Annotated in this window: 55 protein-coding genes, 1 tRNA gene and 1 riboswitch (1 of these 57 only partly in view); of the genes, 37 read left to right on the top strand and 19 right to left on the bottom strand. The window is 61.6% G+C overall.

Features of this window, described 5'->3' with window-relative positions; translation table 11 throughout:
- The 3 genes from ACIQWP_RS08205 to ACIQWP_RS08195 all read left to right on the top strand — a co-directional run.
- Positions 1-946 carry the 3' portion of an ABC transporter ATP-binding protein gene (locus ACIQWP_RS08205; protein WP_402786076.1) on the top strand. 794 nt of this gene lie to the left of the window's left edge, so only the last 946 of its 1740 coding nucleotides appear in the window; the start codon falls outside the window, past its left edge; its stop codon occupies positions 944-946.
- Between the two features lie 14 nt (positions 947-960).
- The gene (gene dapB, locus ACIQWP_RS08200) at positions 961-1785 is read left to right on the top strand and encodes a 4-hydroxy-tetrahydrodipicolinate reductase (protein ID WP_402784566.1); all 825 of its coding nucleotides are present in this window, start codon (positions 961-963) and stop codon (positions 1783-1785) included.
- 122 nt (positions 1786-1907) lie between these two features.
- Positions 1908-2543 (top strand): 2,3-bisphosphoglycerate-dependent phosphoglycerate mutase, encoded by a 636-nt coding sequence (locus tag ACIQWP_RS08195; RefSeq protein ID WP_402784563.1) that lies wholly within the window; start codon positions 1908-1910, stop codon positions 2541-2543.
- A gap of 119 nt (positions 2544-2662) precedes the next feature.
- Here ACIQWP_RS08195 and phnF read toward each other — a convergent pair whose 3' ends face one another.
- On the bottom strand, positions 2663-3397 hold the full coding sequence (gene phnF / locus ACIQWP_RS08190; protein ID WP_402784560.1) for a phosphonate metabolism transcriptional regulator PhnF: 735 nt from the start codon (positions 3395-3397) through the stop codon (positions 2663-2665).
- A gap of 101 nt (positions 3398-3498) precedes the next feature.
- Here phnF and phnG point away from each other — a divergent pair, with 101 nt between their 5' ends.
- From phnG to phnN, 15 genes are all read left to right on the top strand, one after another.
- Positions 3499-3975, top strand: a complete 477-nt coding sequence (gene phnG / locus ACIQWP_RS08185; protein WP_402784557.1) for a phosphonate C-P lyase system protein PhnG — start codon at positions 3499-3501, stop codon at positions 3973-3975.
- A complete protein-coding gene (phnH, locus tag ACIQWP_RS08180) occupies positions 3975-4601 on the top strand; it encodes a phosphonate C-P lyase system protein PhnH (RefSeq protein WP_402784555.1) in 627 nt (208 codons plus the stop codon). Before phnG ends, phnH begins: the two co-directional genes overlap by 1 nt.
- A 3-nt stretch (positions 4602-4604) precedes the next feature.
- Positions 4605-5714, top strand: a complete 1110-nt coding sequence (locus tag ACIQWP_RS08175; RefSeq protein WP_402784551.1) for a carbon-phosphorus lyase complex subunit PhnI — start codon at positions 4605-4607, stop codon at positions 5712-5714.
- Positions 5711-6622, top strand: coding sequence for an alpha-D-ribose 1-methylphosphonate 5-phosphate C-P-lyase PhnJ (locus ACIQWP_RS08170; protein WP_402784548.1), 912 nt, complete (start codon positions 5711-5713; stop codon positions 6620-6622). Before ACIQWP_RS08175 ends, ACIQWP_RS08170 begins: the two co-directional genes overlap by 4 nt.
- Positions 6619-7395, top strand: coding sequence for a phosphonate C-P lyase system protein PhnK (phnK, locus tag ACIQWP_RS08165; RefSeq protein ID WP_092843610.1), 777 nt, complete (start codon positions 6619-6621; stop codon positions 7393-7395). Before ACIQWP_RS08170 ends, phnK begins: the two co-directional genes overlap by 4 nt.
- A 9-nt stretch (positions 7396-7404) precedes the next feature.
- The gene (gene phnL, locus ACIQWP_RS08160) at positions 7405-8112 is read left to right on the top strand and encodes a phosphonate C-P lyase system protein PhnL (RefSeq protein ID WP_402784544.1); all 708 of its coding nucleotides are present in this window, start codon (positions 7405-7407) and stop codon (positions 8110-8112) included.
- Complete coding sequence (locus tag ACIQWP_RS08155) at positions 8109-8726, top strand: DapH/DapD/GlmU-related protein (RefSeq protein WP_402784541.1); 618 nt, start codon at positions 8109-8111, stop codon at positions 8724-8726. The genes phnL and ACIQWP_RS08155 overlap by 4 nt, the downstream gene beginning before the upstream one ends.
- Before the next feature lie 154 nt (positions 8727-8880).
- On the top strand, positions 8881-9435 hold the full coding sequence (locus ACIQWP_RS08150) for a pyridoxamine 5'-phosphate oxidase family protein (protein ID WP_402784538.1): 555 nt from the start codon (positions 8881-8883) through the stop codon (positions 9433-9435).
- Positions 9436-9658: 223 nt separating this feature from the next.
- Entirely contained in the window at positions 9659-10513 is an 855-nt protein-coding gene (gene phnC / locus ACIQWP_RS08145) for a phosphonate ABC transporter ATP-binding protein (RefSeq protein WP_402784535.1), read from the top strand.
- A 94-nt stretch (positions 10514-10607) separates the two neighbouring features.
- A complete protein-coding gene (phnD, locus tag ACIQWP_RS08140; RefSeq protein ID WP_402784533.1) occupies positions 10608-11519 on the top strand; it encodes a phosphonate ABC transporter substrate-binding protein in 912 nt (303 codons plus the stop codon).
- Between the two features lie 66 nt (positions 11520-11585).
- Entirely contained in the window at positions 11586-12566 is a 981-nt protein-coding gene (gene phnE / locus ACIQWP_RS08135) for a phosphonate ABC transporter, permease protein PhnE (RefSeq protein ID WP_402784530.1), read from the top strand.
- A gap of 8 nt (positions 12567-12574) precedes the next feature.
- On the top strand, positions 12575-13921 hold the full coding sequence (gene phnE / locus ACIQWP_RS08130; RefSeq protein WP_402784527.1) for a phosphonate ABC transporter, permease protein PhnE: 1347 nt from the start codon (positions 12575-12577) through the stop codon (positions 13919-13921).
- 189 nt (positions 13922-14110) lie between these two features.
- Positions 14111-14797 (top strand): DUF1045 domain-containing protein, encoded by a 687-nt coding sequence (locus ACIQWP_RS08125; protein WP_402784524.1) that lies wholly within the window; start codon positions 14111-14113, stop codon positions 14795-14797.
- Between the two features lie 15 nt (positions 14798-14812).
- Positions 14813-15952, top strand: coding sequence for an alpha-D-ribose 1-methylphosphonate 5-triphosphate diphosphatase (locus ACIQWP_RS08120; RefSeq protein ID WP_402784521.1), 1140 nt, complete (start codon positions 14813-14815; stop codon positions 15950-15952).
- A complete protein-coding gene (gene phnN / locus ACIQWP_RS08115) occupies positions 15949-16554 on the top strand; it encodes a phosphonate metabolism protein/1,5-bisphosphokinase (PRPP-forming) PhnN (RefSeq protein ID WP_402784518.1) in 606 nt (201 codons plus the stop codon). Before ACIQWP_RS08120 ends, phnN begins: the two co-directional genes overlap by 4 nt.
- Before the next feature lie 231 nt (positions 16555-16785).
- On the opposite strand, the gene polA is transcribed toward phnN, so the two are convergent.
- Positions 16786-19785, bottom strand: a complete 3000-nt coding sequence (gene polA, locus ACIQWP_RS08110) for a DNA polymerase I (protein WP_402784516.1) — start codon at positions 19783-19785, stop codon at positions 16786-16788.
- A gap of 538 nt (positions 19786-20323) precedes the next feature.
- Here polA and ACIQWP_RS08105 point away from each other — a divergent pair.
- Positions 20324-20740 carry a MarR family winged helix-turn-helix transcriptional regulator gene (locus ACIQWP_RS08105; protein ID WP_402784513.1) on the top strand — a complete coding sequence of 139 codons (417 nt, stop codon included), beginning with the start codon at positions 20324-20326 and terminating at the stop codon, positions 20738-20740.
- Between the two features lie 99 nt (positions 20741-20839).
- On the opposite strand, the gene ACIQWP_RS08100 is transcribed toward ACIQWP_RS08105, so the two are convergent.
- The gene (locus ACIQWP_RS08100; protein WP_402784511.1) at positions 20840-23182 is read right to left on the bottom strand and encodes an EAL domain-containing protein; all 2343 of its coding nucleotides are present in this window, start codon (positions 23180-23182) and stop codon (positions 20840-20842) included.
- Between the two features lie 199 nt (positions 23183-23381).
- On the opposite strand from ACIQWP_RS08100, the gene ACIQWP_RS08095 reads away from it, so the two are divergent.
- Positions 23382-24770, top strand: a complete 1389-nt coding sequence (locus ACIQWP_RS08095; RefSeq protein WP_402784508.1) for a M20/M25/M40 family metallo-hydrolase — start codon at positions 23382-23384, stop codon at positions 24768-24770.
- A 133-nt stretch (positions 24771-24903) separates the two neighbouring features.
- Entirely contained in the window at positions 24904-25827 is a 924-nt protein-coding gene (locus ACIQWP_RS08090; protein WP_402784505.1) for a nucleoside hydrolase, read from the top strand.
- 48 nt (positions 25828-25875) lie between these two features.
- Here the strand turns inward: ACIQWP_RS08090 and ACIQWP_RS08085 are convergent, their stop codons facing one another.
- From ACIQWP_RS08085 to ACIQWP_RS08060, 6 genes are all read right to left on the bottom strand, one after another.
- Positions 25876-26868 carry an alpha/beta hydrolase gene (locus ACIQWP_RS08085; protein WP_402784502.1) on the bottom strand — a complete coding sequence of 331 codons (993 nt, stop codon included), beginning with the start codon at positions 26866-26868 and terminating at the stop codon, positions 25876-25878.
- A gap of 56 nt (positions 26869-26924) precedes the next feature.
- Positions 26925-28094 carry a M20 aminoacylase family protein gene (locus ACIQWP_RS08080; protein ID WP_402784499.1) on the bottom strand — a complete coding sequence of 390 codons (1170 nt, stop codon included), beginning with the start codon at positions 28092-28094 and terminating at the stop codon, positions 26925-26927.
- 81 nt (positions 28095-28175) lie between these two features.
- A complete protein-coding gene (locus ACIQWP_RS08075; RefSeq protein WP_402784496.1) occupies positions 28176-29237 on the bottom strand; it encodes an ABC transporter ATP-binding protein in 1062 nt (353 codons plus the stop codon).
- Positions 29234-30787 carry an ABC transporter permease gene (locus ACIQWP_RS08070; protein WP_402786073.1) on the bottom strand — a complete coding sequence of 518 codons (1554 nt, stop codon included), beginning with the start codon at positions 30785-30787 and terminating at the stop codon, positions 29234-29236. Before ACIQWP_RS08070 ends, ACIQWP_RS08075 begins: the two co-directional genes overlap by 4 nt.
- A gap of 211 nt (positions 30788-30998) precedes the next feature.
- Positions 30999-32015 carry an iron ABC transporter substrate-binding protein gene (locus ACIQWP_RS08065; protein WP_402784493.1) on the bottom strand — a complete coding sequence of 339 codons (1017 nt, stop codon included), beginning with the start codon at positions 32013-32015 and terminating at the stop codon, positions 30999-31001.
- Positions 32016-32135: 120 nt separating this feature from the next.
- Positions 32136-33020 carry a LysR family transcriptional regulator gene (locus ACIQWP_RS08060; RefSeq protein ID WP_402784490.1) on the bottom strand — a complete coding sequence of 295 codons (885 nt, stop codon included), beginning with the start codon at positions 33018-33020 and terminating at the stop codon, positions 32136-32138.
- A gap of 100 nt (positions 33021-33120) precedes the next feature.
- Here ACIQWP_RS08060 and ACIQWP_RS08055 point away from each other — a divergent pair, with 100 nt between their 5' ends.
- Together ACIQWP_RS08055 and ACIQWP_RS08050 are read left to right on the top strand one after the other, a co-directional pair.
- A complete protein-coding gene (locus tag ACIQWP_RS08055) occupies positions 33121-33528 on the top strand; it encodes a CidA/LrgA family protein (RefSeq protein ID WP_402784487.1) in 408 nt (135 codons plus the stop codon).
- Positions 33515-34219: an LrgB family protein gene (locus ACIQWP_RS08050; protein ID WP_402784484.1), complete on the top strand. Its 705-nt coding sequence runs from the start codon at positions 33515-33517 to the stop codon at positions 34217-34219. Before ACIQWP_RS08055 ends, ACIQWP_RS08050 begins: the two co-directional genes overlap by 14 nt.
- A 57-nt stretch (positions 34220-34276) precedes the next feature.
- On the opposite strand, the gene ACIQWP_RS08045 is transcribed toward ACIQWP_RS08050, so the two are convergent.
- Together ACIQWP_RS08045 and ACIQWP_RS08040 are read right to left on the bottom strand one after the other, a co-directional pair.
- The gene (locus ACIQWP_RS08045; protein ID WP_402784481.1) at positions 34277-35614 is read right to left on the bottom strand and encodes an MFS transporter; all 1338 of its coding nucleotides are present in this window, start codon (positions 35612-35614) and stop codon (positions 34277-34279) included.
- A gap of 111 nt (positions 35615-35725) precedes the next feature.
- Entirely contained in the window at positions 35726-36088 is a 363-nt protein-coding gene (locus tag ACIQWP_RS08040; RefSeq protein WP_402786136.1) for a hypothetical protein, read from the bottom strand.
- Here ACIQWP_RS08040 and cyoA point away from each other — a divergent pair.
- From cyoA to ACIQWP_RS08015, 5 genes are all read left to right on the top strand, one after another.
- Positions 36006-37142, top strand: a complete 1137-nt coding sequence (cyoA, locus tag ACIQWP_RS08035; RefSeq protein ID WP_402784478.1) for a ubiquinol oxidase subunit II — start codon at positions 36006-36008, stop codon at positions 37140-37142. The genes ACIQWP_RS08040 and cyoA overlap by 83 nt on opposite strands.
- 46 nt (positions 37143-37188) lie before the next feature.
- Positions 37189-39192: a cytochrome o ubiquinol oxidase subunit I gene (cyoB, locus tag ACIQWP_RS08030; RefSeq protein WP_402784475.1), complete on the top strand. Its 2004-nt coding sequence runs from the start codon at positions 37189-37191 to the stop codon at positions 39190-39192.
- Between the two features lie 4 nt (positions 39193-39196).
- Positions 39197-39826 (top strand): cytochrome o ubiquinol oxidase subunit III, encoded by a 630-nt coding sequence (gene cyoC, locus ACIQWP_RS08025; RefSeq protein WP_402784472.1) that lies wholly within the window; start codon positions 39197-39199, stop codon positions 39824-39826.
- Positions 39823-40227 (top strand): cytochrome o ubiquinol oxidase subunit IV, encoded by a 405-nt coding sequence (gene cyoD / locus ACIQWP_RS08020; protein WP_402784469.1) that lies wholly within the window; start codon positions 39823-39825, stop codon positions 40225-40227. Before cyoC ends, cyoD begins: the two co-directional genes overlap by 4 nt.
- Positions 40228-40418: 191 nt before the next feature.
- Positions 40419-41183 (top strand): SURF1 family protein, encoded by a 765-nt coding sequence (locus tag ACIQWP_RS08015; protein WP_402784466.1) that lies wholly within the window; start codon positions 40419-40421, stop codon positions 41181-41183.
- Positions 41184-41224: 41 nt separating this feature from the next.
- Here ACIQWP_RS08015 and ACIQWP_RS08010 read toward each other — a convergent pair whose 3' ends face one another.
- On the bottom strand, positions 41225-41791 hold the full coding sequence (locus ACIQWP_RS08010; protein WP_402784463.1) for a histidine phosphatase family protein: 567 nt from the start codon (positions 41789-41791) through the stop codon (positions 41225-41227).
- Between the two features lie 111 nt (positions 41792-41902).
- Positions 41903-41975: riboswitch (cobalamin riboswitch) on the top strand.
- A 58-nt stretch (positions 41976-42033) separates the two neighbouring features.
- Here ACIQWP_RS08010 and ACIQWP_RS08005 point away from each other — a divergent pair.
- The 3 genes from ACIQWP_RS08005 to ACIQWP_RS07995 are packed head-to-tail and all read left to right on the top strand — an operon-like array spanning position 42034 to position 43660.
- Positions 42034-42243 (top strand): CbtB domain-containing protein, encoded by a 210-nt coding sequence (locus tag ACIQWP_RS08005; RefSeq protein ID WP_402784460.1) that lies wholly within the window; start codon positions 42034-42036, stop codon positions 42241-42243.
- Positions 42244-42255: 12 nt separating this feature from the next.
- Positions 42256-42999 carry a CbtA family protein gene (locus ACIQWP_RS08000; RefSeq protein ID WP_402784457.1) on the top strand — a complete coding sequence of 248 codons (744 nt, stop codon included), beginning with the start codon at positions 42256-42258 and terminating at the stop codon, positions 42997-42999.
- A 34-nt stretch (positions 43000-43033) separates the two neighbouring features.
- The gene (locus tag ACIQWP_RS07995) at positions 43034-43660 is read left to right on the top strand and encodes a hypothetical protein (RefSeq protein ID WP_402784454.1); all 627 of its coding nucleotides are present in this window, start codon (positions 43034-43036) and stop codon (positions 43658-43660) included.
- Positions 43661-43801: 141 nt separating this feature from the next.
- Here the strand turns inward: ACIQWP_RS07995 and ACIQWP_RS07990 are convergent, their stop codons facing one another.
- Positions 43802-44116 carry a GCG_CRPN prefix-to-repeats domain-containing protein gene (locus tag ACIQWP_RS07990; RefSeq protein WP_402784451.1) on the bottom strand — a complete coding sequence of 105 codons (315 nt, stop codon included), beginning with the start codon at positions 44114-44116 and terminating at the stop codon, positions 43802-43804.
- A 240-nt stretch (positions 44117-44356) separates the two neighbouring features.
- Here ACIQWP_RS07990 and ACIQWP_RS07985 point away from each other — a divergent pair, with 240 nt between their 5' ends.
- Positions 44357-45964 (top strand): inorganic phosphate transporter, encoded by a 1608-nt coding sequence (locus ACIQWP_RS07985; RefSeq protein WP_402784448.1) that lies wholly within the window; start codon positions 44357-44359, stop codon positions 45962-45964.
- A gap of 211 nt (positions 45965-46175) precedes the next feature.
- Here ACIQWP_RS07985 and ACIQWP_RS07980 read toward each other — a convergent pair whose 3' ends face one another.
- The 5 genes from ACIQWP_RS07980 to ACIQWP_RS07960 all read right to left on the bottom strand — a co-directional run bounded on the left by ACIQWP_RS07980 (position 46176) and on the right by ACIQWP_RS07960 (position 51546).
- Positions 46176-46625, bottom strand: a complete 450-nt coding sequence (locus ACIQWP_RS07980) for a MucR family transcriptional regulator (RefSeq protein WP_402784445.1) — start codon at positions 46623-46625, stop codon at positions 46176-46178.
- Between the two features lie 171 nt (positions 46626-46796).
- Complete coding sequence (locus ACIQWP_RS07975) at positions 46797-47387, bottom strand: helix-turn-helix domain-containing protein (protein WP_402784442.1); 591 nt, start codon at positions 47385-47387, stop codon at positions 46797-46799.
- A 112-nt stretch (positions 47388-47499) separates the two neighbouring features.
- Positions 47500-48288 (bottom strand): EAL domain-containing protein, encoded by a 789-nt coding sequence (locus tag ACIQWP_RS07970; RefSeq protein ID WP_402784440.1) that lies wholly within the window; start codon positions 48286-48288, stop codon positions 47500-47502.
- Positions 48289-48598: 310 nt separating this feature from the next.
- A complete protein-coding gene (locus ACIQWP_RS07965) occupies positions 48599-49411 on the bottom strand; it encodes a sugar phosphate isomerase/epimerase family protein (protein WP_402784437.1) in 813 nt (270 codons plus the stop codon).
- 257 nt (positions 49412-49668) lie between these two features.
- A complete protein-coding gene (locus ACIQWP_RS07960; protein WP_402784434.1) occupies positions 49669-51546 on the bottom strand; it encodes an adenine deaminase in 1878 nt (625 codons plus the stop codon).
- A 270-nt stretch (positions 51547-51816) separates the two neighbouring features.
- Here ACIQWP_RS07960 and ACIQWP_RS07955 point away from each other — a divergent pair, with 270 nt between their 5' ends.
- From ACIQWP_RS07955 to ACIQWP_RS07935, 5 genes are all read left to right on the top strand, one after another.
- Positions 51817-52854 carry an ABC transporter substrate-binding protein gene (locus ACIQWP_RS07955; RefSeq protein WP_402784431.1) on the top strand — a complete coding sequence of 346 codons (1038 nt, stop codon included), beginning with the start codon at positions 51817-51819 and terminating at the stop codon, positions 52852-52854.
- A 46-nt stretch (positions 52855-52900) separates the two neighbouring features.
- On the top strand, positions 52901-53725 hold the full coding sequence (locus ACIQWP_RS07950; RefSeq protein ID WP_402784428.1) for an ABC transporter permease: 825 nt from the start codon (positions 52901-52903) through the stop codon (positions 53723-53725).
- Position 53726: 1 nt separating this feature from the next.
- Positions 53727-54515 (top strand): ABC transporter permease, encoded by a 789-nt coding sequence (locus ACIQWP_RS07945; protein ID WP_402784425.1) that lies wholly within the window; start codon positions 53727-53729, stop codon positions 54513-54515.
- Positions 54516-54521: 6 nt separating this feature from the next.
- Positions 54522-55580: an ABC transporter ATP-binding protein gene (locus ACIQWP_RS07940; RefSeq protein WP_402784422.1), complete on the top strand. Its 1059-nt coding sequence runs from the start codon at positions 54522-54524 to the stop codon at positions 55578-55580.
- 89 nt (positions 55581-55669) lie between these two features.
- A complete protein-coding gene (locus tag ACIQWP_RS07935) occupies positions 55670-56203 on the top strand; it encodes a cupin domain-containing protein (RefSeq protein ID WP_402784419.1) in 534 nt (177 codons plus the stop codon).
- Between the two features lie 96 nt (positions 56204-56299).
- Here the strand turns inward: ACIQWP_RS07935 and ACIQWP_RS07930 are convergent.
- Positions 56300-56376: transfer RNA gene (locus tag ACIQWP_RS07930), tRNA-Met, on the bottom strand.
- Positions 56377-56385 lie beyond the last annotated feature (9 nt).

The raw sequence follows: 56385 nt of genomic DNA, 5'->3' as shown, positions 1-56385 counted from the left end.
CTACGACAACGTCTCGCCAGGCGTGTTCTTCTCCTTCGCCACCTCGCTGCTGCTTGCCTATGATCCAGCGCGGCGCCTTGCCAAGCTGCAGGTGCAGCTGGAGCGCGCGGTCGTCAATGCGCGGATGATCTACGAATTGCTCGACATGGAGCCGCGCCAGCGCGACCTGCCGGATGCCAAGCCGCTCGTTGTCACCGATGCCCGCATCGAATTCCGCGACGTTCATTTCGCCTATGGCGACGAAGCCGTCCTGTCCGGCGTCAATTTCTCGGCCGAGGGCGGCCAGACGACGGCGCTGGTCGGCCCTTCCGGCGCCGGCAAGTCCACCGTCATCAATCTGATCCCGCGCTTCTACGATCCGAAATCCGGCAGCATCTTCATCGACGGGCAGGATATCGCCCATGTGACGAAACAGTCGCTGCGGGAACAGCTCGCCTATGTCTCGCAGCAGCCCTATCTTTTCGAAGGCACGATCCGCGACAACATCCGCTACGGCCGCCCGAACGCGACCGATGCCGAGATCGAGGAAGCAGCCCGCCTTGCCTATGCGCATGATTTCATTGTCGCTCAGCCGATGGGCTACGACACGCCCGTCGGCGAAAACGGCGTGACGCTTTCCGGCGGTCAGCGGCAGCGCCTGTCGATCGCCCGCGCACTGGTGCGCAATGCGCCGATCCTGCTTCTGGACGAAGCGACCTCGGCGCTCGATACGGAATCCGAAGCGGCCGTGCAGAAGGCGCTGGAAGAGGCGATGAGCGGCCGCACGGTCGTCGTCATCGCGCACCGGCTGTCGACCGTGGTCCGGGCCGAGAAGATCGTCGTCATGCAAAACGGCCGGGTTGTCGAAGAGGGCAACCACGAGACGCTTGCGACGGCCGACAATGGCCTTTACGCTCGGCTCAACAACCTGCAGCTACCGGCCATATCAAGCAATTCCCGCAAATAGACGATAGAGACGACATGAGCGACGATGCGATGAAGCTGGTGGTGGTTGGCGCGGCGGGCCGCATGGGACAGGCTCTCATCCGTCTCATCCACGCGACCGACGGCGTAACCCTGCATGCAGCCGTCGCCCGTCCGGGTTCCGCCTTCATCGGCAAAGATGCCGGCGAGATTGCCGGACTGGGGCCGATCGGCATTCCCATGACCGACGATCCGCTCGCTGCCTTCCTTCATGCCGAAGGCGTCATCGATTTCACGACACCGGCAACCAGCGTCACCTTCGCCAACCTTGCCGCGCAGGCCCGCATCGTCCACATCATCGGCACGACCGGATGCTCGGACGAGGACGAAGCCAGGTTCAAGGCCGCCGCGCGCCATGCCCGCATCGTCAAATCGGGCAATATGGGCCTCGGCATCAACCTTTTGAGCGTGCTTGTCGAACAGGCGGCGCGCGCGCTTCCCTCCGCCGACTGGGATATCGAAGTGCTGGAGATGCATCACCGCCACAAGGTCGATGCGCCCTCGGGCACGGCGCTTCTGCTCGGCCAGGCGGCGGCGAAGGGCCGCGGCGTCGATCTCAACGACAACTCCGTGCGCGTGCGCGACGGCCATACCGGTCCGCGCCCGACGGGTACGATCGGCTTTGCGACCTTGCGCGGCGGCGGCGTGGTCGGCGATCATTCCGTCATCTTCGCCAGCGAAAGCGAGCGGTTGACTCTGTCGCACAATGCTGGCGACCGCTCGCTGTTTGCCCGAGGCGCGCTGCAAGCGGCGCTCTGGGCGCGCGACAAGAAACCCGGCTTCTATTCCATGCTCGATGTCCTCGGGCTCTCCACACGTTGACCTGATCCTGGAGCGGATCGGCATGGAACTGCCGACCCGCTCCAGCCTTTTATTGTCTCGCAATTCCGGACGGAAAACCGTTACGCACTTTTCCTGGAATTGCTCTATCAAGGAGAAATTTTATGAGCGGTACTCTCGTCCTCGTTCGCCATGGCCAAAGCGACTGGAATTTGAAGAATCTCTTTACCGGCTGGAAGGACCCCGATCTGACCGCGCTTGGCATCGAGGAAGCCCAGACCGGCGGCAAGGCGCTGGCCGACTACGGTATCAAGTACGACATCGCCTTCACGTCCGATCTCGTCCGCGCCCAGCACACGCTGAAGATCATCCTTGATGCCGTTGGCCAGCCGAACCTGGAGACCATCAAGAACCAGGCGCTGAACGAGCGCGATTACGGCGATCTCTCCGGCCTCAACAAGGATGACGCCCGCGCCAAGTGGGGCGAAGAGCAGGTTCACATCTGGCGCCGTTCCTACGACGTTCCCCCTCCCGGCGGCGAAAGCCTGCGCGACACCGGCGCCCGCGTCTGGCCCTATTACCTGACGGAAATCCTGCCGCGCGTGCTCGCCGGCCAGAACGTGCTGGTCGCCGCCCACGGCAACTCGCTGCGCTCGCTCGTCATGGTTCTCGACCGGCTGAGCAAGGAACAGATCCTGGCGCTCAACCTCGCGACCGGCGTGCCGATGGTCTACAAGCTCAAGGCCGATTCCACCGTCGCCTCGAAGGAAGTCCTCGGCGACATGTCCGGCGCGCATTGAGCGCAAGCCATTAGGGCCAAAAGCCCCTCACCCTAGCCCTCTCCCCGCAGGCGGGGAGAGGGGGAAAGACGCGCTTCGGCGGGCTCAGGAGGCCGGATGAGGGCTCGAGCCCCCTACCCTCAATTCTCGATCGTGAAACGCACCCTGTCGGCGGCGAAGCGGGAGATCGAATATTGCACCGGCACATTGTCGAGATCGGTATTTAGCGCCTGCGTGATGAGAACGATGGCGCCCGGAGATAATTGCAGATCGGTGAGATCGCCTTCGTCGGCATGCGTCGCCGTGATCTCGGTGACGACGCGCACGTAATCCGGCACGCCGAACTCGCGAAACGCCTTGGTGATCGACCCGGTCGCCCGGTAGGTCTCGGCGATCCCGCCAAAGCGATCAGCCGGAAACCAGCTGGTGGCGCGCGATACCGGACGATGGTCCGCCTGGCCGAGCGTTTCGAGCCTTATCAACGGCGCGCCGGTCTTGAGCTTAAGCTGCTTGGCCAATTCGGCGCTGGCAGCCTCCTCGCCCGATGCAAGCAGCACGCTACGGGTTTCGCGCACTTGATCGCCAATCCCTTGCGAAAAACGCGTCCGCTTCGAAATCGGAAAGCTTAGCCGCTCCTTGCGCTCGATCAGCGTGCCGCGCCCCTGCACGGCCCGGACGATCCCCTCCTGCGCCAGCGCCGCGAGCGCGCTCCGGATCGTATGCCGGTTGACGCCGAACTGCAGCGCCAGCGTCGTTTCCGGCGGCACCATGCCTGTTTCGTCGAAATCGCCATGATTGATCGACGTGCGAATCCGGTCGGCAATCTGCCGCCAGAGCGCCACGCCCGTCTGCCTCTGTATCTTCTGCCCTGCCATTACGCCCACTCGCCCTGTCACACGCTTGTCACGACTCACTAATAGATATAAGACTATCTTGTATGGTTGTCTATATCAATAGACATTTGAAGGAAGGCGCGATGAATTCAGCACAAAGGCAGGAAGCGGCCGCACAGGAGCGCCGAGAGCGCAAGCGCGTCGCCGATCTTCTGGCACAGGCAGAGCGCGACGAGCTCGAGGCGGCCTGGGACGCATTGCCGAGCAAGCCGGCGGTGCAGCCGGTGCGCGGACCGGAAACCGGGCTCGTCATGGTGCGCGGCCGCATCGGCGGCGGCGGTTCCCCCTTCAACCTCGGCGAAGTCACGGTGACGCGCGCCACCATTCGGCTGGCATCCAACACCATCGGCCATGCGCACGCGCTTGGCACGGATCGCGAAAAGGCCCGGCTTTCGGCGATCTTCGACGCACTCTGGCAGCAGCCGGCCACCCGGGACTTCGTCGAAAAGGCCGTTCTGCAGCCGGTCACCGAGCGTATTGCAGACTATGATCGCAAGCGCGCCGAAGAGACGGCAGCGACCCGCGTCGATTTCTTCACCATGGTTCGCGGAGAAGATTGATGAGCCTTTCGAGCACCCCGACCTTCGGCAACGAGGCCCTGACCGGCGGTTTTACCGATCCGGTCTTCGACGCGCAAAGCGTCTTCAAGATGACGATGGACGCCATGGCGCGCCCGGGCACCCTGCAAACCGTTGTGGCCGACATCGCGCCGCCGGCGCCGCTCGGTGTTGCTGCCGGCGCCATCGGTCTGACCCTTTGCGACCATGACACGCCAGTCTGGCTTTCCAACAGCCTGACAAGATCGAGCCTGCCGGAATGGCTGGCCTTCCACACCGGAGCGCCCGTGATCGCGGAACGGCTGGAAGCCCATTTCGCCTTCGTCGAGGCCGGCATGGCGCTTTCCTCCTTCAGCCAGTTCGGCGTCGGTACCCAGGAATATCCTGATCGGTCGACGACGATCGTTCTGGAAATCGAAAGCCTGGAAGGCGGCAAGGAGCTGGCGCTTTCCGGCCCCGGCATCAAGGATGTGACCATGATCGCCCCGGTCGGCCTGCCGGATGCGCTGCTGCGCATCTGGAACGACAATCGCGCCCTCTTCCCGCGCGGCGTCGATCTCGTTCTGACCGCCGGCCGGCAATTCCTTTGCCTGCCGCGCACCACCAAGATCACCGCGACGGAGATGTAACATATGTATGTTGCCGTAAAGGGTGGCGAAACCGCCATCGCCAATGCTCACCGGCTGCTGGCCGACCGTCGTCGCGGCGACCGTTCGCTGCCGGCTGTTGGCATCGACCAGATCGTGGCGCAGCTCGCGCTCGCGGTCGATCGCGTCATGGCCGAAGCCTCGCTTTTTGACCGCGCACTGGCGGCCCTTGCCGTCCGACAGGCGCGCGGCGACATGATTGAAGCCATCTTCCTGCTACGCGCCTACCGCACGACGCTGCCGCGCTTCGGCTACTCCCAGCCGCTCGACACTGCGGCGATGAAGATCGAGCGCCGTATCTCCGCGACCTACAAGGACCTGCCGGGCGGCCAGCTTCTCGGCCCGACCTTCGACTATACTCACCGCCTGCTCGACCCGAGCCTCCTGACCGACGAGGCCGTCGACGAGCCGATGCAGCGTCCGGCCGAAGAGGGTCGCATCATGCGCGTTTCCGAAATCCTCGGACAAGAGGGGCTGATCGAGGGCGACGGCACCATGCCCGTCGACCACGAAATCGGCGACCTGACGCGCGAGCCGATGGAATTCCCGATGACCCGCGACCTTCGTCTGCAGGCGCTTGCTCGCGGCGATGAAGGCTTCCTGCTGGCGCTCGGCTATTCGACCCAGCGCGGCTATGGCCGCAACCACCCCTTCACCGGCGAAATCCGCATCGGCGAAGTGGAGGTCGAATTCGATGTGCCGGAACTCGGCTTTGCCGTCTCGCTCGGCCGCATCCAGGTGACCGAATGCCAGATGGTCAACCAGTTCGCCGGCTCGGCGAAGGCGCCGCCGCAGTTTACCCGCGGCTACGGGCTGGTGTTCGGGCAGAGCGAGCGCAAGGCCATGGCCATGTCGCTGGTCGACCGCGCGCTGCGGGCCGAGGAGCTTGGCGAAGACATTGTGGCACCGGCCCAGGACGAGGAATTCGTGATTTCCCACTCCGACAATGTGCAGGCGACCGGCTTCGTCGAACATCTGAAGCTGCCGCATTATGTCGACTTCCAGGCCGAGCTCGACCTGGTGCGGCGTATGCGCCGCGATTTCGAAGCCGCCCGAGACAGCGGCATGGACCCGATGACGGAGGCAGCCGAATGAGCGAACTGGCCACCTATAACTTCGCCTATCTCGACGAACAGACCAAGCGGATGATCCGCCGCGCCATCCTGAAGGCGATCGCCATACCCGGCTATCAGGTGCCCTTCGCCTCCCGCGAAATGCCGATGCCCTACGGCTGGGGCACCGGCGGCGTGCAGCTGACGGCGGCGATCATCGGTCCGGAGGATGTACTGAAGGTCATCGACCAGGGTGCCGACGACACGACCAATGCCGTCTCGATCCGCGCCTTCTTCCAGAAGGTCGCCAATGTCGCCGTGACCACCCGCACCGACGAAGCGACCATCATCCAGACGCGACACCGCATTCCGGAAACCAAGCTTGGCCCGAACCAGGTGCTGGTCTACCAGGTGCCGATCCCGGAACCCTTACGCTTCCTGGAGCCGCGCGAAACCGAGACGCGCAAGATGCACGCGCTCGAGGAATATGGCCTCATGCACGTGAAGCTCTACGAGGATATCGCGCGCAACGGCCGCATCGCCACCACCTATGCCTATCCGGTCAAGGTTGCCGGCCGCTATGTGATGGACCCGTCGCCAACGCCGAAGTTCGACAATCCGAAAATGCACCTCTCCGACGCGCTGCAGCTGTTCGGCGCCGGCCGCGAGAAGCGCATCTATGCCGTGCCGCCCTATACGCAGGTCGTCAGCCTGGATTTCGAAGACCATCCCTTCGAGGTGCAGCGCTTCGACAAGCCCTGCGCTCTTTGCGGCGCCGAGCAGGTCTATCTCGATGAGGTGATCCTCGACGACAAGGGCGGGCGCATGTTCGTCTGCTCCGATACCGATTTCTGCGAGGATCGCCGCGCCCATGGCCATGCCGGTCACATGCTGGCGTCAAATGGGCTCGCATCCGATGGACAGCCTGGTGGCAAGGAGGCTGCCGAATGAGCGACACACCACTTCTGAAAGTCAAGGACATCTCGAAATTCTACGGCAGCCGCATCGGGTGCCGCGATGTGTCCTTCGAATTGTGGCCCGGCGAAGTGCTTGCCATCGTCGGCGAATCCGGTTCCGGCAAGACGACGCTCCTCAACTGCATCTCGACCCGGCTGCTGCCGACGACGGGCAGCGTCGAATATCACATGCGCGACGAGACCTATCGCGATCTCTTCCGCATGAACGAGGCCGAACGCCGCTTCCTGATGCGCACCGACTGGGGCTTCGTGCATCAGAACCCGGCCGACGGCCTGCGCATGACGGTTTCGGCCGGCGCCAATGTCGGCGAGCGGCTGATGGCGATCGGCAACCGCCACTACGGCAACATCCGCAACACGGCCATCGACTGGCTGGAGCGGGTGGAAATCGACGCCGACCGCATCGACGACCAGCCGCGCGCCTTCTCCGGCGGCATGCGCCAGCGCCTGCAGATCGCCCGCAATCTGGTGACCGGCCCCCGCCTCGTCTTCATGGATGAGCCGACCGGCGGCCTCGACGTGTCCGTGCAGGCGCGCCTGCTCGATCTGGTGCGCGGCCTCGTCAACGATCTCGGCCTTTCGGCGATCATCGTGACGCACGATCTCGCGGTTGCCCGTCTCCTCTCGCATCGCATGATGGTGATGAAGGACGGATACGTCATCGAGCACGGCCTGACCGACCGCGTGCTCGACGATCCGCGCGAACCCTATACGCAACTGCTGGTCTCTTCGATCCTGCAGGTCTGAGGAAGAAACATGGCAACCCCACTCGTCGTTTCCGAAGTCTTCAAAAGCTTCACCATGCACCTGCGCGACGGCTTGCGCCTGCCCGTCGTCGCCGATGTCTCCTTCTCCGTCGCATCAGGCGAATGCGTCGTGCTCGGCGGCCCGTCCGGCATCGGCAAGAGCTCGCTGCTGAAGATGATCTATGGCAACTACGCCGTCGACAACGGCCAGATCCTCGTCGCGCACAAGGGCCGGATCGTCGATCTCGCCACCGCCGACCCGCGCACCGTGCTCGATGTCCGTCGTCAGACCATGGGCTATGTCAGCCAGTTCCTGCGCACCGTGCCGCGCGTCGCGGCCATCGATGTCGTTGCCGAGCCTCTGCTGGCCCGTGGCGTCGCCGTGAGCGATGGCCGTGAAAAGGCGGCAGGTCTGCTCGCGCAGCTGAACCTGCCGCAGGAACTCTGGCAATTGCCGCCCGCCACCTTCTCGGGCGGCGAGCAGCAACGCGTCAACATCGCGCGCGGCTTCATCACCGACCACGCCATCCTGCTGCTCGATGAGCCGACTGCCTCGCTCGATGCCAGGAACCGTGCCGTCGTCGTCGACATGATCGAAGAGAAGAAGCGGGCAGGTGTCGCCCTTCTCGGCATCTTCCATGACGAAGAAGTGCGTGAGGCCGTCGGCAGCCGCATTCTCGACGTCTCGCAATTCTCGCCCAGAAAGACAGCCGCATGAGCCGCAAATTGGGCGAGACGCCCTTCATCAGCCCTTCGGCCAGCGTCAACAATTCGACGCTCGGCCGCTATACCGAGGTGTCGGAGCGCTGCCGCATCGACGAGGTCGAGATCGGCGACTATTCCTACATCATGCAGGATGGCGCGGTGTGGTGTGCGACCATCGGCAAGTTCGTCAACATCGCCGCCGCCGTGCGCATCAACGCCACCAACCATCCGACATGGCGCGCCACGCTGCACCACTTCACCTATCGCGCCGCCGACTATTGGCCTGACGCCGATATGGAGACCGATTTCTTCAGCTGGCGGCGCGACAACCGCGTCGTGATCGGCCATGACGTCTGGATCGGCCATGGCGCCACCATCCTGCCCGGCGTCAATGTCGGCAATGGTGCCGTCATCGGCGCGGGCGCCGTCGTCTCCAAGGACGTCGCGCCCTACACGATCGTCGGTGGCGTGCCGGCCAAGCTGATCCGCGAACGCTTCACCTCCGAGGTCGGTGCGCGTATGGACAAGCTCTCCTGGTGGGATTGGAATCACGACCGCCTGCGCACGGCGCTTGCCGACTTCCGCGCCCTTTCGGCGGAAGAATTTCTGGATCGTTACGACGCCTAGCGCAATTCCAGGAAAAGTGTGCAGCGGTTTTCCGTCCGAGATTGCGCCAAAACAGAAAGCTGGGACGGTTTTTGACCTGACCGGCCTTGCATGGGGCCGACAGGCGATCCAGCTTTCAGGCAGCCCTTGGAGTGCGGGATCGGGAGGAGTTTCCATGGCAAAGCAGTTTTCCAGCCTCGACGACAGGCTGCGCGATTTCATCGCGCGGCAACACATCTTCTTCACCGCATCGGCGACCTCCGATTCCCGTGTCAATGTTTCGCCGCGCGAAACGCTGTGCCTGCGCATCATCTCCCCGAATGCCGCCATCTATCTCGACCGCACCGGCAGCGGCAACGAGACATCGGCCCATATGAAGGCCGACGGACGGTTGACCATCATGTTCTGCGCCGTCGAGGGACCGCCGATGATCCTGCGTCTTTATGGCAGCGGCCGGATCATCCATCGATCTTCGCCCGACTATCGCGAATTGCTGCGCGAGCACTATGCGGGCGAGGAGCCGCGCGGCGCGCGGCAGATCGTGCGGCTGGACTTCGATCTCGTACAGACTTCCTGCGGTTTCGGCGTGCCGCTCTTCACCTATGAAGGCGAGCGGCCGAGCCTTGATCAGTGGGCAAAAGCCAAGGGTCCTGACGGTATCGAGGAATACTGGCGCGAGAAGAATGTGGTCAGCATGGACGGTTTGCCGACCGGCATGTTTGACGGCTAAACTTAAGGAAAGCCCTCAGCCGGCTAATCTTGCAAAATCGCCGAGAATTGTAACAGCAGTTACATAAAACTGACATTGGAGCTTCATGAAGCGGGACTAATCGGTTGCCTTGTGGTTGGCGCCAACCCCCTCGAAACTCCCTTCGAGGCAGGGTCATGCGCCCATTCTTAGCACCGGTACCGCTGAAATTTTTGCAGCCCGGCAGCCGCGAAAGGGAAGCACTATGTTCGAACTCAGGAACGTCTCGCGCCGGTTTGGTAACAAGCTCGCTGTCGATTCCGTGACTTTGGACATACCGCAGGGACAGATGGTCGGCGTCATCGGCCGTTCCGGCGCCGGCAAGTCGACCCTGCTGCGCATGATCAACCGCCTCGCCGACCCGAGCTCCGGCTCCATCCATTTTTCCGGCGTCGAAGTGTCGAAGCTCCGCGGCCGTGCGCTGCGCAGCTGGCAGCGTGACTGCGCCATGATCTTCCAGCAGTTCAACCTCGTGCCGCGCCTCGATGTACTGACCAACGTCATGCTCGGCCGCCTCAACCAGCGCTCGACCGTCATGAGCCTGCTTTCCGTCTTCACCCGCGAGGAGCGCATCGAAGCGATCGGCGCACTGGAGCGCCTCGGCATCGAGCAGACGGCATTGCAGATGGCCGGCACGCTTTCCGGCGGCCAGCAGCAGCGCGTCGCCATCTGCCGCGCGCTGATGCAGCAGCCGAAGATGATGCTCGCCGACGAGCCGATCGCCTCGCTTGATCCGCTGAACGCCAAGATCGTCATGGACGCGCTGCGGGATATCAACGAGCGCGAAGGCATCACCGTCATCACCAACCTGCACACGCTCGACACAGCCCGCAACTATTGCGAACGCATCGTCGGTATGGCGGCCGGCAAGGTGGTCTTCGACGGCAAGCCGTCCGATCTGACGGCAGCGGCCGTCAAGGAGATCTACGGCACCGACAAGGACGGCGCCGGCATCGACGAGACCATGACGTCGACGTCGATCAATATTGCCGATCCGGCCGCGCAAGCCGCGGCAGCTGAATCCGCCGGCCCGCAACCGCTGGCACTGGCCGGTCTCTGAGCGAGACACGGCCGCGATCGAAAGCCCGCGTCAAGGGCGCATTTCTTCTAGACCGAAGGCATCCGGGGACACCGGTTAATCAGGAGACGAACCCATGTTGAAGAAAGCACTTTTTGCTGCTACCGCGCTCGTCGCGCTCGCAGCCGGCGCTGCTGCTAACGCTGCAGACCTCAAGGAATTCCGCGTTGGTATTCTCGGCGGCGAAAACGAAGCCGACCGCCTGCGCAACTATGCCTGCCTCGCCGACCACCTGAAAAAGGAATTCGGTTTCGAGAAGGTTTCGCTGTTCCCGGCCGCCGACTATGACGGCGTTATCCAGGGCCTCCTCGGCGGCACGCTCGACTTCGCCGAACTGGGCGCTTCCGGCTATGCAGCCGTCGCCATCAAGGACCCGAAGGCCGTTACCCCGATCCTGACCACGCAGCAGACCGACGGTTCGACCGGCTACTACTCGATCGGCCTCGCTCTCAAGTCCTCCGGCATCAAGACGATCATGGACGCCAAGGGCAAGAAGCTCGGCTACGCCGATCCGGACTCCACCTCGGGCTACCTCGTTCCGCTGACGCAGATTCCGAAGACCACCGGCGTTCCGAACGACAAGTTCTTCGCCTCGACCCAGTTCAACGGCGGCCATGAAAACAACCTGCTCGCCGCCTACGACGGCAAGGTCGACGTCGCTGTCGACGACTCCTCGGGCGTTGGCGATTTCAAGGACGGCTTCACCTCCGGTACCTTCCGCAAGGAAGTCGACAAGGGCGCAGTCGACCCGAACAAGCTCGTCGAAGTCTGGCGTTCGCCGCTGATCCCGAACGGTCCGCTCGTCGTTCGCAACGCGCTCGGCACCGAATGGCAGGCCAAGCTTTCGGACTTCTTCATGAAGCTCCCGACGGCTGACGCCAAGTGCTTCAACGCCATCGAAGGCGGCGACTTCAAGGGCTACGTCAAGGTTACCCCGGACTTCTACAACGCCGTTATCGACGTTCGTAAGGCTGCTATCGGCGGCTGATCCGCATCCCGATAATTGGGCGGCCGGCAACGGCCGCCCTTTTGCTATTCACAAAGGCTGGATTTCATGACGATCGCCGATACGCACCCGAATATGCAGAGCGCGCCTCAAAGCGCCAAGGAGATCGGCGACGCCTGGAGCAAGATGGTGGCCAAGCGTCGCCTCTACACCGGTATCGGCCTCGTGATCCTGCTCGTCGCCTTCGTGAGTTCCGTGCGTTTCGCCGACGAAAGCAATGCCGGCCACTTCTTCGAACGGCTGCCGCATCTCTTCGACTTTCTGAGCTGGCTCATCCCCAAGGACTGGAGCGACGTCTACCGCGCGCTCTTCGACCTGCCGAGCCCGAACGGCGCAAACGGCGCCGGCGGCGAGGAGTTCAATTTTCCGCTCGGCCGCGTTTATGTCTGGGGCGATTTCTACATTCCCGAATATTTCGAGCTGATGATCATCACGATCAACGTGGCGCTCGTTTCGACCATCATCGGCTTCGTCTTTGCAGTGCCGATGAGCTTCTTTGCGGCCCGCAACATGTCGCCGTCCAATCCGGTCCGGCTGGTGACGAAGCGCATCATGGAATTCCTGCGCGCCTTTCCGGAAATCGTCATCGCCGGCCTGTTCTCGGCGATCCTGTCGATCGGCCCGATCGCCGCCATCATTGCCGTCGGCCTTCATACGATCGGCGCGCTCGGCAAATTGTTCTACGAAGTCGTCGAGAATATCGACATGAAGCCTGACGAGGGCATGCGCGCCGTCGGCGCGAGCTGGAGCGAGCGCGTGCGATTCGGCGCCCTGCCGCAGGTTATGCCGAATTTCATGTCCTACGCGCTGCTGCGCCTCGAAATCAACGTTCGAGCCTCCACCATCATCGGCGCCGTCGGTGGCGGCGGTATCGGCGAGGAGCTGAAGCTCTCGATCTCGCGCGGCTTCGGTGCCAAGACGGTCGCGCTCGTGCTGCTGCTCTTTATCACCATCATCGCCGTCGACCAGTTTTCCGCATGGCTCCGCCGCCGCCTCGTCGGCGAACACGCCTTTCTTTTGCAGCATTGAGGTTGACCATGTCCGTCATCGACGCCGGCCGTATGCAGGAACTCGAAGCGCGCTATCCGGAGATCCTTCACCGGTCTTTCCGCCAGCGCTTCGGCGCGCTGATGATGTTCATCGGCGTCATCCTCTACGGCTTTTATGCCGTCTGGTTCTTCGATCTGCCGAAAGTCATCTCGGAAGCGCATTGGGAGCGCGTCGGCATCTATCTCAGCGAATGGATCAGCTATGACGTCCAGCCGGAGTTCCGCATCTCCGGCGACAAGATCAGCATCAAATATCCGCGCTTTTCGCCGCTTGGCGACAATCCGAACCCCGATTGGGTGAAGACCAACGCCGATGGCAGCATGACCGTTTCCGTCAGTGGCACGAGCCGCACCGTGACGGTGACGAAGACGCAGGCGATCGTGACGGCGCATGGCATCACGATCCCGATCGATATTACCGGCGACACCCCGAAGATCGTCGGCTCCGAGCCCGTTCCCAGCTGGATGACCGTCTATGACGACAATATCCTGGTCAATCTCGGCTTTGCCGGCGATGCCAGCATTTCAACCGACCGCGTGAAGATTCGCAAGCGTTTCATCGGCTGGGCCAACTTCGTCTTCGACACGCACTCGCCCTTCTTCGACAAGCCGGCGGGCGACGTCATCAGCCTGATTGTCTCCGGGCCGCGATTGGACCCGGCTCAATCCAATCTCTCGCTGGCATTCGACAATGTCTGGAACAACGGCGCCTGGCAGCATGGTGATGTCTGGACCAAGCTGTTCCAGACCATCGTCATGGCTTTCCTCGGCACGCTGCTCGGATCGATCGCCGCCTTCCCGCTCGCCTTCCTGGCGGCCCGCAACATCACGCCGAACCGGCTGCTCAATCAGGTGCTGAAGCGGTTCTTCGACTTCCTGCGCTCGGTCGACATGCTGATCTGGGCGCTGTTCCTGACCCGCGCCTTCGGCCCCGGCCCGCTCGCCGGCAGCGGCGCGATCTTCCTCACCGAAACAGGTACGCTCGGCAAGCTCTATTCCGAAGGTCTCGAGAACATAGACAACAAGCCGCGCGAGGGCGTGAAATCGACAGGTTCGTCGACGATCCTGGTGCATCGCTACGGCATCATGCCGCAGATCGTGCCCGTCATCGTCAGCCAGACGCTCTACCAGTGGGAATCGAACGTCCGCGGCGCGACCATCATCGGCGCCGTCGGCGCTGGCGGTATCGGCCTGAAGCTTTGGGAAGCGATGCGAACCAATGCCAACTGGGAAAACGTCGCTTACATGGTGCTGCTGATCCTGCTCGTCGTCTTCCTGTTCGACGCCGCATCCAACGCCTTGCGCTCGCGCCTGATGGGTACGCGGGTCAGATAGGAAGCCTTGAGAAAAATCGGCGCGCATCATCATTTTGTCACGGGAATCCGGTAGCGCAGGCGCGGCACGACTGCATCGGCCGAACCGGCTTTAGCCGGATTCGATTCGTTGCCGCCTTGCTGCTCTTGCGGTTTGTCGCAAATCACCCAACAGTGTCCCGCGCAGCCGATTTTTCCAAGGAATACAGCCTTGCGCTATGCTCTCTATTTCACGCCTCCCAAAGATGATCCGTTGACGTCGCTGGCCGCCCGCTGGCTGGGTCGCGATGCGTTTTCCGACGAGATTTTTTCCGACAAGGCCATCGGCCCCGTGCCGGCGGGCCACGCCGAACTGACGGCCGATCCGCGCCGCTACGGCTTTCATGCCACGCTGAAGGCACCTTTCGACCTCGCGTCTTCGGTGACCGAGCGCGACCTTCTCGAGGTCGCCGCCGAATTCGCGTCACAGACCAAGGCTTTCACCATTCCGGAGCTGGTCCTTGGCCAGCTCGGCCATTTCTTCGCGCTCGTGCCAGGCTCGCTTTGCCAGCCGCTGCAGGATTTTGCTTCGCGCGTCGTCAAGACGTTCGAGCCATTGCGCGCGCCGCTATCGGATCATGATATCGCCCGGCGCAAGCCGGAGGGCCTCACCGAGCCGCAGCGTGCCAATCTGCTGCGCTGGGGTTATCCTTACGTCAACGACGAGTTTCGTTTCCATATGACGCTGACCGGGCCTGTCCCGGCCGCACGTCAGCCCGAACTGCAGGAAATCCTGCGCGAGCGCTTCGCGGAGCATACCGGCAAGCCGCTCGATATTTCCAGCCTCGCCATCTTCGCCGAAGAAGAGCGTGGTGCCGCCTTTACCGTCCGTTCCTGGCTGCCGCTTGCCGGCGCCTAATATGAAAGACCTGACATGACCAAAGAAACCGTCCTCTCCAACGCCCGCATCGTCCTCGAAGACAAGATCGTCCAAGGCTCCGTGCTGATCCGCGACGGTCGCATTGCCGGCATTTCCGAAGGCAAATCCGCTGTCGGCGAGGATTTCGAGGGCGACTTTCTGATCCCCGGTCTGGTCGAGCTGCACACCGACCATCTGGAAGCGCATTACTCCCCACGCCCGGGTGTGCGCTGGAACAAGACGGCGGCGATCCAGGCGCATGACGCCCAGATCGTCACCTCGGGTATCACGACTGTATTCGACTGCCTGCGCATGGGTTCGGACGAGGATGGCGGCTTTGAAAAAGGCGAGATGCGCGACATGGCCGACGCCATCCAGGCGGCCCAGCGCGAAGATCGCCTGCGCGCCGATCACCTGATCCATCTGCGCTGCGAAGTTTCCTCCGACAACGTTCTCGATCACTTCCAGGATTTCGAGAAGGACCCCTATGTCCGCCTGGTCTCGCTGATGGACCATGCGCCGGGCCAGCGCCAGTTCCAAACCATGGATCAATATATCTTCTACTATCAGAAGAAGCGCGGCCTGAGCGACGAGGTCTTTGCCCGTTTCGTCGCCAAGCGCCAGGACGAATCGGCCAGATACGCGACGCCGCACCGCGATGCGATCTCCAAGGTCTGCGCCGAGCGCGGCATCACCGTTGCCAGTCATGACGACGCGACGCTCGCCCATGTCGACGAAGCCATCAACTACGGCGTTCGCCTCGCCGAATTCCCGACCAGCATCGACGCCGCCAAGGCGTCGCACGGCGCCGGCATGAGCGTGCTGATGGGCGCGCCGAACATCGTGCGCGGCAAGTCGCATTCGGGCAACATCGCCGCCCGCGATCTCGCAGAGCTCGGCGTGCTCGACGTGCTCTCCTCCGACTACGTGCCGCTCAGCCTGCTGCACGCCCCCTTCATCCTTGCTGACGAAGTCGAGGGCATCTCGCTGCCGCAGGCGATTGCCATGGTGACGGCGACGCCGGCAAAGACGGTCAGCCTGAACGATCGCGGCCGCATCGCCGAAGGCCTGCGCGCCGATTTCGTGCGCGTTCGCCGCGATCATGGCGTACCGGTCACGCGCTCCGTCTGGCGGGAAGGACGCCGGGTCGCATGAGTGCGAACGCCAATATCGAGCCGGCTAATCTCGGTCTGGCGGATGAGACGGCGGGTACGCTCGCTGTCGTCGTCGGGCCGAGCGGTGCCGGCAAGGATACGCTGATGAACCTGGCCGCCCGGCACTTTGCCGGCCGCCCCGACGTGCATTTCGTTCGCCGCGTCATCACGCGGGATGGCGATGCCGGCAATGAGGACCACCGAAGCGTTTCCGAGGCTGACTTCGATGCGATGGAACAGGCCGGCGCCTTTGCCGTTTCCTGGGAAGCGCACGGACTGAAATACGGCATTCCAGCAGACATCTTCGATGAGCTTACGCGGGGAAATCTGGTCATTGCCAATGGCTCGCGCTCGGCGCTGCATCGCTTCCAGAGCGCATTTCCGCGGCTGAAGGTCATCAACATCACGGCGTCACGCGAAGTGCTTGCCGAACGGTTGATGGCACGAGGTCGCGAAAGCCGCGAAGACGTGCTGAGGCGCCTGGAACGCAGCACGCTGACCGTTGAGGGCGACTACGACGTCGCGGATATCGACAATAGCGGTACGCTTGAGGATGCCGAGCACGCAATCATATCTGCACTGGAAGTGCTGATCCGGAAATAAGTTTTACGGACTTGCGATGGTCGAGGATCATCGCGACGATTTTACATTCATGTCGGATCGCGGATCTTTCACCACCTCATGCTGAGGTGCCTTGGCGCGTATGCGTCAGGGCCTCGAAGCGCGAGGTGGCCCCGAGCGACAACCCACCCATCCTCGTGGTTCGAGGCTCCGGCCATTCTGGCCTACGCACCTCACCATGAGGGCTGACCTCCTTGCCATGCCCAGATTACCTCAGTGCGCCTCATCCCAATTGTTGGCGGCGCGCGCATCGACCTTCAGCGGCACGGCCATATCGACCGCCGGCATGGCGGCGTTTTCCATGACGGAGACGATGATCGGCGTCGTGCGCTCGACATCGGCATCCTCGACTTCGAAGATCAGTTCGTCATGCACCTGCAACAGCATGCGGACGCGATCACCGAGGCCAGCCGTCGCCAATGCCGGCTCCATCTTGATCATGGCGCGGCGGATGACGTCGGCGGCAGACCCCTGGATCGGCGCATTGATCGAGGCGCGCTCGTTGAACGCGCGTACGGAAGGATTGGAGGAGCGGATTTCCGGGAAATGGATGCGACGGCCAAAGATCGTCTCTACATAGCCCTTGTCGCGCGCCGTCTGCTTGGTGCCGTCCATGTAGTCACGGATGCCGGGGAAGCGCTCGAAATACTTCTTGATGTAGTCACCCGCTTCCGAACGCTCGATCGAGAGCTGATTGGCAAGGCCGAAGGCGGAGATGCCGTAGATGATGCCGAAGTTGATCGCCTTGGCGCGACGGCGCACCTCGCTCGGCATGCCCTCGACCGGAACGCCGAACATTTCCGATGCCGTCATGGCGTGAATGTCGATGCCGTCTTCGAAGGCCTGCTTCAGCTGCGGGATATTGGCGACGTGCGCCAGCACGCGCAGCTCGATCTGGCTGTAATCGGCCGAAACGAGCTTGTGGCCGGGGGTCGAGATGAAGGCCGTGCGGATCTTGCGGCCTTCCGCGGTGCGCACCGGGATATTCTGCAGGTTCGGCTCGGACGAGGACAGGCGTCCGGTCGTGGTCGATGCGAGCGAATAGGAGGTGTGAACGCGCTTCGTCTCGGGGTGGACGTAGCCCGGCAGCGCATCCGTGTAGGTGGATTTCAGCTTGGTCAGCTGGCGCCAGTCGACGATCTTGCGCGGCAGTTCGAAACCGGCGGCCGCCAGATCTTCCAGCACCTGCGCCGAGGTCGACCATTGGCCGGTCTTCGTCTTGCTGCCGCCGGCCAGTCCCATCTTGCCGAACAGGATATCGCCGAGCTGCTTGGGGGAGCCGATGTTGAAGCGTTCGCCAGCCAGCGTGTAGATTTCGTCCTCCAGCCGGGCCGCGCCCTGCGCCAGCTCGCCGGACAGGCGCGAGAGGATCTGCCGGTCGATGGCAATGCCGCGCTCTTCCATATGGGCAAGCACCGGCACCAGTGGCCGCTCCAGCCGCTCATAGACGGCAGAGAGCTTCTCCGCCGCAAGCCGTGGCTTCAGCACCAGCCAGAGACGCAGGGTCACGTCCGCGTCCTCGGCGGCATAGGCCGTGGCGCGGTCGATATCGACGAGATCGAAGGTGACGTTGGATTTGCCGCTGCCGGCCACGTCCTTGTAGGCGATGGGCTTGTGACCGAGCCAGCGCTCGGACAGGCTATCCATGCCGTGAAGGGCGTTGGAGCCGCCGTCGAGCACATAGGAGAGCAGCATCGTGTCATCGAAGGCCTTGGTCTCGATGCCATAACGCTTCATCAGCAGGTAGTCGTATTTCAGGTTCTGCGCGATCTTGAGGATGGAGGCATCCTCGAGCAGATCCTTCAATCTCGCCAGCGCATCCCGCAGCGGAATCTGGTTGTCCGCCAGGCCGCCGCCGAGCAGATCGCCGACGCCGGTCTTGTGGCTGAGGGGCACGTAAGCGGCGCGAATGGAGGCGCCGGTGGGATCGTTCTTGTTGTCGGCAATCGCCAGCGAAAAGCCGACGATTTCGGCCTGCATGACATCGAGCGACGTCGTCTCGGTGTCGAAGGCGACGATGCCGGTCTCTCGTGCATCGGCAATCCACTGGTCGAGCGTGGCGATGTCGCGAATGGTCACATATTTCGAATGATCGATCGGCGCGGTGGCGAAGCTTGCGGCGCGCGCGGTGGCAAGATCGGCCGGCTCGGTCAGCCCTTCGACGGCAAGGCGCGGCTTTGGCGCCGCCGGAACGGAAGCGCCCTCGGTAGCGACCGTGCTGCCGGCAACGGGCTCGACATTGTCAGCGACATCGAGATCCGGGCCATGAGCGGCGTCAGCAAGTTCGACCTTGACCTCGGACGGCTCGATCGTCGCCGGGTCGCAATCGCAGGCATCGGCGACACGGCGCGTCAGCGAGGTGAACTCCATCGCCTTCAGGAAGCCGATCAGCTTCGGGCCGTTCTGCGGTTCGAGCACCAGCGCGTCGAGTTCGAGCTCCAGCGGCACATCGGTCCTGAGCGTCACCAGCTGCCGGGAAATCCGGGCAAGTTCGGCATTGGCGATAATGTTCTCGCGGCGCTTCTGCTGCTTGATTTCTTCTGCACGGGCGAGCAGCGTGTCGAGATCGCCGAATTCCTCCAGCAGCTGCGCCGCCGTCTTCGGGCCGATGCCGGGAATGCCGGGCACGTTGTCGACCGAATCGCCAGTCATGGCCTGCAGGTCGATCATCTTGTCCGGCGTCACACCCCATTTCTCGATGACGTCGGGAATGCCGATCTGCTTGTCCTTCATGCTGTCATACATGTGGACTGTCGGAGTGACGAGCTGCATCAGGTCCTTGTCGGACGAGATGATCGTGACATCGGCACCGGTCGCTTCGGCCTGGCGAGCATAGGTGGCGATGATGTCGTCGGCCTCGAAACCGTCGGTCTCGATACAAGGCAGGTTAAAGGCGCGCGTTGCCTGGCGGATGAGCCCGAATTGCGGGATCAGCTCTTCCGGCGGGGCCGAGCGGTTTGCCTTGTAATCGGGGAAAATTTCCTTGCGGAAGGTCTTAGAGGAATAGTCGAAAATGACCGCAAAATGGGTCGGCGTCACCCCCACGGATGTATCACGCGCCGAGGTCAGCAGTTTCCACAGCATGTTGCAGAAACCGGAGACGGCACCGACGGGCAATCCATCGGACTTGCGCGTCAGCGGCGGCAGGGCGTGAAAGGCCCGGAAAATGAAACCGGAGCCGTCGACGAGGAAGAGATGATCACCTTTTTTCATGGAAGCATGGATAGCGTGGCGCACCTCCAACGTCCATATAAACTTCCGTTTTGCAGGCTAGCGCCTTTCCGCTTTTCCTCAAAACGCGGAAACGTTCTATCTTTTGTCTTTACGCAATTCCGGACGGAAAACCGCGATACACTTTTCCTGGAATTGCTTTGATGAGAGGGCCAAATCTCTCACCGAAACGTTACTAACTTTTAATCAATCTAATCTGCGCATTCCCTTGAAAAACCACATTCGAAACCTCAAATCATACTCACCGGCGATTGATACGCCGAGGGTCTGACAACCGGCCTGTCCCCCGCCATGTCAGACTTGGACAAAGGCCTATCCCCTCTCCGGGCCTTTGTCCCCCTTTTATGAGCCGCCATGGCGTCCCCTCCAGGCCATGGCGGCTTTTTCATATCAAAAAATGCAACCTATGAACGTGAAAAAATCGATCGAAGTTGCTGATTTCAAGGCGCGTCTACCCAAGAATTGCTGATTGTTTTGATTTTGAATTATCGGCATATTTGCAATCATGGGATTTAATCGGATGGACTCCGCCGCCTACCTTGCCAGTCAGATGGCAAAGGGATTCGCTCGCTCGTTACAGCAACGCGCGGCGAAGCTGGGCTTTTCCCCCGGCCAGTTCCCAATCCTGCTGGAATTATGGTCCGAGGACGGGCTTACCCAGAAGCAATTGCTTGAGAGGGTCGATATCGAGCAAGCGACTATGGCCAACACGCTGTCGCGCATGGAACGGGACGGACTGGTGGAGCGTCGCCCGCACCCGTCGGACAAGCGGGCGCAACTGATCTTCCTGACGAGCAGAGCCGTAGCCATGCAGGCGGAAGCCATAGAGGCCGCCATGGCCGCAGACACGGATCTTCTCAAGGATTTCCGTCAATTCGAACGCGAATTGCTGTTGGAATACATCCGGCGCGTTCTGGAGAATGCCAGGCAGCTCTAGAGCGTTTCCGTTTTTGGACGGAGTGACGGAAATGCTCCATCTCTTCGCTTTCACGCAATTCCGGACGCAAAACCACTGCGCGCTTTTGCAGGCATTGCGCTAGCCCTGCCCGACGGCCTTATCCAGGGTCGGGTGGAATTGGCTGGGGCCGACATCCGGCTTGCCGAAGAATATCCCCTGAAGCTGGGCGCAGCCTTCCTCGATGACGATGCGGCGCTGGGTTTCCGTTTCGACACCTTCCGTGACGACAGGCATGTTCAGGCTGTGGCCGAGGCCGATGATGGCGCGGACGATCGAGCGTGCTGCCGGATCGTGTTCGAGAGCGCCCGTGAAGCTGCGGTCGACCTTGATCTTGTCGAAGGGGAAGGCGCGCAGATTGCTGAGCGAGGAAAAGCCGGTTCCGAAGTCATCCATGACCACACGGACGCCGAGCCGGTGCAGCCGCTGCAACGTCGCGATAACTGACGTGCGCTCGCGCATCAGCGCCGCCTCGGTGATCTCCAGTTCGAGGCGCTGCGGATCGAGGCCGGTTTTGCGCAGGATTCGTTCGATCTGGTCGTAAAGGGTTGGAATCATGAATTGCAGCGGCGAGAGGTTGACGGCGACATTCGCCGGTTCGCTCCAGCGTGCCGCCTCCTGGCATGCCTGCTGCAGCACCCACTCGCCGATCGACGCGATCGATCCGCTTTCCTCGGCAATGGGAATGAAGGTTTCCGGATCGATGACGCCCCGATCCGGATGTGCCCAGCGCAACAGGGCTTCGTAGCCGGTCACGCTTTGGCTGCCGACATCGTAGATCGGCTGATATTCCAGAAAGAGCTGGCGGCGCAGAATGGCCTGGCGCAGATCGTTCTCGAGCTGGCGGCGCATACGCACGGCCTTGTCCATTTCGGCGTCGAAGAAACAGGCATGGCCCCGGCCCTGATGCTTGGCGCGATAAAGCGCCATATCCGCATTGGCGTAGAGCAGTTCGGCGCTCGTGCCGTCGCGCGGGTAGATGGCGATGCCGATGCTGACGCCGACGGCCGTCGGATCTCGCGCCGTGTCCATCTCCATGCCAAATTCCGCAAGAATGCGCTCGGCAAGACGCGTAGCCCCCTCAGGCTGCCGTCGCTTGGGCTGAATAATGGCGAATTCGTCGCCGCCGAGCCTCGCCACCGTATCGCCCTCGTCGATCGCGCGCTGCAGGATGCCGGCAACCTTGCAGAGGATGCGATCGCCTTCGGCATGGCCGAAGACATCGTTGATGGCCTTGAAGCGGTCGAGGTCCAGACAGAAGATGGCGACTTCTCCGCCCCTGCGGTTGACCATCTGCAGCGCCTGACGCATCCGCTGGTCGAACAGCGAGCGATTGGGCAGATCCGTCAGTATGTCGTGGTGCGCCAGATGCTCGATCATCTGCTGCGCCTGGCGCCGCTCGGTCAGGTCGCGCACAACAAGCACGCTGCATTCGTGACCGCGATAGGTGATCGAACGCCGCACGGTTTCGACGGGGATCGCCTTGCCGTCATGACCCGACAGCGTCGTCTCCAGCGGAATGGCGGCTTCGGCATGGACGTCCGTGTCGATCGTCAGGAAAACCTCGGGCGCGACGCCGATCACCTGCTGCGCAGACCATCCGGAAATGGCGAAGAATCGCTCGTTCGCATCGATCACCCGGCCGTCACGGACGATGAGCAACCCCTCCAGCGAGGCATTGGCGAAGCCGCGAAGGTCGGTGAGGTGGCGGTCGATGAAGATGGCGCCGAGAGCGATGAGGATCAGACCCATGGCCGCGGCCGTGACAATGCCGGCAAGGATGCCTCGATCGATGGAAAGGCCGCCGCCGGGCATGCCGACCTCGGGCGTCAGCGTTACCCCGCTCATCGCGGTGAAATGCAGGGAACAAATCGCAAGCAGCAGCAGGAGAGCGCCAGCCATGATGCGCCTGAAGCCATGAAGGCTGCGAAATACCAGGAAGGCCAGCGACGAGAAGATGGCACCGATGATAATGGAAGCGACGACGCGCGGTATATCGAAGGAAAGCTGCGCCGAGGCTTCGATCGCCTGCATGCCGGTGAAGTGCATGGCGGCAATTCCGAGCGCCATCAGCATGCCACCGACCGCAAAGGAGATACGATTGTCCCATTCGAAGGCGATGGCAATGGCAAGCCATGAACCGATGATGGCAAAAACCACCGAAAGCACGGTCAACGAAACGCCGTAGGAGATGGGAAGGCTGCTCTCATAGGCGAGCATCGCGATGAAATGCGTCGCCCAGATGCCGACACCGCTGGCAAAGGCTGCGGCGGTGATCCAGTAGCGACGCTGATGCGACTGGCATTCCTGCGCACGCGAAAACAGAAGCATGGTCGCAAGACTGCCGATGAGGCAGATGACTGCCGCGACGAGAATAAGCCTGAAGTCATGATCGTCACGAATGCATGCAATCACTGAAAACATTATGCGTCCCCAGAATACGCTTCTGGATTGAGGTTATTTCTAATAATCTAAAAAACTTGTAAACTACATGCGCAACTAATCACATAAGAGCCGGCTTCGATCGAAAGACGCAAGCTACGGTAAATTTTCGGTTTTAACGCCTCGAAACCGGCTGGCCTTTGGTCTATCGTCCCTCCAAATCTTATGTAAGGAGTCGGATATGACCGATCTATCGCCCGTTCTCGATCACGCCGATCAAAACCTGCCTTCCAGCCTCGACAACCTCTTCGAACTGCTGCGCATCAAGTCCATCTCGACCGACCCGGACTACAAGGCGGAATGCCGCAAGGCGGCGGAATGGCTGGCCGCCTACCTGAACTCGCTCGGTTTCCAGGCCTCCGTGCGCGACACGCCCGGCCATCCGATGGTGGTCGCCCATCATGATGCCGGCAGCGCCGACGCCCCGCATGTGCTGTTCTACGGTCACTACGACGTGCAGCCGGTCGATCCGATCGAACTGTGGGAGAGCGATCCTTTTACCCCGTCGATCAAGGACATGGGCAACGGCCGCAAGATCCTGACCGGCCGCGGCACATCCGACGACAAGGGTCAGCTGATGACTTTCATCGAGGCGGTGCGCGCCTATAAGGAAACCAGGGGCGCGCTGCCGGTGCGCATCACCATTCTGTTCGAGGGCGAGGAAGAATCCGGTTCGCCGTCGCTCAAGCCCTTCCTCGAAGCCAACGCCGCCGAGTTGAAGGCGGATTTCGCGCTCGTCTGCGATACCGGCATGTGGGACGGCGACACGCCGGCAATCTCGGCTGGCCTGCGCGGACTGGTGGGCGAGGAAATCGTCATCACCGCAGCCGACCGCGACCTGCATTCGGGCCTCTTCGGCGGCGCTGCCGCCAATCCGATCCATATCCTCACCGACATCCTCGCCGGCCTGCACGACGAGACCGGACGCATCACGCTTCCAGGCTTCTATGAGGGCGTCGAGGAAACGCCCGCCAACATCAAGGCCTCCTGGGAAACGCTCGGCATGACGGCCGAAAAATTCCTCGGCGAAGTGGGTCTGTCGATCCCTTCGGGTGAAAAAGGCCGCTCGGTGATGGATCTTACCTGGGCGCGGCCGACGGCAGAGGTCAACGGCATCTGGGGCGGCTATACCGGTGCCGGCTTCAAGACCGTGATCGCGGCGAAGGCATCGGCGAAGGTTTCCTTCCGTCTCGTCGGCCAGCAGAACCCGGCGGCGATCCGCGAGAGCTTCCGCGCCTATGTGCGTTCGAAGATCCCTGGGGATTGCTCGGTGGAATTCCACGAGCATGGCGGCTCGCCGGCCATCCAGCTTTCCTACGATTCGCCGTCGCTCACCAAGGCGAAGACGGCACTTTCCAACGAATGGCCGAAGCCCGCCATCGTCATCGGCATGGGCGGCTCGATCCCGATCGTCGGTGACTTCCAGAAGCTGCTCGGCATGGAATCGCTGCTGATCGGCTTCGGCCTCTCCGACGACCGCATCCACTCGCCGAACGAGAAATATGAGCTGCGCTCCTACCACAAGGGCATCCGCTCCTGGATTCGCATCCTCGACGCGCTTGCCGGCTAAGCGATCTGCGGGACGCGCCTGCCTCTTGCGCGCCCCGCAACCATTCCCGCCTGGACGGCTGGGCATGCCGTCATCCGGACCGGGCTGCCCAAACTGCCGTCACGTCATTTCGCTGCGATCGATGAGTTAGACCATGGGAATCTGGATCGACACCGACATGGGGTTCGATGACATCGCCGCCATTCTGGTGGTTGCGCATTCGCATCTCGTCATCGACGGCGTTTCACTGGTGAGCGGCAATGCGCCGCTTTCCCATGTCCGCGCCAATGCGGCGAGTGCCGCCGCTGTCTTCGGCTGGACGTTTCCCATCCATACCGGCCGCGAACTGCCTGTTCTATGTAAACTGGAAACGGCACAGAACATCCTTGGCCAGAACGGCATCCCCACGACGGGCAGGAGCCTGCCGCCAGCCGATCCGCTTCCATCCAGCGATGCCTTTACCGCGCTATGCAACTGGCTTTCCGACGGCAAGGGGCCGAAGCGCATCCTGGCACTTGGCCCGCTGACCAATATAGCCGCCCTAGCGCTGGCGCGCCCGGACCTTGCCGCCCGCATCGATGAACTGACATGGATGGGTGGCGGCGTCACTTCAGGCAACCATACGGCATCGGCTGAGTTCAACGCCTTTGCCGATCCCGAGGCCCTGGCGATCGTGCTTGCGCATGATCTGCCGTTTCGCATGGTTGATCTCGATATCTGCCGCAAGGTGCTGGCCTGGCCAGACGATGTCGCCCGCATCCGCGAGACAGACGGCGAAAAGGCGCAGCTGCTTGCCGACCTGTTGGAAGGTTACGTCAACATCGCCATCAGCCGCGGCAGATCGGCCATGGCAATCTACGACCCGACGGCGGCGGCCATCTTCGTCGAGCCGACGATTGCAACCCTTCGACATGCCCGGATCGATGCGGAACTGCACGGACAGTATACGCGCGGGCGCACCGTTGTCGAAACGCGCGCCTCGCATGTACAATTCAACGCCTATTTCGCCGCCGAAATCGATGCGGAGAAAGCACGCCGGATCATCCTCGATGCGCTGCTTGAGGAAGCTACCCGCTAAGCGCTTTGCTCCGAAACGGAGATCAACGATCTCCGTCTTTTGTGCATGCTAGGCTCGGCCGAAGCTCTGCTTCACGAACCGCGCGACCTCCTCAGCCAGCTCGCGATCTTCCGGCGCACCCATGAAACCGCCATGCGGCATGGCTTCGAAGACATGAAGCTCGACGGGAATTTTTGCGCGGCGCAGGAGGCGATGCATGCGCACGGCATTGGAGAGGAACAGATCCCGCGTGCCGCTTTGCAGGAATGTCGGCGGGAAACCCTTGGAGAAATCGCCGAAGAGCGGCGATAGATAGGGATGGGCGAGATCCGCTCCCTTCGCATATAGCAGATTGTTCGGCATCAGCGACCCCGGCAGGACGACATCGACAAGCCGATTGACCTGAAAGCTGTCCCCCGACTCCGTGAGATCCAGTTCCGGCGAGAGAAGAACCAGCGCGGCGGGCAAAGCCACGCCTTCATCGCGGGCGCGCAATATCATGGCGGCTGCAAGGTTGCCGCCTGCGGAGCGCCCACCGATGACGATATTCTCGGGCCTGTACTCCCGCAGAAGATTGCGATAGACCGCCATACAATCATCGAGCGCCGCAGGATAAGGATGTTCCGGCGGCATCCGGTAGTCTATGGCGTAACAGCGGATGCCATACTGGTCCGCCTGGCTCTGCGCCCCGGCGCGGCAGGCAGCTCCACCGCCCACGACCAGCGCCCCGCCATGAAGATCGATGTAGACGCGGTCTTCCGGGAACGCCCCGTCCGGCGTCGCGATATGAACGCAGGCCTCCTCGATTTGCACCGTCTGCACACTGGCGCGCACTTGCCCCGCGAGCCTTTCGGCTGCTGCCTGATAATAGACATCGGCAAAAGCCTTCAGCTTCATCCAGCCATCGAAATCGCTTACGTCCGGCATGACATGCTGCGCATTCAACGGGGTGCCGTCTTCACCGACCGCCCGACGCAGCGACGCCCGCGCCTCCTCGCTTATCGAAGCCGGAAACGGCACCGTCCGCTCCGGCAGTTTCACTCCGTTGCACTTATCATCCATGATATCTCTCGGTAGTTTGCCGGCGAATGGACGCCGACGTCTTGATTGTTATGCGATCAGACCGCCAATTCCTGTTCGACCAATGTCGTCCAGAAGGCCACGCCCGAGGCGATCGCATCGTCGTTAAAATCATAGGCGGTGTTGTGGTGCAAGGCGCCATCGACTGCCGGACCGTTGCCGAGCCAGACATAGCAGCCAGGGGCATTCTGGCCAAAAAATGAGAAATCGTCGCCGGCGGTCGACGGCGGAAAGCGGGTGAGCACGTTCTCGCCAAAGACCTCTGTCGCAGCCTTCAGCGCCCGCGCCGTGACATCGGCATCGTTGACGACGGGCGGGATGCGGCGCTCGAACTGGTAGTCGACGGCCATGTTGAACATCGCAGCCGTACCATGCGCCAGGCGCCCGATCTCTTCTTCCAGCTGGTCGCGGACTTCAGGCGTATAGGCGCGTGCCGTGCCGCCGATCTCGACCGTGTCTGGAATGACGTTCAGCGCCTTTGGATCGCCCGCCTGCAGCGAGCAGGCGCTGACGACGGCCGGTTGCAGCGGATCGACCACCCGCCCGACAATCGTCTGCAGCGCGGAAAGGAAGGTCGCCGCCGCCGTGATCGGGTCCTTGCCGAGATGCGGCTTGGCGCCATGGGTCCCCGTGCCCCGGAAGGTAATGCGCCAGCTATCGGACGAGGCAAGCTGTGCTCCCTCGACGACGGCCATCTCATCGACCGCAAGGCCGGGCATATTGTGCAGACCGTAGACAGCATCGCAGGGAAACAGATCGAAAAGGCCCTCTTCCACCATGCGCCTGGCGCCGCCGCGACCTTCCTCGGCCGGCTGGAAGATGAAATGTACCGTGCCTGAAAAACCGCGCGTGGCGGCAAGGTAACGGGCGGCCCCGATCAGCATGGTGGTATGGCCGTCATGCCCGCAGGCGTGCATCTTGCCAGGGATGGTGGATTTGTAGGGCCGACTGCCCTTCTCCGGCATGGCAAGCGCATCCATGTCGGCGCGAAGACCGATGCGGCGCGTGCCGTTGCCTACCTGCAGCGTGCCTACAACGCCGGTCTTGCCGAGGCCGCGATGCACCGTCAGCCCGGCCTCCTCCAGCAAGGTGGCGACGATGCCGCTGGTGCGCTCCTCCTCGAAGCCCAATTCGGGATGGGCATGAAGGTTGTGGCGAAGCGACGTCAGAAAGGGAAGATCCGGCTCGATCTCATCGGGAAGAGACATGTGGGATTCCTTCGGCATGGAGCACGATGATGGCGTTGCCTATCTTCCCTAAAGCCGTGCCTGCTTCAACCCAAATGACGCTCAGGCATCGAGCTTGTTGAAGACGTGTGCCTTTCCGATAACGGTCACCGAAACCATGCTGCCGATCTCGGGCAAACCGACGCCGGAGCTCTTGATATTCAACGTCTCCGAGCCGTTTGCATTGGAGAGCACGACCGTCACCGCACAGACGGCGCCGCCGAACTCGATTTCGGTGACCTTGCCGATGCAGGCAACACCTGCGCCGGCGCCGTCGATGGCGCCGAGACGCAATTGCTCGGGCCGCAGCATGATCTCGGTGCGCCCCTGCCGGCTCTCGGTATCGACCAGGACATGCCCGAGGATACATTTGGCAGATCCACCGTCGAGATCGGCCGGCAGCACGATGGCATCGCCGAGGAAGAGCGCGGTCTCGCGGTCTTTCGGGCTCAGATAAAGGGCTTGCGGCGTTCCTGCCTGGATGAGCCTACCCTCGCGCAGGACAGCGACCTGATCGGCAAAAGACAAGGCTTCCGTCTGGTCATGCGTCACCAGAACCGCGGTGATGCCGGCAATCTGCAGCACGCGGGCAACGGCCTTTCGCATGTTTTCGCGCAGGCCGGTATCAAGGGCGGAAAAAGGCTCGTCGAGCAGCATCAGCCGCGGCTTGCGGCCAAGCGCACGCGCAAGTGCGACGCGCTGCTGCTGGCCGCCGGAAAGCTGATGCGGGCGGCGATCGAGCATACCGCGGTCGAGTTCGACCATGTCGATGAGAGCGTTGATGCGCTGGTCGCGGTCGCGCGCGCCGCGCTCCATGCCGAAACCGATATTCTCCGACACGCTCAGATGCGGGAACAGCGCGCCGTCCTGCGAGACGATGCCGATCCCGCGGCGGTGCGCCGGCACGATGGCCTCGCCATCCGCCAGGGTCTCGCCCTGAAGCATCACCTGCCCGGCATCAGGGATCTCGAAGCCGGCGATGATGCGCAGCAATGTCGTCTTGCCCGAGCCGGAGGGGCCGACTATGGCCGTACGGCTGCCGGCGGCGACCGTGAGGTCGATATTGTCGAGTGCATGCACGGGGCCGTAGCGCTTGCTGATGTTCTTGATCGCCAGAAAGGTCATTGTCCGGCCGTTCTTTTGGATTGCACGTAAAGGAGAAGGGTGAGCGGTAGCGACAGGACGACCATCATGAAGGCGTATGGTGCTGCCGAAACATAGTCGATCTCGCTGGTCAGCGACCAGAATTTCGTCGCCAGCGTTTCCGTGCCGTTCGGAGAGAGCATCAGCGTCGCCGTCAGCTCATTGGTGATGCCGAGCGCGACCAACGCCACGCTGGCGGCAAAGCCGGGGGCGGCGAGCCGCATCGTCACCTGCCGCACGGCCTGCGCCGGGGTGCGGCCAAGCGCCATGGCGGCGCGCTCCAGCTCGACGGGAGCCTGGGCGATGCTGGCGCGCAAGCCGACCATGGCGCGCGGCAGGAACAAGAGGACATAGGCGAGCAGCAGCGTCGCAAAAGTCTGGTAGAGCGGCAGGATCAACCGGACGGTGATCGACACCAGCGCCAGGGCGACGACGACGCCCGGCAGCGAGCCGACATAATAGTGGCAGGCCTCGAGAATGCGCTGCAGCCGGCCCGGCGCGCGCACCGACAGCCATGCCATGGGGGTCGCGGCGATGGTGGCGAGGAGGCCGCCGGCGATCGCGAGAAGGATGGTCTGCAGCAGGGCGGAGCCGACCGTATCGATCCGCCAGACGCCCGCGCCGCCAAGATAAAGCCAGCGCGCCAGGGTGACGAAGGGAATGCCGAGCGTCAATGCGGCCGTGACGACAGGCAGCGCGATGGCGGGGCCGACGAACCAGCCCAGACGGCGGCGATCGGCCGGGCGGGCAGCACCCGAACCGATGCGGGCATAGCGCTCGTTGCCTCGCACCAGCACCTCGATGCCGAGCAGCAGCAGGCAGCAGAAGACGAGCACGCCGCCGAGCATGTTGGCGGCCGGGCTGTTATAGGCCGACTGGAACTGATCGACGATGGCGGTCGAGAAGGTGTCGAAGCGGATCATCACGTAGAGGCCGTATTCCGCCAGGAGATGCAGGCCGATCAGCAGCGAGCCGCCGCAGATGGCGAGACGAAGCTGCGGCAGGACTGCGCGGAAGAAGACACGCCAGGGACCGAGGCCGAGCGAGGCGGCCGCATCCTCGATCGCCGGATCGAGCCGGCGGAGGGCAGCGGCGACAGGCAGATAGAGAAAGGGGAAGTAGGCAAGCACGGATACCAATACGCCGCTCCAGAGCCCGCGCATGCTGGGCACGAGGCTGACCCAGGCATAGCTGTGCACGAAGGCAGGCACGGCAAGCGGCGCCGCGGCGAGCCACGACCAGAGGCGGGCACCGGGGATATCGGTACGCTCCGTCAGCCAGGCGAGCGTCACCGCCAGCAGGATGCACAACGGAATGGTGCAGACTTCCAGCAGGACGGTGTTGACGAGCAGTTCGCCGACGCGATTGCGGAAGATCAAGGCGATTGCTTCGGCCCAGCCGGTGTCGATGGTGATCCAGGCAATGAAACCGAGCGGCACCAGGCTCAAAAGCGCGACGACGGAAGCAAGGGCGACGACGGAACCATGCCGAACGCGGCTGCGGGGAGCAGCCGTCAACTGGGGCATTCGCATGGCGGCAGGCTCGCCGGCATATGTGTTCTTCTGCAGCAAATTCGAGCTGCCTTTCACGCCCTGAAATAGGAAGGCAACCGCCGCTTGCGGCGATTGCCCGATCGATCGGCCTAAGGGCCATCCGTATGCCCCTAGCAGGGCACACGACAATGATGCAAGAGCCAAGCCCGTCCGAGCGCGCTCTAAACGCGCCGCAGGGCGGGCTTTAAGGTTAGATGAGCCCTGCTTCCGTCATCAGGTCGGTAACCTTCTTGCTGTTCAGCTTCGAAGGCTCGACCTTCGGAGCCTGCAGGTCGGAGAGCGGCACCAGCTTCGAATTGGAAGCGTCGCCATTGCCGACTGCATATTCATAGGAATCGCCATCGCGCAGAACGGCCTGGCCACCCTTGCCGGTGATCCACTTCAGGAAAGCCTGCGCTTCCTTCTGATGCTGGCTGGATGCGAGGACGCCACCGCCGGAGATGCTGACGAACGCGCCCGGGTCCTGGTTCTTGAAGTAGTGCAGCGAAACATTCTTGCTGTTCTCGCCGGTCTTGGCCTGATCGCCGAACCAGTAGTAGTGATAGATCAGCGCGCCCTGGATTTCGCCGGCATTGACGGCTTTCATGGCGACGCTGTTGCCCTTGTAGAAGCTGGCATTTTCCTTCATCGCCTTCAGCCAGGCGCGGGTCGCGTCTTCGCCCTTCAGCTCCAGGAACGCGCTGACGATCGCCTGGAAGTCGGCGCCGGCCGGCGAAGCGCCCCAGCGGCCCTTCCACTTCGCGTCGGAAAGGTCCAGCATCGACTTCGGCAGATCGGCTTCCTTCAGCTTGGTCTTGTCATAGGCGAAAACCGTGGAACGGGCGGCAACACCGACCCAGTTGCCATCGGCAGCCTTGAAGGTTTCCGGCACCTGGGCGAGCGTTGCGGCATCGACCGGGGCAAAAAGCTTGTTGGCATCGACCAGCGTCATGCCCGGGGAATTTTCCGTCAGGTAGACATCGGCGGGAGAGGCAGCGCCTTCCTGAATGATCTGGTTGGCGAACTGCATGTCGCTGCCGTTGCGGATCGTGACCTTGATGCCGGTTTCCTTGGTGAAACCATCGGCCCATGCCTGCGTCAGCGCCTCGTGCTGGGCGTTGTAGACGACGATGCCTTCGGAATCAGCGGCATTCGCCATCATCGGAGCAAGGGCAAGGCCTGCAGTCAGCGCCAGCGCACTGGTGAGATGAGTAAAGGAAAAAGTCATTAAGTCCCCTCGCTTGGAAAGCGCCGCCACCGGGCGGCAATGCGATAGCCTATATTTATCCTGACCGTTTTTTTCAAGTTTGCACTCAGGTCGCTTTATCACAAAAGTTTGAAATCAGAGTCAAGATTTCGCCGAGATCTCTGCGGCGAGGTCGAGCCAGGCGCGGCCGGCATGCGATAGATAGCCGCCGCGCCGCCAGATCCAGGCCATATGCCACTCCATTCCCGGCTCGACGACAAGCGCATGGCAGACGCCCGGGCGCTGGCGCTGCTCGGCGATCAGCCGCGGCAGGAAGCCGACCCCGAGGCCTGCGGCAACCAGTTCGACGATGAAATTGATCTGGCTGGAGCGGGCGGCGATATCAGGCGCGAAGCCGGCGCTGCGGCAGGCATCCAGAATGATGCCGTTGAGCGCAAAGCCAGTTTCGAACAGAAGGAAGGAATTGCCCTTGAGCGCCGCGAGCGGCACCGCCTCTTGCCCCGCGAGAGGATGAGACGATGGCAACAGAACATGCATCGGTTCACAGCGCACGCTTTGCCATTCGAAGGCGTCGGCCGTCGGCAAGAGCGAGGCGCCGAGATCGACCTCGTCGGCCAGCACCATTTCCTCAAGCCGTTTCGCCCCCTGCTCCACCAGCCTGATCTCGATGCCGGGATAGCGGTTGCGGAAGACGGCGAAGACCGGCGCGAACAGCGCATCGTTGCCGATCGGCGGCAGGCCGAGGCGCAGGGTGCCGCGCGCAAGCCCTCGCAGCTCGGACAATTCGGACAGCAGGTCATCACGTCCGGCGAGGATCGCGACCGCTCGGCGATAGACCACCTCGCCGGCATCCGTCAGCGTCGTGCGATGACCGATGCGATTGAGCAAGGGCAGGCCGAGCTCGTCCTCGAGCTGACGCACGGCCTTGCTGACGGCCGACTGGGTTGTGAACACCATCTTGGCGGCTTCCGAAAAGCCGCCCTGGCGCACCACCTCGACAAAGGCTTTGAGTGTCCGAAGCTCCATCTCTATTCCATATAGGACTGGACCTTATGAAATCAATTCATTTTGTTCATGCAAGGGTAGCGCTTATCTTCAGGCCATCCGATCTTCCCCGAGTTTCTCCATGCATATCGACCTACAGAACCATCCGAAACTGAGCCGTCTCGCTCAGATCGTCCTCCTGCTTGCCTTCTGGCAGGCGGGCGAGACAATCGTGCGTCTGACACACCTGCCGATACCCGGCGCCATTGCCGGCATGCTGCTGGTGCTTGCGCTGTTTGCCAGTGGCAAGGTCAGCATGACGAGCATGAAGCGCGGCGCGGAATGGTTTCTTGCCGAGATGCTGCTGTTCTTCGTTCCGGCAGTGCTGGCCTTGCTCGACCATGGCGAATTCATCGGCATCGTCGGGCTGAAGGTGCTCGCGGTCATCCTCGCCGGCACGATCATCGTCATGGGCGTTACCGCCATCGCTATCGATGTCGGCTACCGCCTGATGATGCGCCAGGGAGCATCCAGCCATGCCCAGCATTGAAACCTTCGCATCCGGCCTGTTCTGGCCGCTGGCGACGATCGGCCTCTACTACGTGTCGAAGGCGCTCTACCGCCGTTGGCCTTCGCTCTGGCTGTCGCCGCTGGTGGCGGCGCCGGCGGTTCTGATCGCCATCGCGCTCGCGCTGCATACCAGTTATCAGGACTACATGCATGATAGCCGCTGGCTGCTTGCGTTGCTTGGGCCCGCGACCGTCGCCTTTGCCGTGCCAATCTACGAGCAGCGCGACCTCATCAAGCGCTATTGGCCGGTCCTGCTGTTCGGGGTGACGGTCGGCAGCACGACGGCGATGCTCTCGGCCTGGGGGCTCGCCAGCCTCTTCGGCCTCGACGAAAGCCTGTGTCTCAGCCTGATGCCGCGCTCGATCAGCACGCCTTTCGCCATGGTCGTATCGGGCGATATCGGCGGCATCCCCAACCTGACCGCCGTCTTCGTCGTCATCACCGGCCTGTTTGGCGCCGTTGTCGGTCAGATAATGTTGCGGCTGCTGCCGCTGCGATCGGGCATGGCGCGCGGCGCGCTTTACGGCATGGGCGCGCACGGCATCGGCGTTGCCAAGGCGCATGAGATCGGCCGCGAGGAAGGATCGATTGCCGGTCTCGTCATGGTGCTCGTCGGGCTGGCGAACGTGCTGGCGGCGCCGCTGATCGCCTGGATCATGCATTCCGTCTGAACAAAAAAAGCCGCGGCACCTTCATGCCGCGGCCCTTGTCACTTCGAGAATTCCGTCTCAGTTGTCGCGCGTCTCCAGCGTCTTGCTGAAGAAGATCGCGACGAGCGTGCAGACGACGCCCGACAGCAGATAGAGGCTGGTATAGACGAGGCCGAACTGGCTGGAGAGGGCAAGCGCCACGAACGGCGCAAAGCCTGCGCCGATCAGCCAGGACAGATCCGAGGTCAGGGCCGAACCGCTGTAGCGATAGTTCTGGGTGAAGCGCGAGGCGCTGGCGCCGGCGGCCTGGCCAAAGGAAAGGCCGAGCAGCGTGAAGCCGAGAACCACATAGATGTGACGGCCGGTCGTCCCGCCATCGAGCAGCCAGGGCGCTACGAAGGCGAAGCAGGCGATCAGCACGGCGCCGATGGCAAGCTGGTTGCGGCGGCCGATCCGGTCGGCGAGCATCCCGGAACAGATGATGCCGACGATGCCGCAGATGGCACCGAGGAATTCCACCAGCAGAAACGAACCTGAAGACTGCTCGCTATAGAGCGTGACCCAGCCGAGCGGGAAGACCGTGACCAGATGGAAGGTCGCGAAGCTTGCGAGCGGCACGAAGGCGCCGATCAGGACGTCCCGACCATGCACGCGCAACAATTCCGTCATCTTCACGGGCTCGAGTTCGTGGCGTTCCAGCAGCGTGCCGAATTCCTCGGTCGCCACCAGACGCAGGCGAGCAAAGAGCGCAACGACGTTGACGGCGAAAGCGCAGAAGAACGGATAGCGCCAACCCCAATCCAGGAAGTCGGCCGTCGTGAGGCTCGTGACGAAATAGGCGAACAGGGCGCTTGCCAGCATGAAGCCGATCGGGGCGCCGAGCTGCGGGATCATCGCATACCAGCCACGGTGGTTGGTGGGCGCGTTCAATGCCAGCAACGATGCCAGACCGTCCCATGCACCGCCGAGCGCGAGGCCCTGACCGATGCGGAAGACGGCAAGCAGAATGATCGCGTAGACGCCGACTTCCGAATAGCCGGGCAGGAAGCTCATCGCCGCCGTCGAGCCGCCGAGCAGGAACAGCGCGATCGTCAGCTTGACGCCGCGTCCATACCGGCGGTCGACCGCCATGAAGATGAACGAGCCGATCGGGCGGGCGATGAAAGCCAGCGAGAAGACCAGGAAGGACAACAGCGTGCCATGCAACGGATCGGCGAAGGGGAAGATCAGCTTCGGGAAGACCAGCACCGATGCGATGGCATAGACGAAGAAATCGAAGAATTCTGACGTGCGACCAATGATCACGCCGATGGCGATATTGCCGGCAGCCACGGAGCCGCCCGCATGCATACTGCGGGCATCACTTTCGAGAGTTGAAGACGTTGGATTTAGTGTTTCATGCGTAACGCTGACCATGCGCGGGAGCCTCCCTCTCCGATCACGAATTCCTCCACGAATTCGTGCATAATGAAAATGTCGATCAAACGTGCGAACATATCAAGTATCGAGCATGAAATAATTCGTAAATTAGCAATCAAATCTGGCCAGCACGATCTTTGACGCCGCATTCCGGATGAAGCAGGAACCGCGACCCGTAGCCATTTGTTCCGATCCGGGTATATTAGCCGCGGCAAAAGCGAATGGCTTATGGAAAACCTTCTGGATTTCCGACGGTTTTCCCGATACGTGGGACGGCATTTCATACCGCATTGCACCCGCCCTTGCTGCGGTGCGACGAAACACCTCATATCGTTCATGACCTCCGTCCTTTAGTCGCGGTAGGGTCGAAACAAAAAGAGCTTGAAACGTGCCAAGACTATCGAAGATTTTCAGCCGTTTATCCGCCATCCCACTGATTTTGCTGCTATCAGGCTGCAACTTGGTGGTCATGGCTCCTTCCGGCGATATCGCCATGCAGCAGCGAGACCTCATTATCATCTCGGTCGTGCTGATGCTGATCATCATCATCCCGGTGATCTTCCTGACGCTGTATTTCGCCTGGAAATATCGCCAGTCGAACAAAGAAGCGACATACGAGCCGGAATGGCATCATTCGACGCGTCTTGAGCTGGTCATCTGGTCCGCTCCGCTTGCCATCATCATCGCGCTCGGCGCGGTGACCTGGATCAGCACCCACCAGCTCGATCCCTACCGACCGCTCGACCGCATCGCCGCCGACAAGCCGCTCAACGCCGACGTGAAGCCGCTGACGGTGGAAGTTGTCGCGCTCGACTGGAAATGGCTGTTCTTCTATCCGGAATACGGCATCGCCATGGTCAACGAGATGGCCGCTCCGGTCGATCGGCCGATCAATTTCAAGATCACGGCCTCTTCGGTGATGAACTCCTTCTTCATCCCGGCGCTGGCTGGCCAGATCTACGCCATGCCCGGCATGGAGACGAAACTGCACGCCGTCATCAACCATCCCGGCGAATTCCAGGGCCTGTCCGCCAACTATAGCGGCGCCGGCTTCTCGAACATGCGTTTCAAGTTCCATGGCCTCAGCCAGGCTGATTTCGACCAATGGGTCCAGAAGGCGAAGAGCCAGGGCTCGGCACTCGGCCGCCCGGAATATCTGGCGCTTGCCAAGCCCAGCGAACGCAATCCCGTGCAATATTTCAATGCCGTCGACGACGGGCTCTACAACGCCATCCTCAACATGTGCGCCGATCCGAGCAAGATGTGCATGAGCGAAATGATGCACATCGACGCCAAGGGCGGCGCCGGCAAGGAGAGCCACGAAAACCGCGAGCGCCTGATCTACGACAATCGCGACGTCGGCCCCGGCGCAGTTACGCCTGTGAAGGCCGATGGCGCCGCCACCCACACCATGCAGCACGGCGACAGCTCGATGCAGGGCATGGGCTCCATGCAAGGCATGGATATGAGCAATGGCTCTTCTTCCGATTCGTCGACCGGTTCGGCGCAGCACCAGGGCCACTGATCCGGTGCGCTTAGTAACAAGACATTTATAAGGACAGAGGCAATCCATGTTTTCCAACCCGGACCTCTATAAATTCATCTTCGGTCGGCTGACGCTCGACTCCATCCCGTATCACGAGCCGATCCTCGTCGTGACCTTCATCGGCGTGGCGATCGGCGGCATCGCCCTTCTCGGCCTTTTGACCTATTTCCGCCTCTGGGGCTATCTCTGGACAGAATGGTTCACCAGCATCGATCACAAGAAGATCGGCGTGATGTATATCGTGCTGGCCGTGATCATGCTGCTGCGCGGCTTTTCCGACGCGCTGCTCATGCGCTTCCAGCAGGCGATCGCCTTCAACGGCTCCGAAGGTTACCTGCCGCCACATCACTACGACCAGATCTTCACCGCCCACGGCGTGATCATGATCTTCTTCGTGGCGATGCCCTTCGTCACCGGTCTGATGAACCTCGTCGTGCCGCTGCAGATCGGCGCGCGTGACGTGTCCTTCCCGTTCCTCAACAACTTCTCGTTCTGGATGACGACGGCAGGCGCGATCGTCATCATGATCTCGCTCTTCATCGGCGAATTCGCCAAGACCGGCTGGCTCGCCTATCCGCCGCTTTCCGGCATCGCCTACAGTCCAGACGTCGGCGTCGACTATTACATCTGGGGCCTGCAGGTCGCGGGTATCGGAACGACGCTCTCGGGCATCAACCTGGTCGCCACCATCGTCAAGATGCGCGCGCCGGGCATGACCTTCATGAAGATGCCCGTCTTCACCTGGACATCGCTCTGCACCAACATCCTGATCGTCGCCTCCTTCCCGATCCTGACCGCCACGCTGGCGCTGCTGACGCTCGACCGCTACGCCGGCACGAACTTCTTCACGAATGACCTCGGCGGCAATCCGATGATGTATGTCAACCTCATCTGGATCTGGGGCCACCCGGAAGTCTACATCCTGATCCTGCCGGCCTTCGGCGTCTTCTCGGAAGTCGTTGCCACCTTCTCCGGCAAGCGCCTGTTCGGCTACGCCTCGATGGTTTACGCCACCTGCGTGATCATGATCCTCTCCTACCTCGTCTGGCTGCACCACTTCTTCACGATGGGCTCGGGCGCCAGCGTCAATTCCTTCTTCGGCATCACGACGATGATCATCTCGATCCCGACGGGTGCGAAGCTGTTCAACTGGCTGTTCACGATGTACCACGGCCGCATCCGCTACGAAGTGCCGATGCTGTGGACTGTCGGCTTCATGGTGACCTTCACCATCGGCGGCATGACCGGCGTCATGCTGGCAATTCCGCCGGCCGACTTCGTGCTGCACAACTCGCTGTTCCTGATCGCCCACTTCCATAACGTCATCATCGGCGGCGTGCTCTTCGGCATGTTTGCCGGCGTCAACTACTGGTTCCCGAAGGCCTTCGGCTTCAAGCTCGATCCTTTCTGGGGCAAGATGAGCTTCTGGTTCTGGCAGATCGGCTTCTGGTTCGCCTTCATGCCGCTTTACATCCTCGGCCTGATGGGCGTGACCCGCCGCGTCAGCCAGTTCGACGATCCGTCGCTGCAGATCTGGTTCATCATCGCAGCTTTCGGCGCCGTGCTGATCGCCATCGGCATCGCCAGCTTCCTCATCCAGCTCGTCGTCAGCTTCATGAAGCGCGAAGAGCTTCGCGACCACACCGGCGACCCCTGGGGCGGCCGTACGCTGGAATGGTCCACCTCCTCGCCGCCGCCGGCCTACAACTTCGCTTTCACGCCGATCGTCTACGATCACGACGCCTGGTGGGACATGAAGAACCGTGGTTACGTCAGGCCGACCGAAGGCTTCATCCCGATCCACATGCCGAAGAATACCGGCACGGGCATCATCCTCGGCGTTCTCTCGATCGGCTTTGCATTTGGGATGATCTGGTACATGTGGTGGCTCGCCGCCATCACCTTCGTCGCGATGCTCGTCATTACGATCGGCCATACCTTCAATTACAAGCGCGACTACCACATTCCCGCCGACGAGGTCGTCAAGACCGAGAACGAGCGTACGAAGCAGCTCGCAGGACAGGTGTAAGACGATGACGACCCATACCGCACAGGCTCCCATGGATGGCGAAACACCCGCCTTCTACATGACGGAGGAGCATCACCCGGAAGGCAGCACCATGCTGGGCTTCTGGATCTACATCATGAGCGACTGCCTGATCTTCGCAGTCCTCTTCGCGACCTATGCCGTGCTCGGCCACAGCTATGCGGCCGGTCCGTCTCCGGCCGACTTGTTCGAGCTGCCGCTCGTCGCCCTCAACACGGCGATGCTGCTCTTCTCCTCCATCACCTATGGCTTCGCCATGCTGGCGATGGAGAAGAACAATCAGTCGGGCACGATGATGTGGCTGGCGATAACGGGCATCTTCGGCGCCCTCTTCATCTTCTTCGAACTCTATGAGTTCTATCACCTGATCCTCGACGGCGCCGGTCCGCAGCGCAGCGCCTTCCTGTCGGCCTTCTTCACGCTGGTCGGCACGCACGGTCTGCACGTCACCACCGGTATCCTCTGGCTGATCACGCTGATGGTGCAGGTTAGCCGCCACGGCCTGATCGCGGAAAACAAGCGTCGCCTGATGTGCCTTTCGATGTTCTGGCACTTCCTCGACGTCGTCTGGATCGGCGTGTTTTCCCTCGTCTACCTCATGGGAGTTCTCGGATGAGCTCGAACGCAAACCATTCGCATCATTCCGGCGACGCTCACGGCCACGATCACCATGGCGGCCACGAGGCGGCACACGGCACCTTCAAGAGCTACATGACGGGGTTCGTCCTTTCCGTCATCCTGACCGCCATTCCCTTCTGGCTGGTCATGAGCAAGGTTATCCCCGATCCGGCGGTCACCGGGGCGATCGTCATGATCCTCGGTGCGATCCAGATCGTCGTGCACATGATCTACTTCCTGCACATGAACACCCGCTCGGAAGGCGGCTGGAACATGATGGCGCTGATCTTCACCATCGTGATCGTCATCATCGCGCTGTCCGGCTCGCTCTGGGTCATGCATCACCTCAACGCGAACATGATGCCCATGTCGCCCGAGATGATGCGCAACATGCCGTAAGACCGAGCGGCGGGCCTTCCGGCGAAGGCCCGCCCTCTCTTTCCGGCGAGAATTCCGCCGGACGCTGCATGGCGCATGCTTGAAAGCGCCCGAAATAGCAGCCGATTTTTTCTAAGACCGCGCATGATCTTCCGCGAAGAGAGCCGATCCTCTCGAAATCATGCGGTTGCGCGTCCCCGGAGGCCAGCGCCATGACCGATATTTCCCCGACCACGTCCCAGGGCAAGCCGCGCTCGGCGCTCACGCTTGCCATCTGGGTTTTGTCACTTCTGCTTCTAACCGCCCTCCTCATCGGGCTCGGCACCTGGCAGGTGGAGCGGCTGCACTGGAAGCTAGATCTGATCGCCAGGATCGATGCACGCGTACATGCGCCACCGGTTGCGGCGCCCGGCCCGACGCAATGGGCCGATGTCACGGCGGAGAACTCCGAATACAAGCATGTGCAGGCGAGCGGCACCTTTCTCAACGACAAGGAAACGCAGGTCTATGCCTCGACCGCGCTCGGCGCGGGCTATTGGGTGCTGACGCCGCTGAAGCTTGCCGACGGTACGACCGTCATCATCAACCGCGGCTTCGTTCCCACAGAAAAGCGCAATCCGGCGACGCGCACCGAAGGCGAGATCGCCGGCGAGACGACCGTGACCGGCCTGCTCAGGATCAACGAGCCGAAGGGCACGCTGCTGCGCTCAAACGTGCCTGGGGAGGAGCGCTGGTACTCGCGCGACGTCACTGATATCGCCGAGGCGCGCGGGCTGCGGAACGTGGCGCCCTACTTCATCGATGCCGACGATACGAAAAATCCGGGCGGATTGCCGGTCGGAGGGTTGACGCAGATCACCTTCCACAACAGCCATCTCGTCTACGCCATCACCTGGTATGGACTGGCCGCCATGACATTCGGCATGGCCGTCTATCTCGTCTATTTCGAACGGCAACGGGCGAAGGCGGCCCGTTGACCGCCAGAGCATTTCCGCTTTAGGCAGACTTGCGGAACTAGCTATATCATCATCTTCGGGAAGCGAAGCTGCCAACGGAGGCTGTCGCTGGTCATTTCGACAATCCCGAACGGCTCGACATCGATCGCCCAGAATGCCGCCGCCGGTGCCTGCAGCGCCTGCAGAACGGCAGCGCGGATGACGCTCGCATGGGTGATGACGACGATATGGCCGCTATCCTCGATATGATGCCCCATCCATTCGCCGACACGCTTCATGACGGCCGACAGTGCCTCGCCACCATGCGGCGCCACCGACGTATCCGTCATCCATAGCGCCAGGGATTCCGCATCCCTTTCATGCAGTCCGGCAAGCGATTGTCCCCGCCAGTCGCCGTAATCGCATTCGCGCAAGCCGACATCCGGAATGGCTTCGAGGCCGAGGACCGTCGCCGTCTGGCGGGCGCGCAGGGCCGGACTGGTCCAGACCCGATCGATCGGCCCGAGCCCGAAGGACAGCGATTGAGCCTGCTGTGCCGCCTTCGCCTCCAACGGTTCATCATCCGGAAAGCAACCGTTTCGATTGGCTTGCGTCGCGCCATGGCAAATCCAGCTCAAACGCGTTTTCATAAGATCCCCCAACTCCATCCCCTGCCGCGCTCTTGTCGCGATTTCACATCGCAGTGGCGCTTGATTGACAACTATCTTTACAGATAGATATAAACTTGCACTTGCGGGTGTGGAAGCCGGTGGAATCCCGGCGCGGTCGCGCCACTGTAATCGATGACGGAAGCTTCGCCCTCGAAAGCCAGACCCTTCCCGCAAGAACCCTTCCGCAAATGGAACGCGCTTTTCTTAAAAAGGGAAATACAATGTCCGACACCACTTTCGCCCCATCCACGGTTCCGCAGCCAATTCCGCTCGGCCAGATCCTGCCCTGGGCCATTTTCGCCGGCCTGCTGATGCTGCTCGCCATCTATTTCATCGGCGCAGAAGAAGGCGCGACCTCGCTGATCTCGGGCATGTATGTGCATGAATTCGTGCATGACGGCCGCCACCTGCTCGGCTTCCCCTGCCACTAAGGGAGCACGCACATGGTTGGACGTCTTTTGCTCCGCGGCATGATCGTCGGGGCCCTTGCCGGCATTCTCATTTTTGCCTTCGCCCACACTTTCGGCGAACCGCTGGTCGATTGGGCCATCGGCTTTGAAGAAAAGGCCGCGCAGGCCGCCGGCGAAGCGCCGGAGCCGGAAATCGTCAGCCGCGCCACGCAGGCGGGCATTGGCCTCTTCACCGGCATCATGGTCTTTTCGACGGCGATCGGCGGATTGTTCGCGCTGGTCTTCTCCTTCGTCTATGGCCGCGTCAGCCCGCTCGGCGCGCGCAGCACCGCGGCGCTGCTTGCAATCGCCGCCTTCGTGACGATTTCGCTCGTGCCCGACATCAAATATCCGGCAAACCCGCCGGCCGTCGGCAACCCCGACACGATCGGCGCAAGAACAGAACTGTTCTTCATCATGATCGTCGCCTCCATCGTCGCCATGATCGTCGCCGTGGGCTTCGGCCGCCGGCTGGCGGCACGATATGGTTCGTGGAACAGTGCGATCATTGCCGGCATCGGCTACATCGTCTTCATCGCATTGATCCAATACCTGCTTCCCCCAATCAACGAAGTGCCGGAGCAATTCTCGGCTGTCGTGCTCTGGCGCTTCCGCCTCACCTCGATCGGCATGCATGTCATCCTCTGGACGACGCTCGGGCTTGCCTTCGGAGCCTGGGCGGAACGCCAGCTGCCGCAGCCGCGCTACGGCAACGCAGCCACCCCGCGCCGCGCTTAGTATGATAAATAGCTCGCATCCCGCGCATGGCAACATGCGCGGGAGACGCCGGCATTCACGCGGCGTCTTGCTTACAGTCTTCTGCCTCATGTTTTCAGGCTGGCCGATTGCGGTTGCCGCGCATGGCGGCGGCTCCTCTGGAAGCCAGGCCGGCATCCCGATCCCAAGCCTCACCCATGGCGAAATGGCTGTGATCGCGCCCTACTACGGGCGGATCATATCGCTTGCCGAGGGTGCGTCTGATACCGACGAAACCTTCCGCCGCATCTTGAACTTCGCGCAGATCCAGCGTGCCTATTGCCTATGGGGCTTGATGCCGGGCAGCGTCAGCGACGAGGAAAGCCCGTTCAACGAATGCTCGCACGCCTATCTCGCAGCGGCGAAGGCGGTGCTGCTACAGATGCGGGCGATGAAAGAGGAAAAGGCGCCGGTCAACGACCTCGTCTCGGATATCGACGCGACACTGGTACGCAACAATCTCTCGCTGGTTCTGTGCAAGTTCAGCGCAGAGAACTTCAATACGGCCGATCTCATCCGGCCGAAGCTTGCCGATATCGTGCTTCATGCGAAAAGCCTCGCTGCAATTTTATCAGCCAGCCTGCTCGCCCTTGCCGCACTATGGCTCGGGGCACGCGCGTTACGGCCCCAAATCCATCCTTAGAGCATTTCCAGGAAAAGTGCGCAGCGGTTTTCCATCCGGAATGCGTAAGAAAACAAGAGGATAGAGCATTCTCGCGATTCAAAGAAAAGCGGAAATGCTCTAGACAAGACACCGCCGCAAGGTGCGGCGGTGTCTCTGATCTTACCAGTAGCGCGGGCGATCGCGCCAGCGGTCATCACGCCAGCGGTCATCGCGCCAACCGTCACGGTGATGGCGATGGCCGTACCAGCCCCATGGCGGCGGCGGTGGCGGCCTGTAGTAGCCTCGCGGCGGACCCCAGCGGTTCGGGCGGCAATCGCCCCAGCGCGTCAGGTGCCTGCCACGGCCGCAGGCATAGTCAACTTTCACGATCGGCACTGAGGCCGCTGTCCCAACGGCTGGGATAGGCATTGCCTCTGCCGAAGATACAACCAGGCTGCCGAACAAGGCAGCGATGGCAATCACGGACGATCTCATTTTGATGGCCCTCTATCCAAGTCCCTTACATCAGGGATTTAACCCCCCGAGGTATGAACGCTGGCTGAACCGAAAAAGGCCTTTTGGCGGCGAAATTAGGATGGGTCCAGGCTTATGCCGGCGGCCGAAAAAGCTGGCATTGCCAGGTATTTGCAGGCCTCCGCAACCTACTCGCGCGTCACGAGAGTTTCATGAACGAGGCTTACACCAGCAATATCAATTGCCATAAAGGAGTTTGGGATGGTCGACCTCGTTTCAAACAATGCGGAGGGCGGCAATGCCGATCATCCGATTCACGGCGCAGGCGGCTCGGCAAAGTGGTTTCTGCCGATCTTCGGCGTCATTGTTCTGGGCGGCCTCGTCTATGTCGGTTATGCCCTTGGCAGCGATCTTGCTGAAGCCGCTGCTGTTCCGTGGATCTTGCTCGGTCTGGCGCTGCTGATCGCTCTCGGCTTCGAATTCGTCAACGGCTTCCACGACACGGCCAATGCTGTGGCAACCGTCATCTACACCCGCTCGCTACCGGCCGAATTCGCCGTCATCTGGTCCGGCTTCTTCAACTTCCTCGGGGTGCTGACCTCGTCCGGCGCCGTCGCCTTCGGTATCCTGGCGCTGCTGCCGGTGGAGCTGATCCTGCAGGTCGGCTCCGGCTCCGGTCTGGCGATGGTCTTCGCCCTTTTGACCGCCGCCATCATCTGGAACCTCGGAACCTGGTATCTCGGTCTGCCGGCCTCAAGCTCGCACACGCTCGTCGGCTCGATCATCGGCGTCGGCCTTGCCAACCAGTTCCTGGCGCCTGCCGGCTCCGCCACCAGCGGCGTCGACTGGTCGCAGGCAAGCAGTGTCGGCATGTCGCTGCTGTTGTCACCGATCATCGGCTTCGGCGCGGCCGCGTTGCTGCTGCTGGTCGCCAAGGTGCTGATCCGCAACAAGGCGCTTTATGAAGCCCCGAAGGGCAATGCGCCGCCGCCACCCTGGATTCGCGGCCTGCTGATCTTCACCTGCACAGGCGTCAGCTTTGCCCACGGCTCGAATGACGGCCAGAAGGGCATGGGCCTGATCATGCTCATCCTCATCGGTCTTGTCCCGACCGCCTTCGCGCTGAACAAGACGCCCGACATCAACTATCTCGAGGCCTACAAGGCCGCCTCGGCACAGGTCGAGACGGTACTCGGCAAATATGTGAAGCCGGGCGTTGCGACGCCTGCCGATCCCAAGGCTGCCGTCAGCGATGCCGTCAAGACCAAGACCTGGACGGATGCGACGACGCCGGCTCTGCAGGCTTATATCCATGCAACCAGCGCCGAGATCGCCGCCTATCCGAGCGTCGAGAAGCTGCCGAACGGCCTCGTCAGCAACGTTCGCAACGACATCTATCTGATCGGTGAATCGCTGAAGCTGATCGACAAGCAGAAACTGCTGCCGATGAGCGCCGACGACCTGAAGGCCGTCACCAACTATCATGCCGCCGTCGATCATGCGACCAAGTTCATCCCGCTCTGGGTGAAGGTCGCAGTCGCCCTGGCACTCGGCCTCGGCACCATGGTCGGCTGGAAGCGCATCGTCGTCACCGTCGGCGAAAAGATCGGCAAGACGCACCTGACCTATGGTCAGGGTGCAGCCGCCGAAGTGGTCGCCATGCTGACGATCGGTGCGGCCGACCATCTCGGCCTGCCGGTTTCGACCACGCACGTGCTGTCCTCCGGTGTGGCCGGCACCATGGCGGCCAACGGCTCCGGCCTGCAATGGTCGACCGTGCGCAACATGCTGATGGCCTGGATACTGACGCTGCCGGCCTCGATCGCGCTTGCCTTCGTGCTCTTCGTCGTGCTGCGTCAGGTCTTCTGATCGGTCACTGATCGCGACTTTGGAAAGCCCCGAATAAAATGGCGCCCCTTGCAGGGCGCCATTTTATTGGCAGCGCTCCGCCGAGAGACGCAGCCCACGGCAGGCGCCGCGAAACGCGCACGCATCCATTCGCGAATACCCGCTCGAACTCCCGCAGGGCGTCGAAGCCTTGTCCGTCAACAACGCGGAATGCGCCCGTTTCCGAATTGCTTCAGCGGACGCCTTCCCTCTTGTTGCCGTTCGCACCGAGGCCGGAAATCTTGGCGAGCTCCGAGCGACGGTTGGCGTAGTTCTGCGCAACCATCGGATAGTTGGGAGCAAGCCCCCACTTTTGCCTGTATTCCTCGGGCGTCAGGCCATAATGCACACGCAAATGGCGCTTCAGCGTCTTGAAGCGTTTGCCGTCTTCGAGGCAGACGATGTAATCGCTGGTTATCGATTTCTTCAAATCCACCGCCGGCACCAGATTGCTGCGCTCGACGATCGCAGCCGACCCATCCAATGTTTGCAGCGCCTCGTGGATATCCTTGATCAGCCTTGGAAGACTGTGAACGGGCATGGCATTGTGGCTGACATAGGCCGAAACGATCTTCACGCAGCCGTCGAACAAGGAATGCATCTTCGATGGGACGGGGTCTTTTCTCTCGCTGAAAGAATCCATGATCTTTTCCCGGATCTCATTTGGTTCCTCGTGCGCCGCCCCGCTCGAATTACATCATGCGCGATAGCCGTGGCCGGACATCGCGCCGTTTCGATTTGCGCCCTGTTCCAGGAGCGCGATCCCGGTTTTAGTAACCGGGGCATAATGCGTCCGCATAAAATGCGCCCGCAATCACAGCCGGTAGCTTTTCGCTCCGTATCCGGTCTCCGCAGCAGTCTGCGGCAGTTCGCCCGCCGGGTCCGAAAAATAGACCGCCAGCTTGTTGCAAAGGGTGACGAGCGGCATGCCGAGCATGAACGCCGTATGGGTAGGATCTCCGTCGCAATGATGCAGCGTCTGGAGAATGAGCTTGCGCTCGACATCCTGCATCGTCTGGCCGACAAGACTGCCGACGGCGGCATCGACGGCTTCCAACGGCAGGCCACCGTCGCCGAGATGAAGCGCGATCTCCTCAATCAACCTCTTCTCACTCGCGGTGACGATGACGATGTCATCGGCACTGCCGCCCAATTCGCAGAAGACATAAAGACCGGTTTCAGCGTCTATGGTCACTCGGCCGGCCGTTTCGGCTGCCTGATCGCAAATAAGGACATGCGGGTCAGCCCCGCCGACAAATGTGGCGGACAGCTCCAAGGCATCGCCAGAGAAGACGATGCGAAGCCGGCTGACCAAGGCGCGCAGCAACGTCTTCGTCTTGAGTTCGCTCGCCGCCCGGGCCGCCGAAATCTGATAGGCCGATGTGAAAGCCGGTTGCTTCATCATGGCATCACCTGCAAGGCCGGAACGACAAAGCTCGGCGAACGAACAGCCGATATATGCCATGCACTGCGATTGAAGTTTGCAGTCATGCCCGGCAGGAAAACGGCAGGAATGCTCATTCCACCCCCCGCAAGACGGCTTTGTGCTTGTGGCGCCGAAGCTGGGCCAGGGAGACCGGCTTCGACAGCAGGAAACCCTGCATATGCGTCGCACCCGCCTCCCGCGCCGCTTCAAGCTGGGAGTTGGTTTCAATGCCCTCGACGACGACACAGGGAGCAAAACAGGCTGCAAAACCGACGAGATGGGAGAGGCTATCGCTTCCGTCCCGGCCACGCCTGTTATCCCATACAAAGGCTGCATCGATCTTGACGATATCGGTGGCCAGCTGCAACAGCGATGCCGGCGTGGCGAAACCGGAGCCGAAATCGTCAATCGCGATACGGCAGCCGAGAGCACGGATCATCTTCATGCGCTCGATGGATGCCCCGACAACAGGATAGCTTTCGGTGACTTCGATGATAAGCCTTGGAGCAAGCTCCGGCCGACGGCTAATTCGGCCAAACACATCGGCAAATCGATCGGAGCGAGACAGGCTGGTGGCGGAGAGATTGAAACCGAGAACCAGCGTCTCGTCTGCGGCCAGATCGGACAACACCATATCCAGAATCCGCAGATCGAGATCGAACCAGCGATCCTGCCGCTCGAGGAGCGAGACGAAGGTTCCAGCCGTATGCACGGTGCCGTCCGAGTCCGTTACGCGCGCCAGGCTTTCGGCATAAAACACCTTGCCGACATTGCCAGCATCGTGAATCCATTGCGCCGCAAAGCCCAGGCCGCCATCGGCGATCGCCTTCAAGATCAGGGCTTCATGCCCCCCTTCCTCGCGGTTTGCCTTGCCGTTCATCGGACCGCCCTCTCGGGGGCGAAGCGAAGAGCTACAGCCAGGAGCAGCGCGCATCGCTCCGAAGCATCGGATTTGTGGTGTCTATAATCCGCCTCTTCCATCTTCCAGACACCCTCAAACCTCAATCATTGAGGTCCCCTTCATCGAGCTGGAAATATTGCGCCGAAAACCATAGTCAACCCGGCACGACATGCCTACGAGATAGTTATTTATTAATTGCTAATACACTAATTAACGAGCGCTGCAAAAGTCAATCTCCATGCAGCCTTCTTGCATACAACTAGACTAAAATATTCGCGCTCTTCAACAATTATTCACCGCTTGGTGCGCGGCCCCACCAGCCGCTTCGCTGCGCCGCCTGCAAAGCCAAATCCAGCGGTGGCAGATCCTGATGCCACAACCTTTCCCACTCCAGGCTCATGATGCCGGCATAGCCCGCGTCAGTGAGCGCCGAAAGTAGCGCGACCATCGGAAATTCGCCCATGCCTGGCAGCACATAGCTGTAGGGCAGCCTCGGCCCCGGGCTGGAAATGCTGTCCTTGATGTGAAGATGGTGCGTGTTGCCCCGGACCTGCTTCCAGGTTTCGACGGGATCTTGCCCGCCCTTGCGCCAGGTGTGATGGGTATCCCAAAGGAGCGCGCAATCGGGTGCCACCTCAAGAAAGCGGGGAATTGCGTCGGGCAACGCCAGAAAATCATGCGTCTCGACGACCATATCGGCACGAAATCCCTCGCGCTTCGCAGTCTCGCGCCACCATTGCAATGTCGACAGAGCCTCGGCCAGCTCGCCCTCATCGGCGGTTTCGCCGCCATCGAAGACCCTGAGCGAACGAACGCCGGCTGCCTCAGCCCAGGGAAGATAGCGCAGGAACTCTTCCTTCGCCTGCGATGTCGCTCCGACAAGACGCAGCGAAGTATTGAAGGCGCAAACGCCTACCGGAGAGGCTTCCAGCGCTTTGGCCAGGCCAGCGGGAGAGCCGAATCTTTCGGTGAAATAGGCAACCAGATCGATCGTGCCGCCAAGGGCGCGGATTTCAATGGCGTCGAGGCCATGGCGCGCGGCCAATCCGAGGGCTTGATCCAATTCAAGCTCGGCGCATCCCAGCGTGGAAAATGCCGACACTATCCGCCGCCTATCCTTATCAACCGCAATCACCACGGCCTCCTTCAGCCTGGTTTCCAGGTGCCGGCCGATCCACGCGGGCACGGGTACACTCTACCCTGCCAGATGCTCACGGGCGCGACGCAAGTAACCAAACGGATAATTAAGGAGCCGGCTTCGGCCGTCAAGACCCGATCGAATATCCGCCTTGTCGGGCACCTCACCAGCCTTCAATCGTGTGGACGCCTGGATATCCGGTAGCAGGAAGATGGATATCCCTACCAGACGATGGGATGCGTTTCACCCGTCGCGACATTGACGAAACCCTCCGGCGCCCTTTCGGAGGGGGCAACCAGCACCCAGCGCCAGGGCGCACAGGTAAGCGTCGCAAAGGAGAGACGCTCGGGAAAGCCCGGCCACCAGCGCGGCGAGAAGGTCGGCTCATACATCCAGTCGATCTCGGCGCCGGCCTTATACAGCGCCTGCATCTCCGCATCCAGCTCTTCCGCCGACCGTGCGGTCATCAGACCGCCGACTTCATAGCGGACGCGCGCGACGACCTTGCCGCCCGAGACCAGCACCCAGCCGCCTTGCTGCTCCCTAAGCGCATTGGCGACGATGGCCATGGCTTCATCCGAGGAGCCGACGACCCAGATATTGTGCTTGTCGTGGCCAAGCGTGGCGCCAAGGGCAGTATCCGGCGTGCGCGGCCCGGTGCCGAGCCAGAACATGCGGGCGACCTTCGCCTCGCCGGAAAAGCGGTCGACGATGGCAAATTTCGTGACGTTGCGATCGGGATCGCGCTGAACGGCGCCATCGCTGACGGGCAGATCCATGGTGATGAAATCATCGGTCCAGTGGAACGGTCGCAGCAGCGCCGCCTTTGCCGTCACCGCATCCGACGGCGCGGCAATACGAAAATCTTCCGGCGCGACAACCCTGTCGATACGAACCGTCTCAGTCGCCCAATCCGGCCAGTCGATTTCGGGCCGGACGCCGACGAAAGTCTTGCCATCGGATGCCAGCCTGCCGTCAGCCCAGACTTTGGCGATCGATAGCGTTTTCACGTCGTTCAGCAGCACGATATCGGCGAAGCGGCCGGGCGCAATCGAGCCGACCCAAGGCGTCAGCCGCATATGACGCGCCGGATTGATCGTCACGCATTGAATGGCGATTTCGGGCGCCAATCCATTTTCGATAGCGAGGCGGACATTATAGTCCGTCGCGCCGAGCTTCAGCGTATCGGTGGCGCTGCGATCGTCGGTGACGAAGGCGATTTGCGACCAGTCGGACAGACCCTTGTCGATCAGCCCCTTGATGACATCAGGCAGGGAATGCGGCCGAAGCTCGATGAACAGGCCGTGCGTCAGCTTTTCCCAGATCTCGTCGAGGAACCAGCCTTCGTGATCGGAGGCAAGGCCAGCCCCGGCAAAGGCATTGATCGATGGCAGGTCGCGCAAGCCCGCGCCATGGCCTTCGACGACGCCGCGCTGCTCGAACGTCGCCCGGATCATGCCCCAGAGGCGATCGTAAGCCGGATTCTCCGGATTGCTGACAGATGGCCAGTCCATGACCTCGTCGAGGCCGGCCACCATCAGGCTTTCATTGAGAAAGGATTTCTGCTCGTCATAGCCGAAATGACCGCCGCCCCATTCGTATGCGGTCGGCGGCACGGCCGATCCAGGCAGAGGGAATATCTTCATCGGCGATCCCAGGCGGCGGGCTTCCAGCCAGAATTCCAGATTGCGAGCACCGTTCACATTGGAGAATTCATGGCTTGCCTCGCAGGTCCAGGTCACGCCATGCGGCATGACCAGAGCCGCTTCCCATTCCGGCGTCAGATGCGAGCTCTCGATGTGCTTGTGCGCCTCACCAAAGCCGGGAACGGCGGCAAGATGCGGCTCGTGCGCACGCTCGCCTACCTCGCCCTGATAGCTACCGGCCGGGCCGACATAGGCGATGCGCTTGCCCTTGATGACGATTTCCTGATCGTCCAGCCAGGTGCGGCTATGCACATCCAAAAGCTTGCCGACGCGCAGCAGGCGGTCCGCCGGCCGGCGGCCGAGGGCGGTCAGCGTCAGATCCTGACGGATCAGCACTTCGTCGGCCGCATTGATGAGCAGATCGTCGGGAAGGATTGTGTTCGGGGATGCCATGGAAATCATGCCTGCAATGTATTGGATGTACCGAGGGTAGAGATGGCTAACCGCCCTGTAAAGTCGTTCGGCCCTTGCACGGGAAGATGAATGATCCCAGAGGTTTATTGAAATCGGGACGGCGCAACGCAACGACGCAAATATCCAGCTGAAATCGGGAGAAACTGCGACCCTGCCCATTTGTTGGGCTTGTAAAGCCGATGCTCGAAAAATAGTATCCTGCAAGCTTGAAACATATGTCGGATTTTATTGACCAAAAGGATTTCGAGAATGAAAGGCCTCACCCTTGCCCGCGCTGCGGGATTTGCTCTCCTTGCCGCCGCAACAGCCATGCCGGCCTTCGCCCAGGCAAAGACGCTGACCGTTTCCTGGTGGGGCTATAATGGCGAGAAGATGCAAGCCAACATCATCGAGCCGTTCAAGAAGATCTGCGGCTGCGACGTCGTCTTCGAAACCGGCAACAATGCCGACCGCCTCAACAAGCTGAAGCTGCGCGGCGGCAAGGGCGTCGACGTCATCTATCTCACGGACAGCTATTCGCAGCTCGGCATCCAGCAGGGCCTCTTCCAGGAAGTCGATCGCAGCAAGATCCCGAACCTTGCCGATCTCTATGATATCGCCAAGGCGCCGCAGGGCAATTACGGCCCGGCTTACACGATCGGCCGCGTGGGCATCGTCTACGATACGACGAAGGTGAACCCGCCGATTACCTCGTGGAACGATTTGTGGCGCGACGACCTGAAGGGCGCGGTTTCTCTTCCCGGCATCACCACGACAGGCGGGCCGCTGACGGTGCTCGAAGCCGGCAAGCATGCCGGCGTCGATCCCTATGCCAATGCCGACAAGGCCTTCGAAGCCATCGAGGCGCTGAAGCCGAACGTGGTCAAGAACTACAATACCGGCTCCGAGCTGGTGAACCTGATCTCGACGGGCGAGGCCAAGGTGGCGATGACCCAGGACTTTGTTCTGACATCCCTACGCGCCGCCGTTCCGACGATGGCCTGGGCCGATCTGAAGGAGGGCGATATCGCCGTCCTCAATACGGTCAACATTCCGAAGGGCTCGGAAAATGTCGAGCTTGCGCATCAGTTCATCAATTTCGTCCTGTCGAAGGACGTGCAGCAGGCGGAAGCCGAACAGGGCGTCGATGCCCCGGTGTCGACCAAGGTAGTGCTGCCGCCCGAAAAGGCCAAGCTCTGGACCTACGGCGCCGAGATGATCGCCAAACTCAGCCGCGTCGACTATCAAAAGCTGATCGAAGCGCAACCGGACTGGGTCGACCGCTGGAACGAGATCTTCGGCATGTAACAGGGCGTGTCGCAAAATCACGCGGCATTCTCACGGAATTCGGTTGATGAAGCATTTGATGAAATGGGGTTTGGCGACGCCGGCGATAATTGCCGTAACGCTGTTCCTGCTCATTCCCGTGATCATTACGATCGCGGCGACCTTCGGCGAACCCAAGGGGGTATTTTCCCCCTATGTCGCCTTCTTTTCCAGCGGCTTTCGCCGCACGGTGCTTTTCAGAACCATCGAGATTGCTCTCATCACGACGGCGATCTCGCTGGTCATCGGTTTCATCGCCGCCTATGTCATCGCACAGATGCCGGGCCGCGCCAAAAGCGTCATGATCATCGCCGCCGTCTTTCCGCTCTTGACCGGCGTCGTCGTGCGCTCCTTCGCCTGGCTGATCATTCTCGGCAAGAACGGCATTCTCAACACCATTCTCATGTCAATCGGCATCATCAACGAACCGCTCTCGATGCTCTATACCGAGGGTTCGGTGATCGTCGCGATGGTCTATCTTTTCGTGCCGCTGATGATTTTGACCCTCGTTGGCGTCCTTGAAGGCATACCGCAGGATCTCGTTCAGGCGGCGACATCGCTCGGCGCAACGCCGGCTGCAACCTTCCGCCAGGTCATCCTGCCGCTTGCCACGCCCGGCCTCATCGTCGGCGCCGTGCTGGTCTTTACCGGCAGTTTCACCTCCTATGCCACGCCGCAGCTGCTGGGCGGTGAAAAGCAGATGATGATGGGCACCTTTCTCTATCAACGCGCCATGGTCACCTTCGACTGGGTCGGCGCCTCCACCATCGCCGCCATCATGGTCGTGGTGACGATCGGCATTGTCGCGATCATGAGCCGTCTCGCGCGACGTCTGAATCCGATGGCGGTGTGATATGGCAAGATCCGTCCACCCCGCGCTTCTCGCTTTCACGGCTCTTGTCTTCCTGTTTCTGCTGGCGCCGCTCGTCATCATCATCGGCGCCGCCTTCAGCGACACGACCTATCTCACCTTTCCCCCGCAAGGCCTGACGCTGCACTGGTTCTCAAACATTTTCGCGATCGAGGCCTTCCGCACGACGGCGGTCACCAGCCTGCAGCTGGCCTTCCTCGGAACCGCGCTTTCACTGTTGATCGGCATTCCCGCCGCCTATGCGATCAGCCGCTACAGGGTGGAGCTGCCGCGCTGGCTTTCGACGCTCTTCGTGCTGCCGATCCTCGTTCCGGAAATCGTCTTCGGCTTTTCGCTGATGAAATCGATTACCATCGGCCTCGGGCTGCCGATCTTCCCGAGCCTCTTGATCGGCCATGCCCTGCTGGTCCTGCCCTATTCGGTGCGTGTCGTCAGCGCCAGTCTCGCGAGCTTCGATTTCTCGATCGAGGAAGCGGCGATCAGCCTCGGCTGCCCTCCCCTGAAAACGTTCCTGACCGTGGTGCTGCCGAATATCCGCGCCGGCGTCATCGCCGCCTTCATCCTCGCCTTCATTACCTCGATCAACGATGTCTCGGTTTCGGTCTTCCTGACCGGACCCGGCATCTCCACCCTTCCCATCCAGATCCTCGCCCATATGGAACAGTTCTTCGACCCGACCATTGCCTCGGTTTCCGTGCTGCTGATGCTCGTGACCGTCGCCGTCATGGCGATCGTCGAAGCCACCTTGGGCCTCACCTTCCTGACAAAGTAGCCGCCCGTGACCGTATCGCTCTCCATCGATTCCATCAGCGCCCATTACGGCAAGACGGCCGTCCTGCAGGATCTCTCGCTTTCCGTCGCCGCCGGGGAACTGGTCTCGCTGCTCGGCTCCAGCGGCTGCGGCAAGACGACGACCTTGCGGCTCGTCGCAGGCTTCCTGCAGCCCACAAGCGGCACGATCAAGCTCGGCGACCGCGATCTGACGACGCTGCCGGCGCACGCCAGGGATATCGGCCTGGTGTTCCAGAACTACGCGCTGTTTCCACATCTGACGGTGCTCGACAACGTCGCCTTCGGCCTCAAGCAGCGCCGGATCGCAACACAGGTACGTCGGAAGAAGGCAGCCGCCATGCTGGAACGCGTCGGACTTTCCGGCCTCAGTGACCGGCTACCCTCGGCACTCTCCGGCGGCCAGAAGCAGCGCGTCGCGCTTGCCCGCGCCCTCGTCATCGAGCCGCCGCTCCTGATGTTCGACGAGCCATTGTCCAATCTCGATGCCAAGCTGCGTGTCGATATGCGCGTCGAAATCCGCCAACTGCAGCGCGCCAACGGCACGACGTCGCTTTACGTGACCCACGATCAGGAAGAGGCCTTCTCGATCTCCGACCGCGTCGCCATCATGAACGCCGGCCGCATCATGCAGCTCGATACGCCCGAGGTCCTCTACCGTAAGCCGGCCAATAGCTTCGTGGCCCGCTTCGTCGGCTTCGAAAATCTGTTGCCGTTGCGGGTTGTTGGGCGGGAAGGCGCCTTCGTCACGGCCGAGGCCACGGGTGGCGCCAGGATCGTGCTATCACAGGATGTTTTCGGGCCTATTCCGGATAGTTTCATCCTTGGCTGCCGCGCGGATGGTCTTGTGGTTCATCGCGAAGGCAATGGCCTGCCGGCGGTTTTGGGTATGCGAACCTATCTCGGCCGAACCTATCAGTATCGGTGCGAAACGGCGGTTGGCGATATCGTCGCCAATGGCGCCCTGTCGGAGCCGATGGCCGTCGGCGATAGCGCCGTGCTTTTGCCCGCACCGGAGCAATGCTGCATTCTGGCGCCGGAACGATAATAAAGACGGGTAGCCCGCATAATTTGTCGTCGCCGATCTGCTATGATGTGTCGTTCGGTTGATGATGACGATCTTTGAGGAGACTCGAAATGAGCGCAGATATCCGGAAAGACCTGCCCATTCCCGCCGATGACCCCAATCGTTCACTGACCATTGCCGATCCGGATGGACCCGGCATACGCCATGTCTTCCTTGCCGGCGGCATCTATACGATTCTGGTCTCCGGCGCCGAGACGAACGGCCGCTATTGCCTGATCGAAATGCTCGTGCCGGATGGAGGCGGACCACCGCAGCACCGGCACGATTTCGAGGAAATGTTCTCGCTGCTGGAAGGCGAGCTGGAATTTACCTTTCGAGGGGAAACCCGGGTCGTGCGGGCGGGATCGACGGTCAACGTCCCGGCCAATGCGCCGCATGCTTTCAAGAACATATCCGGCGGAATGGCTCGCATGCTCTGCATGTGTACGCCGGCGGGGCAGGAAGAGTTCTTCGCGACAGTCGGATTTTCCGTCGAAAGCCGCAGAGCCCAACCACCAAAGCCTACCCAGGAAGAACTCGCCGAAAGGGGCAAATTGGTCGCATCGCTTCTGCCGAAATATCGCACGGAGATGGTGAAGGTGTAATCGAGCGCTGCGTCGGCTTTGGCAGCTTGCGGAGCCGTTGAGGGGGCGTTCTCTCCTTGAGACGTTCGATAAGTCTAACGAGAAGGGGAAGAGAATTGGTTGCGGGGGCAGGATTTGAACCTGCGGCCTTCAGGTTATGAGCCTGACGAGCTACCGGGCTGCTCCACCCCGCGTCACCAGCG

The sequence above is a fragment of the Rhizobium sp. NPDC090279 genome, assembly GCF_044769665.1.
Taxonomy (GTDB): domain Bacteria; phylum Pseudomonadota; class Alphaproteobacteria; order Rhizobiales; family Rhizobiaceae; genus Rhizobium.
Note: the sequence above shows the minus strand (reverse complement) of the source record. Positions and strands in the feature narration are given on the sequence as shown.

Bases quoted from the DNA above. Each gene is read 5' to 3' on its own strand.
- dapB (WP_402784566.1), top strand. From the start codon at position 961: ATGAGCGACGATGCGATGAAGCTGGTGGTGGTTGGCGCGGCGGGCCGC.
- ACIQWP_RS08195 (WP_402784563.1), top strand. From the start codon at position 1,908: ATGAGCGGTACTCTCGTCCTCGTTCGCCATGGCCAAAGCGACTGGAAT.
- phnF (WP_402784560.1), bottom strand. From the start codon at position 3,397: ATGGCAGGGCAGAAGATACAGAGGCAGACGGGCGTGGCGCTCTGGCGG.
- phnG (WP_402784557.1), top strand. From the start codon at position 3,499: ATGAATTCAGCACAAAGGCAGGAAGCGGCCGCACAGGAGCGCCGAGAG.
- phnH (WP_402784555.1), top strand. From the start codon at position 3,975: ATGAGCCTTTCGAGCACCCCGACCTTCGGCAACGAGGCCCTGACCGGC.
- ACIQWP_RS08175 (WP_402784551.1), top strand. From the start codon at position 4,605: ATGTATGTTGCCGTAAAGGGTGGCGAAACCGCCATCGCCAATGCTCAC.
- ACIQWP_RS08170 (WP_402784548.1), top strand. From the start codon at position 5,711: ATGAGCGAACTGGCCACCTATAACTTCGCCTATCTCGACGAACAGACC.
- phnK (WP_092843610.1), top strand. From the start codon at position 6,619: ATGAGCGACACACCACTTCTGAAAGTCAAGGACATCTCGAAATTCTAC.
- phnL (WP_402784544.1), top strand. From the start codon at position 7,405: ATGGCAACCCCACTCGTCGTTTCCGAAGTCTTCAAAAGCTTCACCATG.
- ACIQWP_RS08155 (WP_402784541.1), top strand. From the start codon at position 8,109: ATGAGCCGCAAATTGGGCGAGACGCCCTTCATCAGCCCTTCGGCCAGC.
- ACIQWP_RS08150 (WP_402784538.1), top strand. From the start codon at position 8,881: ATGGCAAAGCAGTTTTCCAGCCTCGACGACAGGCTGCGCGATTTCATC.
- phnC (WP_402784535.1), top strand. From the start codon at position 9,659: ATGTTCGAACTCAGGAACGTCTCGCGCCGGTTTGGTAACAAGCTCGCT.
- phnD (WP_402784533.1), top strand. From the start codon at position 10,608: ATGTTGAAGAAAGCACTTTTTGCTGCTACCGCGCTCGTCGCGCTCGCA.
- phnE (WP_402784530.1), top strand. From the start codon at position 11,586: ATGACGATCGCCGATACGCACCCGAATATGCAGAGCGCGCCTCAAAGC.
- phnE (WP_402784527.1), top strand. From the start codon at position 12,575: ATGTCCGTCATCGACGCCGGCCGTATGCAGGAACTCGAAGCGCGCTAT.
- ACIQWP_RS08120 (WP_402784521.1), top strand. From the start codon at position 14,813: ATGACCAAAGAAACCGTCCTCTCCAACGCCCGCATCGTCCTCGAAGAC.
- phnN (WP_402784518.1), top strand. From the start codon at position 15,949: ATGAGTGCGAACGCCAATATCGAGCCGGCTAATCTCGGTCTGGCGGAT.
- polA (WP_402784516.1), bottom strand. From the start codon at position 19,785: ATGAAAAAAGGTGATCATCTCTTCCTCGTCGACGGCTCCGGTTTCATT.
- ACIQWP_RS08105 (WP_402784513.1), top strand. From the start codon at position 20,324: ATGGACTCCGCCGCCTACCTTGCCAGTCAGATGGCAAAGGGATTCGCT.
- ACIQWP_RS08100 (WP_402784511.1), bottom strand. From the start codon at position 23,182: ATGTTTTCAGTGATTGCATGCATTCGTGACGATCATGACTTCAGGCTT.
- ACIQWP_RS08095 (WP_402784508.1), top strand. From the start codon at position 23,382: ATGACCGATCTATCGCCCGTTCTCGATCACGCCGATCAAAACCTGCCT.
- ACIQWP_RS08090 (WP_402784505.1), top strand. From the start codon at position 24,904: ATGGGAATCTGGATCGACACCGACATGGGGTTCGATGACATCGCCGCC.
- ACIQWP_RS08085 (WP_402784502.1), bottom strand. From the start codon at position 26,868: ATGGATGATAAGTGCAACGGAGTGAAACTGCCGGAGCGGACGGTGCCG.
- ACIQWP_RS08080 (WP_402784499.1), bottom strand. From the start codon at position 28,094: ATGTCTCTTCCCGATGAGATCGAGCCGGATCTTCCCTTTCTGACGTCG.
- ACIQWP_RS08075 (WP_402784496.1), bottom strand. From the start codon at position 29,237: ATGACCTTTCTGGCGATCAAGAACATCAGCAAGCGCTACGGCCCCGTG.
- ACIQWP_RS08070 (WP_402786073.1), bottom strand. From the start codon at position 30,787: ATGCGAATGCCCCAGTTGACGGCTGCTCCCCGCAGCCGCGTTCGGCAT.
- ACIQWP_RS08065 (WP_402784493.1), bottom strand. From the start codon at position 32,015: ATGACTTTTTCCTTTACTCATCTCACCAGTGCGCTGGCGCTGACTGCA.
- ACIQWP_RS08060 (WP_402784490.1), bottom strand. From the start codon at position 33,020: ATGGAGCTTCGGACACTCAAAGCCTTTGTCGAGGTGGTGCGCCAGGGC.
- ACIQWP_RS08055 (WP_402784487.1), top strand. From the start codon at position 33,121: ATGCATATCGACCTACAGAACCATCCGAAACTGAGCCGTCTCGCTCAG.
- ACIQWP_RS08050 (WP_402784484.1), top strand. From the start codon at position 33,515: ATGCCCAGCATTGAAACCTTCGCATCCGGCCTGTTCTGGCCGCTGGCG.
- ACIQWP_RS08045 (WP_402784481.1), bottom strand. From the start codon at position 35,614: ATGGTCAGCGTTACGCATGAAACACTAAATCCAACGTCTTCAACTCTC.
- ACIQWP_RS08040 (WP_402786136.1), bottom strand. From the start codon at position 36,088: ATGACCACCAAGTTGCAGCCTGATAGCAGCAAAATCAGTGGGATGGCG.
- cyoB (WP_402784475.1), top strand. From the start codon at position 37,189: ATGTTTTCCAACCCGGACCTCTATAAATTCATCTTCGGTCGGCTGACG.
- cyoC (WP_402784472.1), top strand. From the start codon at position 39,197: ATGACGACCCATACCGCACAGGCTCCCATGGATGGCGAAACACCCGCC.
- cyoD (WP_402784469.1), top strand. From the start codon at position 39,823: ATGAGCTCGAACGCAAACCATTCGCATCATTCCGGCGACGCTCACGGC.
- ACIQWP_RS08015 (WP_402784466.1), top strand. From the start codon at position 40,419: ATGACCGATATTTCCCCGACCACGTCCCAGGGCAAGCCGCGCTCGGCG.
- ACIQWP_RS08010 (WP_402784463.1), bottom strand. From the start codon at position 41,791: ATGAAAACGCGTTTGAGCTGGATTTGCCATGGCGCGACGCAAGCCAAT.
- ACIQWP_RS08005 (WP_402784460.1), top strand. From the start codon at position 42,034: ATGTCCGACACCACTTTCGCCCCATCCACGGTTCCGCAGCCAATTCCG.
- ACIQWP_RS08000 (WP_402784457.1), top strand. From the start codon at position 42,256: ATGGTTGGACGTCTTTTGCTCCGCGGCATGATCGTCGGGGCCCTTGCC.
- ACIQWP_RS07995 (WP_402784454.1), top strand. From the start codon at position 43,034: ATGCGCGGGAGACGCCGGCATTCACGCGGCGTCTTGCTTACAGTCTTC.
- ACIQWP_RS07990 (WP_402784451.1), bottom strand. From the start codon at position 44,116: ATGAGATCGTCCGTGATTGCCATCGCTGCCTTGTTCGGCAGCCTGGTT.
- ACIQWP_RS07985 (WP_402784448.1), top strand. From the start codon at position 44,357: ATGGTCGACCTCGTTTCAAACAATGCGGAGGGCGGCAATGCCGATCAT.
- ACIQWP_RS07980 (WP_402784445.1), bottom strand. From the start codon at position 46,625: ATGGATTCTTTCAGCGAGAGAAAAGACCCCGTCCCATCGAAGATGCAT.
- ACIQWP_RS07975 (WP_402784442.1), bottom strand. From the start codon at position 47,387: ATGATGAAGCAACCGGCTTTCACATCGGCCTATCAGATTTCGGCGGCC.
- ACIQWP_RS07970 (WP_402784440.1), bottom strand. From the start codon at position 48,288: ATGAACGGCAAGGCAAACCGCGAGGAAGGGGGGCATGAAGCCCTGATC.
- ACIQWP_RS07960 (WP_402784434.1), bottom strand. From the start codon at position 51,546: ATGGCATCCCCGAACACAATCCTTCCCGACGATCTGCTCATCAATGCG.
- ACIQWP_RS07955 (WP_402784431.1), top strand. From the start codon at position 51,817: ATGAAAGGCCTCACCCTTGCCCGCGCTGCGGGATTTGCTCTCCTTGCC.
- ACIQWP_RS07950 (WP_402784428.1), top strand. From the start codon at position 52,901: ATGAAGCATTTGATGAAATGGGGTTTGGCGACGCCGGCGATAATTGCC.
- ACIQWP_RS07945 (WP_402784425.1), top strand. From the start codon at position 53,727: ATGGCAAGATCCGTCCACCCCGCGCTTCTCGCTTTCACGGCTCTTGTC.
- ACIQWP_RS07935 (WP_402784419.1), top strand. From the start codon at position 55,670: ATGAGCGCAGATATCCGGAAAGACCTGCCCATTCCCGCCGATGACCCC.